At 33.3% G+C, this 57,671-nt stretch carries 48 protein-coding genes (2 of these 48 only partly in view); 6 read left to right on the forward strand and 42 right to left on the reverse strand.

Annotated features, from left to right (window positions below; genetic code table 11):
* From ROY99_02020 to ROY99_02160, 29 genes are all read right to left on the reverse strand, one after another.
* Nucleotides 1-735, reverse strand: partial view of a putative sugar nucleotidyl transferase gene (locus ROY99_02020; protein MDT3695137.1) — the 5' portion only. Its footprint begins 519 nt before the window's first position; only the first 735 of its 1,254 coding nucleotides appear in the window; it begins with the start codon at nt 733-735; its stop codon lies beyond the left edge, outside the window.
* A gap of 257 nt (nt 736-992) precedes the next feature.
* Nucleotides 993-4,055, reverse strand: coding sequence for an efflux RND transporter permease subunit (locus ROY99_02025; GenBank protein ID MDT3695138.1), 3,063 nt, complete (start codon nt 4,053-4,055; stop codon nt 993-995).
* A 10-nt stretch (nt 4,056-4,065) separates the two neighbouring features.
* Entirely contained in the window at nt 4,066-5,139 is a 1,074-nt protein-coding gene (locus ROY99_02030) for an efflux RND transporter periplasmic adaptor subunit (protein MDT3695139.1), read from the reverse strand.
* A gap of 92 nt (nt 5,140-5,231) precedes the next feature.
* On the reverse strand, nt 5,232-5,948 hold the full coding sequence (locus ROY99_02035; protein ID MDT3695140.1) for a T9SS type A sorting domain-containing protein: 717 nt from the start codon (nt 5,946-5,948) through the stop codon (nt 5,232-5,234).
* Nucleotides 5,949-5,955: 7 nt separating this feature from the next.
* Nucleotides 5,956-6,204: a type B 50S ribosomal protein L31 gene (locus ROY99_02040; protein ID MDT3695141.1), complete on the reverse strand. Its 249-nt coding sequence runs from the start codon at nt 6,202-6,204 to the stop codon at nt 5,956-5,958.
* A gap of 77 nt (nt 6,205-6,281) precedes the next feature.
* A complete protein-coding gene (locus ROY99_02045; GenBank protein MDT3695142.1) occupies nt 6,282-6,989 on the reverse strand; it encodes a hypothetical protein in 708 nt (235 codons plus the stop codon).
* Between the two features lie 5 nt (nt 6,990-6,994).
* Entirely contained in the window at nt 6,995-7,579 is a 585-nt protein-coding gene (locus tag ROY99_02050) for a sigma-70 family RNA polymerase sigma factor (GenBank protein MDT3695143.1), read from the reverse strand.
* 95 nt (nt 7,580-7,674) lie between these two features.
* On the reverse strand, nt 7,675-8,685 hold the full coding sequence (gene holA / locus ROY99_02055) for a DNA polymerase III subunit delta (GenBank protein MDT3695144.1): 1,011 nt from the start codon (nt 8,683-8,685) through the stop codon (nt 7,675-7,677).
* 51 nt (nt 8,686-8,736) lie between these two features.
* Nucleotides 8,737-9,306 carry a peptidylprolyl isomerase gene (locus ROY99_02060; GenBank protein MDT3695145.1) on the reverse strand — a complete coding sequence of 190 codons (570 nt, stop codon included), beginning with the start codon at nt 9,304-9,306 and terminating at the stop codon, nt 8,737-8,739.
* A 10-nt stretch (nt 9,307-9,316) separates the two neighbouring features.
* A complete protein-coding gene (gene uppP / locus ROY99_02065) occupies nt 9,317-10,165 on the reverse strand; it encodes an undecaprenyl-diphosphatase UppP (GenBank protein MDT3695146.1) in 849 nt (282 codons plus the stop codon).
* A 9-nt stretch (nt 10,166-10,174) separates the two neighbouring features.
* Nucleotides 10,175-10,807: a hypothetical protein gene (locus ROY99_02070; protein MDT3695147.1), complete on the reverse strand. Its 633-nt coding sequence runs from the start codon at nt 10,805-10,807 to the stop codon at nt 10,175-10,177.
* The gene (locus tag ROY99_02075; protein ID MDT3695148.1) at nt 10,804-11,859 is read right to left on the reverse strand and encodes a lysylphosphatidylglycerol synthase transmembrane domain-containing protein; all 1,056 of its coding nucleotides are present in this window, start codon (nt 11,857-11,859) and stop codon (nt 10,804-10,806) included. Before ROY99_02075 ends, ROY99_02070 begins: the two co-directional genes overlap by 4 nt.
* Nucleotides 11,846-12,442 carry an outer membrane lipoprotein carrier protein LolA gene (locus ROY99_02080; protein MDT3695149.1) on the reverse strand — a complete coding sequence of 199 codons (597 nt, stop codon included), beginning with the start codon at nt 12,440-12,442 and terminating at the stop codon, nt 11,846-11,848. Before ROY99_02080 ends, ROY99_02075 begins: the two co-directional genes overlap by 14 nt.
* Before the next feature lie 40 nt (nt 12,443-12,482).
* Nucleotides 12,483-14,948: a DNA translocase FtsK gene (locus tag ROY99_02085; protein ID MDT3695150.1), complete on the reverse strand. Its 2,466-nt coding sequence runs from the start codon at nt 14,946-14,948 to the stop codon at nt 12,483-12,485.
* A 14-nt stretch (nt 14,949-14,962) separates the two neighbouring features.
* Nucleotides 14,963-15,691: a 2-phosphosulfolactate phosphatase gene (locus ROY99_02090; protein MDT3695151.1), complete on the reverse strand. Its 729-nt coding sequence runs from the start codon at nt 15,689-15,691 to the stop codon at nt 14,963-14,965.
* Nucleotides 15,692-15,699: 8 nt separating this feature from the next.
* Nucleotides 15,700-16,782 (reverse strand): glycine cleavage system aminomethyltransferase GcvT, encoded by a 1,083-nt coding sequence (gene gcvT / locus ROY99_02095; protein ID MDT3695152.1) that lies wholly within the window; start codon nt 16,780-16,782, stop codon nt 15,700-15,702.
* A gap of 26 nt (nt 16,783-16,808) precedes the next feature.
* Nucleotides 16,809-17,456 (reverse strand): fructose-6-phosphate aldolase, encoded by a 648-nt coding sequence (fsa, locus tag ROY99_02100; protein MDT3695153.1) that lies wholly within the window; start codon nt 17,454-17,456, stop codon nt 16,809-16,811.
* An 18-nt stretch (nt 17,457-17,474) separates the two neighbouring features.
* On the reverse strand, nt 17,475-19,034 hold the full coding sequence (locus tag ROY99_02105) for an Rne/Rng family ribonuclease (GenBank protein MDT3695154.1): 1,560 nt from the start codon (nt 19,032-19,034) through the stop codon (nt 17,475-17,477).
* A gap of 269 nt (nt 19,035-19,303) precedes the next feature.
* Complete coding sequence (gene pnp / locus ROY99_02110) at nt 19,304-21,439, reverse strand: polyribonucleotide nucleotidyltransferase (GenBank protein ID MDT3695155.1); 2,136 nt, start codon at nt 21,437-21,439, stop codon at nt 19,304-19,306.
* 9 nt (nt 21,440-21,448) lie between these two features.
* Nucleotides 21,449-21,712, reverse strand: a complete 264-nt coding sequence (rpsO, locus tag ROY99_02115) for a 30S ribosomal protein S15 (protein MDT3695156.1) — start codon at nt 21,710-21,712, stop codon at nt 21,449-21,451.
* A 52-nt stretch (nt 21,713-21,764) separates the two neighbouring features.
* A complete protein-coding gene (locus tag ROY99_02120; GenBank protein ID MDT3695157.1) occupies nt 21,765-22,703 on the reverse strand; it encodes a bifunctional riboflavin kinase/FAD synthetase in 939 nt (312 codons plus the stop codon).
* A 124-nt stretch (nt 22,704-22,827) separates the two neighbouring features.
* The gene (truB, locus tag ROY99_02125; GenBank protein MDT3695158.1) at nt 22,828-23,529 is read right to left on the reverse strand and encodes a tRNA pseudouridine(55) synthase TruB; all 702 of its coding nucleotides are present in this window, start codon (nt 23,527-23,529) and stop codon (nt 22,828-22,830) included.
* Nucleotides 23,489-23,863 carry a 30S ribosome-binding factor RbfA gene (gene rbfA, locus ROY99_02130; protein MDT3695159.1) on the reverse strand — a complete coding sequence of 125 codons (375 nt, stop codon included), beginning with the start codon at nt 23,861-23,863 and terminating at the stop codon, nt 23,489-23,491. The genes truB and rbfA overlap by 41 nt, the downstream gene beginning before the upstream one ends.
* A gap of 26 nt (nt 23,864-23,889) precedes the next feature.
* On the reverse strand, nt 23,890-26,535 hold the full coding sequence (gene infB / locus ROY99_02135; protein ID MDT3695160.1) for a translation initiation factor IF-2: 2,646 nt from the start codon (nt 26,533-26,535) through the stop codon (nt 23,890-23,892).
* A gap of 22 nt (nt 26,536-26,557) precedes the next feature.
* Nucleotides 26,558-27,805, reverse strand: a complete 1,248-nt coding sequence (gene nusA, locus ROY99_02140; protein MDT3695161.1) for a transcription termination factor NusA — start codon at nt 27,803-27,805, stop codon at nt 26,558-26,560.
* A 16-nt stretch (nt 27,806-27,821) separates the two neighbouring features.
* Nucleotides 27,822-28,277 (reverse strand): hypothetical protein, encoded by a 456-nt coding sequence (locus tag ROY99_02145; protein MDT3695162.1) that lies wholly within the window; start codon nt 28,275-28,277, stop codon nt 27,822-27,824.
* 162 nt (nt 28,278-28,439) lie between these two features.
* Entirely contained in the window at nt 28,440-29,066 is a 627-nt protein-coding gene (locus tag ROY99_02150; GenBank protein ID MDT3695163.1) for a T9SS type A sorting domain-containing protein, read from the reverse strand.
* Between the two features lie 135 nt (nt 29,067-29,201).
* Nucleotides 29,202-31,181 (reverse strand): IPT/TIG domain-containing protein, encoded by a 1,980-nt coding sequence (locus ROY99_02155; protein ID MDT3695164.1) that lies wholly within the window; start codon nt 31,179-31,181, stop codon nt 29,202-29,204.
* Between the two features lie 38 nt (nt 31,182-31,219).
* Entirely contained in the window at nt 31,220-31,834 is a 615-nt protein-coding gene (locus ROY99_02160) for a hypothetical protein (GenBank protein MDT3695165.1), read from the reverse strand.
* A 310-nt stretch (nt 31,835-32,144) separates the two neighbouring features.
* Between ROY99_02160 and ROY99_02165 the strand changes: the two genes are divergently transcribed.
* Together ROY99_02165 and ROY99_02170 are read left to right on the forward strand one after the other, a co-directional pair.
* Nucleotides 32,145-32,471, forward strand: coding sequence for a transposase (locus tag ROY99_02165; GenBank protein ID MDT3695166.1), 327 nt, complete (start codon nt 32,145-32,147; stop codon nt 32,469-32,471).
* Nucleotides 32,468-33,427: an IS3 family transposase gene (locus tag ROY99_02170; GenBank protein ID MDT3695167.1), complete on the forward strand. Its 960-nt coding sequence runs from the start codon at nt 32,468-32,470 to the stop codon at nt 33,425-33,427. The genes ROY99_02165 and ROY99_02170 overlap by 4 nt, the downstream gene beginning before the upstream one ends.
* Before the next feature lie 10 nt (nt 33,428-33,437).
* Here ROY99_02170 and ROY99_02175 read toward each other — a convergent pair whose 3' ends face one another.
* The 13 genes from ROY99_02175 to ROY99_02235 form a co-directional block, all read right to left on the reverse strand.
* Entirely contained in the window at nt 33,438-33,719 is a 282-nt protein-coding gene (locus ROY99_02175; protein MDT3695168.1) for a hypothetical protein, read from the reverse strand.
* A gap of 256 nt (nt 33,720-33,975) precedes the next feature.
* Nucleotides 33,976-35,250, reverse strand: a complete 1,275-nt coding sequence (locus tag ROY99_02180) for a hypothetical protein (protein MDT3695169.1) — start codon at nt 35,248-35,250, stop codon at nt 33,976-33,978.
* 32 nt (nt 35,251-35,282) lie between these two features.
* Nucleotides 35,283-36,320: a hypothetical protein gene (locus ROY99_02185; GenBank protein ID MDT3695170.1), complete on the reverse strand. Its 1,038-nt coding sequence runs from the start codon at nt 36,318-36,320 to the stop codon at nt 35,283-35,285.
* A 255-nt stretch (nt 36,321-36,575) separates the two neighbouring features.
* Nucleotides 36,576-37,802 carry a hypothetical protein gene (locus tag ROY99_02190; GenBank protein MDT3695171.1) on the reverse strand — a complete coding sequence of 409 codons (1,227 nt, stop codon included), beginning with the start codon at nt 37,800-37,802 and terminating at the stop codon, nt 36,576-36,578.
* Nucleotides 37,803-37,816: 14 nt separating this feature from the next.
* The gene (locus ROY99_02195; GenBank protein ID MDT3695172.1) at nt 37,817-38,860 is read right to left on the reverse strand and encodes a hypothetical protein; all 1,044 of its coding nucleotides are present in this window, start codon (nt 38,858-38,860) and stop codon (nt 37,817-37,819) included.
* Nucleotides 38,861-39,101: 241 nt separating this feature from the next.
* Nucleotides 39,102-41,099, reverse strand: coding sequence for an IPT/TIG domain-containing protein (locus ROY99_02200; GenBank protein ID MDT3695173.1), 1,998 nt, complete (start codon nt 41,097-41,099; stop codon nt 39,102-39,104).
* Between the two features lie 10 nt (nt 41,100-41,109).
* Entirely contained in the window at nt 41,110-41,361 is a 252-nt protein-coding gene (locus ROY99_02205) for a hypothetical protein (protein ID MDT3695174.1), read from the reverse strand.
* A gap of 290 nt (nt 41,362-41,651) precedes the next feature.
* Nucleotides 41,652-42,854, reverse strand: coding sequence for a hypothetical protein (locus ROY99_02210; GenBank protein ID MDT3695175.1), 1,203 nt, complete (start codon nt 42,852-42,854; stop codon nt 41,652-41,654).
* 18 nt (nt 42,855-42,872) lie between these two features.
* Complete coding sequence (locus ROY99_02215; GenBank protein MDT3695176.1) at nt 42,873-43,925, reverse strand: hypothetical protein; 1,053 nt, start codon at nt 43,923-43,925, stop codon at nt 42,873-42,875.
* Between the two features lie 255 nt (nt 43,926-44,180).
* Nucleotides 44,181-45,479, reverse strand: coding sequence for a hypothetical protein (locus tag ROY99_02220; GenBank protein MDT3695177.1), 1,299 nt, complete (start codon nt 45,477-45,479; stop codon nt 44,181-44,183).
* 20 nt (nt 45,480-45,499) lie between these two features.
* Entirely contained in the window at nt 45,500-46,540 is a 1,041-nt protein-coding gene (locus ROY99_02225; protein ID MDT3695178.1) for a hypothetical protein, read from the reverse strand.
* Nucleotides 46,541-46,796: 256 nt separating this feature from the next.
* Nucleotides 46,797-47,078, reverse strand: a complete 282-nt coding sequence (locus ROY99_02230) for a hypothetical protein (protein ID MDT3695179.1) — start codon at nt 47,076-47,078, stop codon at nt 46,797-46,799.
* Nucleotides 47,079-48,455: 1,377 nt separating this feature from the next.
* Nucleotides 48,456-51,446 (reverse strand): TonB family protein, encoded by a 2,991-nt coding sequence (locus tag ROY99_02235; protein MDT3695180.1) that lies wholly within the window; start codon nt 51,444-51,446, stop codon nt 48,456-48,458.
* Nucleotides 51,447-51,596: 150 nt separating this feature from the next.
* Here ROY99_02235 and alaS point away from each other — a divergent pair, with 150 nt between their 5' ends.
* The 4 genes from alaS to ROY99_02255 form a co-directional block, all read left to right on the forward strand.
* Nucleotides 51,597-54,182: an alanine--tRNA ligase gene (gene alaS, locus ROY99_02240; GenBank protein MDT3695181.1), complete on the forward strand. Its 2,586-nt coding sequence runs from the start codon at nt 51,597-51,599 to the stop codon at nt 54,180-54,182.
* Nucleotides 54,183-54,678: 496 nt separating this feature from the next.
* A complete protein-coding gene (radA, locus tag ROY99_02245) occupies nt 54,679-56,025 on the forward strand; it encodes a DNA repair protein RadA (GenBank protein MDT3695182.1) in 1,347 nt (448 codons plus the stop codon).
* 207 nt (nt 56,026-56,232) lie between these two features.
* Complete coding sequence (locus ROY99_02250) at nt 56,233-56,484, forward strand: RNA-binding protein (protein ID MDT3695183.1); 252 nt, start codon at nt 56,233-56,235, stop codon at nt 56,482-56,484.
* Nucleotides 56,485-56,564: 80 nt separating this feature from the next.
* Nucleotides 56,565-57,671: the 5' portion of an alpha-amylase family glycosyl hydrolase gene (locus ROY99_02255; GenBank protein ID MDT3695184.1), read on the forward strand. 216 nt of this gene lie beyond the right edge of the window; only the first 1,107 of its 1,323 coding nucleotides appear in the window; it begins with the start codon at nt 56,565-56,567; its stop codon lies off the right edge, out of view.

Raw genomic sequence — 57,671 nt, forward strand, 5'->3', positions numbered from 1 at the left:
AATTGTTGCCCCGGCTTTTATTTTAGCTGAAGCACCGATAAAGCAAGGTCCTTCGATAAAAGAGTTGGGATAAATAAAAACATCATCATCAATTATCACTGGTCCGTTTGAAGCATCAATCACCACGCCCGGTTTAATAATAACATTTTTTCCAATAAAAATATCTTCTTTATTTATTAAGCGAATATGATGCTCAGCCTGATTTATAAAATTCTCCTTATTTTGCATCTTAAGGCGGTTAAAATCCAATTCTATTTGTGAACCATTGTAAAAAATCATATCCCACAAATAATTAACGCATTTAAGATCTAATATTTTTATCGGAAGACTATTAAAATCATTTATCGAAAAAAGATCTTTCAAATGTTTTAATTTATACTTTAGATTTGTTCCCGATAGATAAGCAGCAACAACTGTATCTTCATTTACAAAAACTTTATCTTCAGAACTTGAAAGTGGAAGCAGTTCTGAGATATTCGATGGAGCAATAACTCTTCCATTGATAAATAAGCATTCTGTTTCTTCAATTCTGTTAACCAAACATTCAGGGTTATTACGCTTTACAATTTCCTCCAGATAAGGTCGGCAGTGAAGGGTAACTTTAACATTTTCGTACCTGCTTATTATTCTCTGCTTTAGTGATTCTACTCCACATAAGAGATCATAAACCGGTCTTGAGTAAACAAGCGGTTCAAGATTTGAATAATTTTCGTCTTCAAATATACATATCTGCAAAGTTTTTAATCCTTAATAAATTAACAATGGAATTTAACATTTTTTGAATAAAGATTCTTTACTTAAATATAGTTAATAAGCTTATTGAACAAGGTTTTTTTTGATGTATGGGGAGTACCGCTTTTAATCAAATGATCTTTAAGCAGTAATATGGTTTTCAGTACCTGATGCTTTCTTTAAGAAAAATGTAAATATTTTAGAAATGATTTTGGATATACAAATAAATGCATCATTTAAATGACATTAAATTTTACAATCTATTGTTCTGTTACATTTGTTACAGAAGCAGTTTTCCTTGAGAAGAAAGAATAGATTGCCGGAATAATAAACAGCGTTAAAAATGTTGAAAGCATTAATCCGCCAATTACTGCAATACCCATAGAAACCCTGCTTTCAGAACCTGCACCAATCGCCAGTGCGATTGGCAAAATTCCTAAAACTGTTGAAAGACTGGTCATCAATATAGGCCTTAAACGGGCAGCAGCGGCATTAATAACTGCATCATTTTTAGCTAAGCCAGCTGCTTTCCTCTGATTTGCAAATTCAACAATTAAAATTCCATTTTTTGTTACAAGACCAATAAGCATAATAATACCGATCTCACTAAAGATATTAAGTGTTTGATTAAAATACCAAAGCGAGAACAGTGCCCCTAATAATGCAAGTGGAACAGTAAACAGTATTATAAATGGATCTCGGAAGCTCTCAAATTGTGCAGCAAGTATTAAATAAATCAATCCAAGCGCAAGTAAAAATGCAAAGGCAAGGCTTGATGAACTTTCCTTAAATTCTTTTGATACGCCATCTAACGCCGTCGAAAACTTTTCATCAAGTACATTATCAGCAACACTATACATTATATCAATTCCTTCTCCCAGAGATACACCCGGAGCTAAGCCAGCAGAAACAGTAGCAGAAACATACCGGTTAAATCTGAACAACTGAGGCGGCGCACTTTGCTCATCTACATAAACAACATTATCAAGCTGAATCAATTCGCCATTATTATTCTTAACATAAGTTGACTTTAAATCAATTGGTGCATCCCGGTTTTCTCTGGAAAATTGTCCAATCACCTGATATTGTTTCCCATCCTTAATAAAATATCCAAATCTTTGTCCGCTGAATGCAGATTGAATTGTTTGAGCAATATCAATTGTAGAAACACCGAGCGCTCTAGCTTTTTGTCTATCAATCGAAATTTTAAGTTCCGGTTTATTAAACTTAAGATTTGTCTCAACTACAGTGAAAGCATTAGTTTTTTTTGCTTCTTCAATAAACAGAGGTAAAAATTTTCTCAATGCTTCGAAGTTAGGTGCCTGTAATACAAATTGTATCGGTAACCCGGCTCTTCTGCCGCCGATTGTTTGCTGTTGAGTTATGAATGTTCTGGCTCCGCTTAAACTGCTTACAACAGGGGTTAAATCATCAGCAATTTGCTGCTGAGATCTTTCCCTATTTTCTGCATCTTTTAAAATCAAGTTTATAGAGCCGGAGTTAACTGAAGAAGCTCCCCAGCCCGGAGATGTTATCGAGATTATGCCTTCCTTCTCAGGTACTTTGTCCTTTAAGACTTGAACTGTCTCATCAATATACCGCTCCATATATTCAAATGTAGCACCCTCCTGAGCTGTTATACTTAAATTAAGTCTTCCTCTGTCTTCAAGCGGTGCAAGTTCTGTCGGCAATGCTGAGTAAATAACATAAATTAATGCCAGCGCGGCAAATGTAACAGGAAATGCAAGCCATCTGTGTTCTATAAAATATTTAAGCTGTCTTTGATAAGTATTATTGAAGGAAACAAAAAATGGTTCGGTTAAATTGTAAAACCAATTATGATGCTCTCTGCGTTTAAGAATTTTTGTACTTAACATTGGTGTTAAAGTAAGAGCAACAAATGCGGAGATAATAACCGAGCCGGCTACAACCATACCAAATTCGCGGAACAATCTTCCGGTTATGCCCTGTAAAAAAATAACCGGCATAAATACAGCAGAAAGAGCAATGGTGGTTGATATTACAGCAAAAAATATTTCTGCGGATCCTTTTCTTCCAGCTTCAACAGGGTCCATTTTGTTTTCAATTTTTGTATAAATATTTTCAAGAACAACAATTGCATCATCAACAACCATCCCGATTGCCAGAACAATGCCCAGCAATGTTAAAACATTTATTGAAAAGTCAGCAATATACATTATGAAAAATGTACCAATCAATGAGATCGGTATTACAAGTATCGGAATCAGAGTGGTTCTCCAATCGCGTAAAAACAAAAATATTATCAATACAACCAAACAGAATGCAAGAATTATTGTTTCTTCCACTTCTTTGATTGAATTGCGGATGAAAGTAGTAATATCAAAGCCAATACCTGTTTTAATATCCGGCGGCAGACTTTTTTTAATTACTTCAAGTCTCTTATAAAACTCGTCTGCAATTGCAATATTATTTGCACCCGCCTGTGAAATCAATACAACACCAACCATTGGAATTCCGTCACGCTTTAAAATAGTGCGCTCATTCTCGGCACCAAGTTGCGAATGCCCTACATCCTTAACTCTTACAATGTTTCCGCCAATCTCTTTAATGATTAGATTATCAAATTCAACTTCAGTCTGTAATCTTCCGATTGTTCTGATAGAAAGCTCTGTATTATCTCCCTCTATTCTACCTGAGGGTAGTTCAACGTTTTCTCTGTTCAGAGCATTTCTTACATCAACCGGAGAAAGACGGAAAGCTGCAAGTTTAGCTGGGTCCAGCCACAGCCTCATTGCGTATTTTCTTTCACCCCAGATTTGAACTGATCCAACTCCGCTTATAGTTTGCAGTCTTTCTTTAAAAATATTATTTGCAATTTCACTCAGCTCAAGCAAGCTTCTGGTATCGCTTTGGATATTAAGGAACACTATTGGAGTTGCATCTGCATCCGCCTTTGAGACAATCGGCATATCAATATCTGGTGGAAGATTAAAAAGAGCTCTTGATACTCTGTCACGAACATCATTAGCTGCTGCTTCCATATCAATATCAATATCAAATTCAACTGTAATTGTACTTCTTCCATCCCGGCTTGCTGATGTTAATGATTTTATGCCGGCAATACCATTAATTGATTCTTCCAACGGTTCTGTAATCTGGCTTTCGATTACATCAGCATTTGCTCCAACATAATTTGTTGAAACTGTTATTATTGGGGGATCAACTGAGGGAAATTCTCTAACACCGAGATATGTATAACCTAAAACTCCAAACACTATGATGATTATAGACATAACCATCGCAAGAACAGGGCGCTGAATACTTATTGAAGAAAGACTCATTTATAATTTCTTATTTAACAAACTCAGAAATAGTAACTTTTGACATTGGTTTAATTTGAAGTATCCCCGAAGTTATTACTGTATCACCAGCATTTAATCCTGAAACAACCTGAATGGAGGTTTCTTCTCTTATACCAATATCTACATTTTGTTGGGCTACTACACCATTTTTATAAAGATAAACTTTCTGACCTTTTAGCTCCGGAACAATTGCAACAGAGGGCACTAATATTGCATCATTGATTTTTTTAAGACTAAGTTCAACATTTGCAAACGCTCCCGGAATCAGCTCAGAATAATTTGAATTGCATATAGCTCTAATTTTCAATGTCCTTGTTCCGGGATCAATTTTAGGTTCTATCGCATAAATTTTTGCTTTAAAAACAGTTGCACTGCCGCTTATCTTAAAATCTAACTCATCTCCCTTTTTTACCGATGTTGAATACTTTTCAGGAATAGAAAAATCAATCTTAATAATATTCAAATTCTGAAAAGTAGCTATAATAGTGGATGTTGTAAGATAACTTCCTTCACTAACTGATCTTAATCCAATTGTACCGCTAAATGGTGCGCGAATTTCAGTTTTATCTATTTGCGCTTTAATTAAATCATAATCTGCTTTATTAACATTAAGTTCGCCAAGTGTGTTATCATACTCTTCCTGGCTGATTAAATTTCCATCACGCAATTGTCTTTGTCTGAATTCTTTTTCTTCGGCAAGTTTAACCTTTGACTCTGCTCTTCTTAATTGAGCCTGCAGATCTGCATCGTTTATTTTTACAAGAAGATCGCCTTTATCAACATAACTTCCTTCATTAAAGAGAATTTTCGTTATCTTACCCGCAACTTCACTCTTTAGCTCTACTTCTTCATTCGCTAATATTGTTCCCGTAGTTAACACATTATTATTCATTATCTGCGGTACTACAATGTAAGCTTTAACAGATACAGGATCTTCAGTTTTATTGCCGGCAAGATTGTTATTTTCTTTTGAAGATGAAGAAAGAAGTTTTGGCAACAGTATTATTAAAAGTAAAACCAGGATTACTGCCGTGATAATAATTTTTTTAATGTTGTTTTTCATAATTGAAGTTTAATATCAAAGTAACCAAATAAAATCTTAACTAAAATATAGAAATAAAAAAGGCTAATTTATAAAACTTGTGATGTAGAATATTATTTTGTCAATATCATTTTCTTTATTTGGGTAAAGCCAGCCGTTGATAATTGGTAGATATAAACTCCGCTTGGTAATTCTGCTGCATTAAAATCAACACTGTAATTACCTGCTTCTTTGTTTTCATTTACAAGAGTTGCTATTTCTTTGCCAAGAATATCATAAACTTTTAATGTTACAAATTGTTTGTTGGCTATTGCATACTGAATACTGGTTACAGAATTAAAGGGATTCGGGAAATTTTGATTTAAAGAAAATCTTGTTGGAATACTTACTTCAACTTCAATAGTATTTGAATATTCAAACGTTCCATCAAAATCGGTTTGCTTTAACCTGTATTGATATTTACCAGTAGAAAGATTTTCATCTACAAAAGAATATGATTGTGGTTCTGTTGTTGTACCATTACCGTTTACAAAATCGATGTTTTTCCATTCCTCATTTTTATTATCTCGTCTTTCGATGTGAAATCCCTGATTATTTATCTCTGAAGCAGTTATCCAGCTAAGTAACACATTATTACCGTTTACTTCAGCAGAGAATGATGCAAGCTCTACAGGGACAGTTCTTCCTGCTGTCCTATACTCTCCGTTCATATCTGCACCTACCCAGATATATCCGCTTGAGTCAATTGCCATAAAAAGAACAGAGTATCCTAAACCGGATAAACCATTAAAATAAAAAACCCCGAATGTTCGGGGTTTATCACACCTCAAAAAACTATTATTTCTTTTTGCTGTATTTTTTGTTGAACTTTTCAACTCTGCCGGCAGTATCAAGTAATTTTTGTTTTCCTGTAAAAAACGGATGTGAACCACTTGATATATCCAACTTTACTAAGGGATAGGTTTTGCCATCAGTCCATTCAATAGTATCATTTGTTTTAATCGTCGATCTGGTTAAAATTGCAAAATCACAAGATGCATCTTGAAATACAACTGGCTTATATTCCGGGTGAATTCCTGATTTCATATCATTCCTAATTATTTGGTTTTCAAAAATAGTGGGTGTAAATATATGATTTTAAGCTAAATTATCCAATAAATGTTTTAAGGCATTTTCTCTGATTTTTGTTCATTACCGGCTTCTTTTTGACCCTCAGCCTTCATTTTCAGCAGTTGAACTTCCTGCTTTTCTTTGGTGGATAAACTTCGCTGCATAAAATTTAAGTTTTTCTTACTTACTTCCTGTGAACTTACATTAACAGGCGTTTGGATTAGATTCTCTTCCAGCTTTTGAACTTTATTAGATTGAATACTGTCTGAAGTTGTTTTTTCATTATACGATACTTCAGGAATTATCCCGCGATTGGTACCAAGCACCTCTTCAGTATTTTTTTCTTCACCTTTAGCTGTCTTATCCTTAAAATTCTCTTTTACTGATTCCCGCCTGATTGTGTTCTGCTCTTTTTTAGGTTTCTTACTTATTTCTTCATCTTCATTCTGAAGAATTATATCATCCATCGTCTCAGTTATATAAATATCCTCTCTCAGGCGCGGTTCAATATTCAAGGGATCTTCCATAACTTCCGAATTACCATCAACAACAAAGAAAATAATTATTGTTGATGCAAGAACAACTGCAGCCGGAACAAGCTTTGGCGGAGTAAGAAGATTTTTCCAAAAGCTTTTTTTCTGTTTCTTTCCAGTTGAATTTATTTTTCTGAACAGCTCAGTTTCAAAGTTTTTCGGTGCATTAACTTCCGGCAAGTTTTTTAAATCTTCTAACAACTTTTTATTTATATTTTCATCATTCATCTATCTCAATCCTTATAAATATCCTTTAGATATTTTTGCAGCTCTGATCTGCCGCGGTTAATCCGAGATTTAACGGTTCCAATTTCTATTTGCATAATTTCCGCAATTTCCTCATAAGATAATTCTTGTATGTCTCTTAAAATCACTGCCTCACGATAAGTATCTCTTACTTTCAATAGTGCTTTCTGAATAATTTCACTTTTAATTTTCATATCAGTTTGAATATCCGGTCTATAGGCTTCGTCAGGAATATCAAATGTCTTCTGTTCGTCGCCATAACTGTTAATTGAAAAGAAATTTCTTCTGCGTTTTCGCTGATATTCAGTACGGGCAAGATTGCCTGCGATTGTATAAATCCAGGTTGAAAATTTTGCCAAAGAACTATAGTTATCTTTGTATCTGTAAACTTTTATAAAAGTATCCTGAACTACATCAACGCAACTATCATAATCACCAAGAAATCTATATACAAAATTTATTAACGGATTTTTAAATCTGCTTACCAAAATCTCAAATGCTTTTTCATTTCCACTGCTTTGAAATTCAAGTATAAGCTCTTCATCTGATAAATCGTTAAAATTTCTTTCCACCAGTCAACTTTTACTTGGTTAGTATAAATTTTGTTTCAATTTTTATTTGAAAATTACTAAAAAGACTTGAATTATTATATGTTCAACTGTTTTTCTTAGTCCTGAATTATTTCTGCAATCAAAACCGTCAACAATGTATAATCATCAATTGATGTAGTTTTCAAAGAAATATCTGCTTTAAGCAATGCAGAAAAAACATCGGCAAGCTGTTTGTTTGAGTATAATTTTCGAGCATTATGATATCCGGGTAAGTAGTATGGATGTGTTCCTAAAGCTCTGGCAATCTGATATTCATTCGTTTTCGATGCAGTAAGTTCTGTTAATCTTGCTAATCCTGTAAAATATTTATTAAGCATCCCAATTATCTGTATTGGATCAATGCCGTTTTTTAACAGATTGTGCGCAACTTTTAATGCACTACTTTTATTTCTTTTTGCCAAAGCGTTTTGTAAATCGAAAATAGTATATTGTTTCAATGATGTTGAAAGTCCTCTTATACTTTCGATTGTTATTTCTTTGTTTTCACCAATATATAGAATTATTTTTTCAAGCTGCGCTTCCAGTGAGCTTCTGTTTTCACCTGATATATCCATTAGCAGCTGTGCGTTTTCATAGGATATCTTTTTATTATTCTTTTCAGCAGTTAAGATTATCCACTCAATTAAAGAATTTCCTTTTAACTCTTTAGCTTCAAAAAGATAACCCAGACTTAAAAGCGTTTTGTATGGTTCTGATTCGATATTACTAATAGAGCCTTCATGCAAGAAAATAATTACAGAAAAGTCTGCGGGTTCTTTCAGATAATTTACCAGCTCTTTTTTTTCTTTCACTTTTTCTGTTTGTTTAAGAGTAATAAGTTTTTTTTCAGAACCGAAAGGAAATGTTGAAGCTAATCCAACTATATTGGCAAAGGTTTGTTTTTCTCCGAAATAAGTTTCTTTATCAAAGTCAGAAGTAATATAAGGACTTAAAATTTCTTCAATAGCTTTATGTGTAGTTTCAATGCTGTATGTATCTTCTCCAAATAAGTAGTAAACAGGTAAAATCTTTTTTTGTTTTAACTGTTTTTGTATTTCCTGAATTGTTGGAGCTTTAGTTTTTGCCATTGAATATAAAAAGATGACATCGGTTTAAGATGTCATCCAGTTTTTCTTTAATTATCTTTTTTCTATTGTCACGCTTTCCATTACTACATCTTTTAATGGTCTATCCTGCGGATTTTTTTCCACTTTACCAATTGCTTTAACCACATCCATTCCCTTAATAACCTTACCAAAAACAGTATGATGATTATTAAGCCAGGGAGTGGGAGCCAGTGTAATAAAAAACTGACTGCCATTAGTGTTAGATCCTGCATTGGCCATTGATAAAATACCTTCGCTGTCGTGTTTTAATGAATCAACAAATTCATCATTAAATTTTTTGCCCCAAATACTCTCGCCGCCTCTTCCGGTTCCAGTCGGATCACCGCCCTGAATCATAAAGCCATCAATAACCCTGTGAAAAATTACACCGTTGTAATAACCTTTATTTGCAAGTCCAACAAAATTTTCTACAGTTTTGGGAGTTGCCTTTTCAAATAATTCTAATTCAATAACGCCCATATTTGTTTTGATTACTGCTACTGTTAAGCTATCTGACATTTTTTTAGTATCCTTATTTTGTGATATTATATTTGAAGTAAAAACAAGCGAAAGTAAGATCAATGTTAAAAAAAGTTTTTTCATTTTGCCTCCTTTATGGGTTTATAACATTTGAATAAAGTAAAATTAAAATCAACACACCAAGGGCTATCCGGTAGAAAATAAAAATGAAGGTTGTGTTCTTTTTTAGATACTTTAGTAAAAAATCTATTGCAAGATAACCACTAATACCAGAAATCAAAGTGGCAATAATAAGATTAATTGCAATATCAAAATTAATAAATGCAAAAGATTCTTTTAGTTGAAGCAAGCCGCTCGCAAGCACAGCTGGTACACTTAAGAGAAATGAAAATCTTGCAGCAACATCCCGCTTTAAACCTAAAAACAAACCTCCTGTTATTGTTGTTCCTGATCGAGAGGAGCCGGGTATTAATGCAACCGCCTGGGCAATACCAATCATAATAGAATCAAATAGTGTAATATCCTTTAAGTCTTTTTTAAATCTTGCAGTTTTTTCTGCGGCTGCAAGGATAATTGCGAGGATAATCAAGCTGCCGCCAATCACATACAGATTTTTTGTTAACGCACCTTCAATTGCATCTTTAAATAATAATCCAATTATAACAATCGGTACCGTTCCAATAATTATCATCCAGCCAAGTTTTGAATTAAGAGTTTGTTCAGAATATTTAACTCTGCTTTGCAGATTGTTCCGGATGAATTCAATAAATATTGACCATAAATCTTTCCAGAAATAAACCAGAATTGAAACCATTGTTCCAAGTTGAATAACAGCAATAAAAGATGTCCACTGCTCAGGATGTTCTTCAGAAATCAGACCCATAAATTTTCCGGCAAGAGTTAAATGACCGGTACTGCTGATTGGAAGAAACTCCGTAATTCCCTGAATTAAACCAAGAATAATTGCATCAATAATACTCAAACTATCTCCTTAAAACTGATAAGAAATTCCAAGTCTAACTCCAAAAGACAATGAACTAAAATTTGTATTCTCAACTTTATTGTTTAATGAATTACTGTCTGGCTTACCAAGTGCATCATAGCGAATATCAGCAGCAATGTGTGCATAAACATCCTGTGCGATAGCAGTATTTCCTGCAGCTCTTAACAAAAATCCAAACCCTAAAGAAGAATAATCATAATTATTTGGATCGGCAGGAAGCTTTTCTGTAATAGACAGAAGCCTTACACCAGCACCACCTCCAAATTTTAGATTATATCCATTATCTGCTATTACAAAATTATACAGCAGCGATGGCATTATTAAAGAATAGCTCAAATCGTAATTACCGCTAAGTGAACTTCCATTGTACGAGTTTAATAAATATCCGATTTCTAATTCAAGCTGTGAATTATCAGAAATCATTCTGCCGTAAGAACCTGAAAAATTTACAGCGGAACTAAAATCACTAAGCTTGTCTGTATAATTTGCTTCAAGATAATTTTTTAATTCAGGAATACTGATAAAATCAATTCCCATTGACGCTCTTACTTCATTTCCTTTTTGTGCCATAGTTAAAAATGGAACTGTAATCAATGCTACAACAAAAATAATATTTTTCATACTTCCCTTATTTCAGTTTCAACTACTTTAAATAAATTATCACGATGTTTGTTAATTATAAAGAACATTATGAGAGCAGTGCAGATGAACAAAATGTATCCGATTATATGTGTTAAAAATGCATAAGCTGCACTTATAGTTTCATCAAATCCGAAAATTAAAACTAATGATGACTTTGCAAGAGTATGATATGAACCTGTATTTCCGGGTGTAGGAATTATAACACCTATCGCACTTACGCTCATAATAACCCATCCCATTCCAAAAGTAACAGGCTGTACATTTTGCATATCAAGCATCAGCATTCCGGCATAAGAACCAAAGGCATATAAAACAATAATTGCAATTGACCAGAAAATAGTCCAGAAATAATTTTTTGTTCCTTTTATACTAGCAAAACCTTCGGCAAGCGTTGTAAAAATATAAGCAGCTCTTTCAGCAAACTTGTTAGAGATTTTTCCGGCAAACTTTAAGATAAACACAGAAAATTTTTCTTTAATCCGTAAAACAAGATAAACTAAAACGATAGAAATAATAGTAACTCCGCCCATTATATAAAGAGAAGTAACCAGCCATGGAAATTTTATTGATAAACTTACTCCGGTTAAGAAAAGTGCAATTATTATTGATACGCTAATCATTATAATATCAATAACTCTTTCAAGTATAACTGTTCCAAACATGGAAGAGCGCGATAAACCCTCCCACTTACCTATCAATACAGCGCGAGTAACTTCTCCAAGTTTTGGCGTAACACAATTAACTCCGTATCCAACCATCAAAGAACCAAAAAGATTTTTCATTGATGTATTTGGTTTTACAGAGTTTAAAATATATTTCCATCTTAGTGCACGAAAATAATGCCCAAGCATGGTAACTAATATAAAAACTGATGTCCAGAAAATATTTGCACCGGATACAATTTCAAGCACTTCACTAAAATCAACATCATTAAATGCTATATATAAAAAAACAACGGCAAGAATTATAGAGATCCCATAATTTATCAGAGTGCTGATTCTGCCAAATTTATTCTTTTTATCTGAGGTCAACTACGGCTGTTCCTTCTGGAGCTGTAAAAGTAAATTTTGAGTTCTGCAAATTTTGATTGAGTTTGTAATTTGAAAAAATAACTTCCATTGTTCCGGTAGATTGATTTTCTATAACAGTTTTATCAATAAGATTTTCTTTATTGATAACTAATCTAACTTCGCCAAGATTATTTCTTTTTGATTTTGGCTTTAATATCAATACTGTTTTGTTTCCTTCTGAAGATAAAGACAAATTACATTCTTCAGGATAATCATAAATAAGATATTTAATCGATAAAAACCCTGCTCCGTTTTCATCATAATTGCTGATAATCACCTTTTTATTTTTATGGTCATAATTCCATGAGGTTTTTCCATCTGCAACAATTATTTGGTTACCAAGCTCTAATCTTAAACTATTTTCTTTTTTAAAAAACAATTTGCCAGATAAAGCTGATTCGCCATTAATTTTTTGTGCAACATCAGCACTTAAATCAGCAATAGTATTAAATTTTGTCTGTAATGATTTTAAAACAGATTCGGCACTCTGGCTGAAAGAAACTGTTGAACAAAAAAGTATAATCAAACTTAAAATCGTTTTCATTTTCAACTCAAATTTTTTACAAAATAGTTTAATGTTTTGACTACAAATTACGCAGAATTGTTTCAAGCTGCTCTTCATTTTCAACAAGAACAGTTCTTGCTTTGCTTCCGTCATTTGGGCCAACAATACCGGCTTCCTCAAGCTGATCAACAATTCTTGCAGCACGGGAATAACCTAACTTTAATCTTCTTTGCAACAAGGAAACCGAACCTTGCTGATGGCGGACTATTACTTTAGCCGCTTCTTCAAACATCGGATCTAAATCTGCAGATACACCTGACGAAGATCCTTTTTTCTTATCATACAAAGAGGGCAAAAAATATGGTTTAGAGTATGCCTGTTGTGAGTAAACAAAATTAGTAATTTTTTCAACTTCGTCTGTAGAGATAAAAGCATTCTGCACACGAATTGGTTTTGGTGAACCAGTTGGAAGAAACAACATATCGCCTCTGCCAAGTAGTTGTTCAGCCCCGTTCATATCAAGTATTGTTCTGGAATCAATTTTTGTTGCAACCTGATATGCAATTCGTGAGCTGAAATTTGCTTTGATAACACCGGTAATAACATTTACTGATGGACGCTGAGTTGCAAGTACAAGGTGAATTCCAACTGCGCGTGCAAGTTGTGCCAATCTTGTTATTGGTTCCTCGACTTCTTTTCCTGCTGTAATCATTAAATCAGCAAGCTCATCAACAACAACAATTATGTAAGGAATTGGATGATGTTTAATTGTATCCGTATCGTTTGGTTTTGTTTTAGGATCTTTTACTTTTTTATTATAATCAACAATATTTCGCACGCCGGCTTTTGCCAGTTTATCATATCGTCTTTCCATTTCATACTCAACACTCTTTAACATTAGAACAGCATTTTGAGGTTCGGTAATAATCTCTTCATCAAGATCAGGTGAAACTGCCAAATAATGTTTGCGTAATTTATTGTAGAAAGACAGTTCAATTTTTTTTGGATCAACCATTGTAAACTTAACTTCTGAAGGATGCTTTGTATAAAGCAAACTGCTGATTATCATATTAATGCCAACACTTTTTCCAGATCCGGTTGATCCGGCAATCAGTAAGTGCGGCATTTTAGCAAGGTCTGCAACATACACATCCCCGCTGATGGTTTTTCCTAATGCAAGAGGAAGTTCAACTTCAGACTCATTTATTCTGCCAATAACTGAGCGTGCATTTACCAATGATGCTTTTGCATTTGGTATCTCTACTCCGATTGCACTTTTACCGGGAATCGGAGCAATGATTCTTATTCCGCGTGCTGCAAGTGCAAGTGCAATATCATTTTCCAAACCAACTATTTTACTGATCTTAACTCCAGGCGCAGGAACGATTTCATAAAGTGTAACAACCGGACCAGGAGTAACAGAAATATCTTTTATTTCAATATCAAAAAGCTTCAGTTTGTCTTTAAGCAGTTCTGCATTGCGGGTAAGTTCTTCTTCAGCAACTTTATAATCTTCTTCCGGTGCCATATCCAGCAAATCCAGTCCGGGTAACTTATACTCAATTTCTTCTTCCCACTGATTTGGCAGTTTCATCTCGTTTTCAGTTTCCGACTTCTCTTTCTTCTCGGGAAGCTCTCCGGTCTTTACAATATCAACTTTTTTGTTTTCGTCATTAACTACTTCATTTTCAGGTTCAGGAACAGGTGCGTTATTTTTCCGTATTATTCTGATATTAGTTTGTTCCTCTGCTTCAGTTTCCACTAAATCAGCAGCTGATAATTCTTCTTTATTATATTTTTCTTTTTTCTTTCTTTTATCGTCACTTAATTTTTTGATCTTGTCAAGGTTTTCCTTTTCCTTTACTTCTATTTTCTCTTTCAGTTTTTGATCTTCTTCAACATTCTCATTAAATGAAAAAATATCTTTAAAGAATAAAAGAATATTTTTTATATCAATATCAACTGCAAAGATCAGTAAAGAAACAAAACCAAATCCCAATAAAAGAATACTTCCTATTCCGCCGATCAATCCGCTTAAAAATTTACCTATATAATCGCCAATAAATCCTGAAAGCTCGTAAGTTGATCCGAATAAATCGTAATTAGACCGCAGCACTCCAAAAAATGAGGCAATAATTAAAGTGCTTATTAATAAAAGATTTGAGAGATGTAATCTGAATTTAAAATCGATAGTCTTAAAAAATGATATTCCCCATAAAAAAAGAACTACCGGAATTGTGATTGAGAAATATCCAAATGTAGCTTTAACAAAGAACTTCGCAATGTGTGCACCTGTTACTCCAAGCCAATTTTGTATATCTATTCTTTCATCAAATGATTTTATAAAATCAGCAGGCAGATCAGTAAGATTAGCTTCATCAAAACGATCGAAAGTTATTATGCTGAAGAAGAGCACAATCGCAAAAACAACAAGAAACAATCCTAGTATCTGTCTCTTGTTTTTTGATGTAAAGGTAAAGTAGCTTTTATCTGAGCTGTCTTTAGTGCTTTTTCCTTTTACATTTTTTTTCTTCTTCAGTGCCATTAAATGCTATCTAACTAATCAACTTTAAGTTTTTTTAGAACACCATTTGAATAAGATGGAATAATATTTAATATACCAATCTGACCACAATATTCAAGGTCTGCTTCAAATCCATTTTCTAAAAGAATTTTACCATGATCAGATTCACGCATCATTTTAACAAGGTTGTTTTTATATTTATCATACAAAGCAAGAACAGCCGTACCTGAATCATTTAATGAGATATCTTTTTTCACTTCTTTAATCTTTGAAATTAACATCCCTGCACAAACAGAGTCTTCAATAGAAAGAAAATTGTTTCTACCGGCACAAATAATTTCTATATCAGTATCAAACGTTTTCAGATGTTCAGCAACAGCATCAATATTTATGAATGAACAAGTAAAAAGATTTTCAGAGTATCTTGTTTTAACAATAGCTTTGCTTCCGTTTGTTGTGAACAAAATAATCGACTTGCCTTCGACTACTTCTTTAGTATATTCAAATGGCGAGTTTCCAAGTGCAAAGCCTTCGATTTTTTTTGTATTTCTTTCACCGCCGAGCAAAGTCTGTCCGCCAAATATTCCGCCCGAAACTTTAACAGCAAATTCAACAGATGCAACAGGAATAATTTCTTTTGCACTATTATTAATCGCCGTTGCAATTGTTGATGTAGCCCGAAGTACATCTATTACAACGGTGGTTTTACCTGTAAAGTACAGTTCATCAACAATAACTGATGAAAGAAAAACATTTAACTTCATATCAATAATTATCTTTTTACAAACGGAAGTTTAACAACCTTAGCAGGAATTTCTTTTCCACGAATTAAGAAGTTAACATCAGTTTCAATTTCCGAAAATTCAGTTTCAACATAACCTAATGCAATTGGTTTATCAAGCATTGGACTTACAGTACCGCTTGTTACTGTTCCAATCTTTTTATTATTTACAGAGATATCATAGCCATGTCTTGGAAAAGTTTTTTCGTCAGAAGTTATGGCTACAAGTTTTCTTTTTAATCCATTTTCTTTAATCTTAACCAAAGCATCTTTTCCGATAAAATTCTGTTTTGAAAGTTTTGTTATCCATCCTAAACCAGCTTCCAGCGGATTTGTAGTTTGATCAATGTCATTACCATATAAACAGAAACCCATTTCTAACCTTAATGTATCTCTTGCAGCTAACCCAGCCGGCTGAATGTTAAATTCTTTCCCGGCTTCAAAAATTTTATTCCAAAGTTCCTCAGCAGTTTTTTCATCACCTTTAAAATAAAGCTCATATCCAACTTCGCCGGTATAGCCTGTTCTGGATAATATCATATCAACACCTGCGAGCTTTAAATTAGTAAAATGATAATACTCCATATTGATCTGTGTATCAGTTAATTTTTGTAATGTGTTCAATGAATTCGGGCCTTGTACCGCAAGCAGAGAATAATTATCGCTTTCATTTCTTAATTCAACTCCAAACTGATTATTTTCTTGCATCCATTTAAAATCCTTCTCAATGTTCGATGCGTTAATTACAAGCAAAAATTCATCGTCAGCAATTTTATAAATAAGCAGATCATCAACAATACCGCCGTCTTCATAGCACATTGCAGAATACTGCACCCTGCCAGTTTGCAGTTTTGAAGCATCGTTTATTGCAACATACTGAATGAAGTCCAGTGCCTTTTCTCCTTTTACAAAAACTTCGCCCATATGTGATACATCAAAAACACCGACAGAATTTCTTACTGATTTATGTTCAGAAATAATTGATGAATACTGTATGGGCATCTCGAATCCGGCAAACTCAACTAATTTAGCACCCAGTTTTTTATGAATATTATAAAAAGTTGTTCGTTTCATTTTATCATTCCAAAAAGTTAATAGAATTATTTGTTTTGAGATTTCTTCCAATCACTTAAAAACTTTTCCAGACCTAAATCTGTTAAAGGATGGTTGAATAATCTATCAATAACAGAAAAGGGCATGGTGCACACATCAGCGCCCATCATCGCTGCTTCAACCACGTGCAATGGATGTCTGATACTTGCAACAAGAATTTCGGTTTTATAATTATAATTTTTATAGATCTGAATAATCTGTGAAATCAGCTCCATTCCATCGTGGCTTATATCATCAAGTCTGCCGACAAAAGGACTTATATAAGCGGCTCCTGCTTTTGCAGCAAGTAAAGCCTGGGATGGCGAGAAACAAAGTGTAACATTGGTCTTAATATTTTCCGAGGATAATGTACGAACAGCTTTTAATCCTTCTTTTATCAGCGGCACTTTAATAACAATGTTATGATGAATCTTTGCAAGCTCGTGTGCTTCTTTTAATATACCATTATAATCTGTAGAAATAACTTCTGCGCTTACAGGACCATCAACTATTGCAAGAATTTCATCGAGTAACTTTCTAAAATCTTTTCCCTCTTTAGAAACAAGCGATGGATTTGTAGTAACACCATCAAGGATACCGAGCGCAGCAGCTTCTTTAATTTCATTTATATTAGCTGTATCGATAAAAAATTTCATATCAATTCTCCATATAATTTATTTAAACTTTTCTGTTAAATCTATTCCTGTTCTTTTAGAGAAGAATTTAAATCTGCCAATTTGAATACCTGAATCTTCTTCAATTGTAAATTTAACTAAAAACTTAAACTGAATTTTTGTAAATCTTCTATTCTGCAATCTCGAAGCATCTGTTGGATGACATTTAATTATCAGACTGAATCCGCCAAAATATTTTCTGTATTTCTTAAGCCAATCTTCAATATCATAGACAAGGTGTGATTCTTTAGTCATAAAGCCGGTACCGCCGCAAACAGGACAAACATCTTTCATTGCCTGCATAATATTTTGTCTGATTCTTTGTCTTGTAATCTGAACTAATCCAAAATCACTCATAGGCAGAACAGAAACTTTAGACCGGTCTTTTCTAAATTCTTTTTTTAACTCATCATAAATTTTTTTCCGGTTCTTTTCTTCTTCAAGATCAATAAAATCAATCACAATGATTCCGCCGATATCCCTTAATCTTAATTGCCTGGCAATTTCGCGTGATGCTTCCAAATCTGTTTTTAGGGAATTCAATTCCTGTTCTTTGCTTTTTGCATATCTGCCACTATTAACATCAATTACAACCATTGCTTCGGTATGTTCAATTATAAGATAGCCCCCGCTTGGTAGAGGAACTTTCCTGCCCATAAGAGTTGTAATCTGTTCTTCAATCTTAAACTCATCAAAAATTGATGAAGAAGATTTATACAGTTCAATTTTTTCCAATAAATCCGGTTGAATAAGCTGAACATAACTCTTTATCTGTTTAAAAAGTTTTTTTGAATCAACAAACACTTTGGAAACATCGGGAGTAAGCAGGTCTCTTATTACGCTGTCAGTTGTGCTTAAATCCTGATGAACAATTGTCGGAGGTTCTTCACTCTTTGCTGTTGATTCAATACTCTTCCACGTTTTAACAAGATTTGTCAAATCGTCTTTAACAGCATCTTCGGTTTGATCTTTTGCAACTGTTCTTATTATCAGTCCGCAATTAGGGGGAATAATCCCTCGTGCAATGTTTCTTAATCTTCTGCGTTCTTTGTAATCGAAGATTTTTTTTGAAATGCCTATCTTGTTATCAAAAGGAAGCAGAACACAGAATCTGCCGGCAATAGATACAGAAGAAGTAACGCGGACACCCTTATTATTGACAGGTTCTTTGGTTATCTGAACAAGGATCTCTTCCCCTTTACGAAGTTTCGGAACTTCAAGCACTGCAGCGTTTTTTGTCCCGCTGGTATCATTTGATTTTATTGATTCATCATCGTCTGCATCTTCAACATCCGAATCTTCATCACCAAGCATATCCTGAAATTGTTTTGTACGCTGTCCAATATCTGAAAAGTGAAGAAATGCATCCTGCTTCATTCCGATATCAATAAATGCGGCTCTTATCCCGGGAAGAACTCTTGCAACTCTTCCAAGATAAATATCCCCAACCATTCTCCTGTTTTCGGGATAATCAACAAAAAAGTCGACTAAATTTCCATCTTCCGTAATGGCAACGCGTGTCTGATTGGAAGATGAATTTATTATAATTTCTTTTACCATAATTGGAAAACTCTTTATATGAAATAAAATATTTCAGTATTAAAAACCTTTTAAACTCAATATTAAACAGAGAATTACTCTGATTGCTGTACAGTCCCAAACAACTTAACATTAAGATTGGCTGGGCTGTAATGATTTTAAAAATATTTATTAATGCAAGCAGCATTAAAAACCTGTATAAAAAACTTTTTAAAATAGCGTCATTCCCATAAAAGCAGAAATCCAAATCTGTATAGATGAATTCCTGTTATTATGAGAATGACCAATTGTTATTTTTCGGTAATCTGCTGATCAGCCTGCTTATTTTTCTTTGCTTCTTTTTCAGCGGCTTCCATCAACAATTTTTTTCTGCTTAAAGAGAACTTTCCGTTTTCAATCTTTAAGAGCTTTACCGGGACCTTATCCCCAACTTTTAAATAATCAGATACTTTATTAACCCGTTTAACATCTATTTCAGAGATATGAAGTAATCCTTCCTTGCCGGGAAGAATTTCAACAAATGCGCCAAAGTCAGCTATCTTGGTTACAACCCCATCATATACTTCTCCAACCTCTGGCGTTGCAGTAAGTTTCTTGATATAGTCTTTTGCTTGTTGTGCGCTGTCTTTATTTGGTGATGCAATATGAACTGTTCCGTCATCTTCAATATTAATATCAACACCAAATAATCTTTGCATACCCTGAATAGTTTTTCCGCCTGGACCAATCACCAGACCAATCTGATCTTGTGCAATATTCATAGTAATTAGTCTTGGAGCATAGGGTGAAAGTGTTTCTCTTGATTTATCAATGGCTTCATTCATCTTACCAAGTATATGCATTCTTCCTTCTTTAGCCTGATGGAGAGCATTTTCCATGATCTCAAAAGATATTCCCTGAATTTTAATATCCATCTGAAAACCGGTAATACCATCGCTTGTTCCGGCAACTTTAAAATCCATATCACCAAGATGATCTTCGTTACCAAGTATATCAGAAAGAATTGCATACTGTCCATCCTCTTTAACCAACCCCATAGCAATACCTGAAACAGCTTTGCTAATTGGAACACCGGCATCCATCATAGCAAGTGAGCCGGCACAAACAGTTGCCATTGATGATGAACCGTTTGATTCCAGAATATCTGATATAACTCTAACAGTATAAGGAAACGCATCATCTGCAGGAAATACCTGCTTCAAAGATCTTTCCGCAAGATTACCATGCCCGATTTCTCTTCTTCCAACTCCGCTTAATCTTCCGACCTCACCAACGCTAAACGGCGGAAAGTTGTAATGGAGCATAAATTTCTTGGTGTATTCCTGCATTAAACCATCAACTGTCTGTTCATCGTTTTTAGTTCCGAGTGTAACGGTTGTTAATGATTGTGTTTCACCGCGTGTAAATAATGCAGAACCATGTGTTCTTGGTAAATTACCAAGTTCAATTGTTATCGGTCTGATTTGTTTTGTATTTCTTCCATCAAGACGAATTCCTTCTTTAAGTATTCTTTCACGCATAAGGTCTTTCTCCATATCGTGAAGAACCTCTTTGATAACTTTTTCCTGCTCGGGATATTTTTCAGCTAATGATGATTTGACAAACTCAGCAAGTTCGCCGTTTTTATCTGCTCTTTCCTCTTTAGACAGAACAGAATAAACAATTTCCTTAAACTTTACTTCAGCAAGATCGTAAATATCTTTTTTAAGATTTTCATCAATTGTTTTTTCTTCAACAACCCACTTGGTTTTACCGGCTTCAGCCCTTAGTTGATTTTGAAGTTCAACGATTTTCTTAATTTCTATCTGTGCAAATTTTAAGGCATCCAATAATTCCTGTTCGCTTACTTCTTTAGATTCACCCTCAACCATCATAATTGAATCTGCAGTACCTGCAACAACAAGTTCTATATCGCTTAACTTGATCTGCTCCTGAGTCGGGTTGACAATAAACTCACCGCCAATTCTTCCAACTCTTACTTCTCCCATTGGTCCATCAAACGGAATATCCGAAACAACAAGCGCAGCCGAGGCTCCGCAAGCCGCTAATACATCAGGGTCATTTTCACCATCATAAGAAAAGACCATTGCAATAACTTGTGTTTCATTTAAGAATGCTTCGGGAAATAAAGGTCTTATTGGTCTGTCGCATAATCTTGCACTAAGAATTTCTTTTTCAGAGGGTCTTCCTTCACGCTTGATATAACCGCCGGGAAATTTTCCAGCGGCAGATGTTTTTTCGCGATATTCAACCTGCAATGGAAAGAAATCCTGATCAGGTTTTGATTCTGTTGAAGCAACAGCAGTAACAAGCACCATTGTATCACCGTATCCAACCATAACAGAGCCATTAGCCTGTTTTGCATATCTTCCGGTTTCTATTGAAAATAATCTTCCGCCTATTTCAACTTCTTTCTTAACGATCATTTTTTAACCTTACTTTCTAATATTCAATTCTTTAATTATTACTCTATAGCGTGATATATCTTTTTTCATCAAATAATCAAGCAGTCTTCTTCTTTTACCAACCATCATCATTAATCCTCTTCTTGAATGATGATCTTTTTTATGAGTATCAAAATGATCTGTTAAATCGTTAATTCTTTTTGTTAAAAGTGCAATCTGCACTTCGGGTTTCCCTGAGTCTTTTTCGTTGTTGCCAAATTTTTTAACGATCTCAAGTTTTTCTTCTTTTGTCATTGTATCTATCCTTTATTTTGATTGTACGATATAATTCCAGAATTAACCAGAATTAATTATTTAGTTTATTAAAAATCTTATTTCCGTTTTCTTTGTCTGTATTCATCTGGTTAATTAATTCTTCGGCGGAGTTAAATTTCACCTCGCCCCGTAATCTTTCAACCAATTCTGTTGTCACTTTAGCTCCATAAATTTCCCGGTTGAAATCATAAATATATACTTCACTTACAAGTTCACCCTGGTTATAAAAAGTCGGGCGATTACCAATGCTTAATAACCCAGTATGCCTTTCATTTTCAACCATCACCTTAACAGCATAAACTCCGCTAGCCGGTAAAAGTTTTTCCTGTGAAGATAATTTTATATTAGCAGTTGGAAAGCCAAGCTCTCTACCGCGCTTATCGCCGCCTACAACAATTCCGCTAAATTCATAATTTCTGCCAAGAAGTTTATTTGCTCTGATAATATCCCCTTCGGCTATTGCATTTCTAATTTTTGTGCTGCTGACTGCTTCGCCATCAATCATAAAAGCTTCTGCTTTAGTTACAATAAAACCTTCTTTGTCTGCAATCTTCTGTAATAATTCAGCGTTTCCTCTTCGTCCTTTCCCAAAATGATGATCATGTCCTAATACTATTTCTGTTAAACCAATACCGTTTATTAAATAATCATATATAAAATCTTCTGCACTCAACGATGCAAACTCTTTTGTAAAATTTATAATTAAAAGATTTTCAACCCTAAGTTTTTCAAGAAGTTCTATTTTTTCATCTTGTGTTGTCAGCATTTTTACAGAATTATCATTGCCTAAAATCGTTCTCGGATGCGGATAAAATGTAATCACAACATTTCTGCATCCCTTTTCTTTTGAACAACTCACTAATCTGTCGATAATTTTTAAATGACCCGGATGAATTCCATCAAAAGTGCCAAGTGTAAGAACAGTATTTTTATTTTTTTTTAAATCTTTAATACTATAAAAAATCTGCATCTAAAATTTCATCACAAAAACTTGTTATTAAAATTCTGTCATCCTGCGTTTGCCGAAGTATGACTTTCTAATTTTTCCATCACACTTCGATAAGCTAAGCGTGACAAACATAAAAACAATTACTTTACAAAGTTCTGAACATAGAAGAAAACTCATTCATTTCATAAGCATCATCAACTTTATATTCACCTATTTCAGTTCTTCTCAGTAAACTTAAAATGCCGCCGCAGTTAAGTTCATTCCCAAAATCGTTTGCTATTGTTCTTATATAAGTTCCTTTTGAGCAGACAATTTCAAAATGGATATCAGGCAAATCAATCTTTAGTATTTCAAAAGAAAAAACTTCAACCTGTTTTGGTTCCCGTTCAACTTCTTTTCCAGCTCTGGCAAATTTATATAGTGCTTTGCCTTTATGTTTTACTGCTGAATACATCGGCGGAACCTGCAAAATTTTTCCTAAGAACTTATTTCGAACTCCAATAATTTTATCCTGAGTCAGATTATCAGGCAATATCTTTTCGGTTACATCAGTTGCCAAATCCATCGACGGCGAACTTTTACCAAGGGTTATAATTCCGGTATATTTTTTTCTTTTTTCCTGGTAATCAGAAATCTCTTTAGTTTTTTTACCCGTGCATACAATCAGCAATCCCGTTGCAAGCGGATCAAGTGTGCCTGCATGTCCAACTTTTTTAACCTTTATCAGTTTCCTGATTTTTGAAACAACATCAAACGAAGTCCAGTTTACAGGCTTATCAATCAGTATTACCTGACCGGATAAATAATCAAGATTCTGCGGATCCTTCGTTTGTCTTGTTATTATCATTTTCGTGAATTTTCTTAATCAGCCCTTCAATCTTTTCAACATAGTCAAGCGTATCATCAATGAAAAATTTTAGTTCGGGAATAAATTTCATCCTTATTCTGTGTGCAAGTTCAGATCTTATAAATCCTTTTTTAAGATCAATCTTATCCAGAACAAGTTCACGTTTTTCCTTTTCCAGAACAGATAGATAAATTTTTGCAATTTTCAGATCCGGACTAACTCTAACATTTGTAATTGTAACAAAGCCCAGATCTGTTTCTGAAAGTTTATGCAGAAAGATTAAACTAATTTCTTCTTTTATAAGCTGTTCAACTTTATCAACTCTATACGACATAAATCATCCAGAATAACTAATAACAATTAAGCAAGGGTTTTCTTTGTTTCTACAAGTTTAAATGCTTCTATTATATCACCAACCTTTACATCGTTATAATTGTCAATATTCAATCCGCATTCGTATCCTGCATCAACTTCTCTTACATCATCTTTAAATCTTCTTAAATTTCCTATTGATCCTTCGTGAATTACAATTCCATCTCGAATCAATCTTATTTTGTTGCTTCTTGCAATTTTACCATCCAAAACATAGCATCCGGCAACTGTTCCTGATTTCGGAACTTTAAAGGTATCTCTTACTTCAACTGTTGCAGTAACTTCTTCAGAGATTACCGGTGACAACAATCCTTCAAGTGCAGACTTAACTTCGTTTATAGCATTATAAATAATGCTGTAAAGTCTAATATCTACTTTTTGATTCTCAGCAAGTTTACGTGCATTAATATTTGGTCTTACGTGGAAACCAATAATAATTGCATTTGATGCTGCAGCAAGAAGAACATCGCTTTCTGAAATTCCGCCTACTCCTTTATGAATCACCCGAACCACTACTTCCTGATTGCTTAGCTTCATTAATGAATCAGATAAGGCTTCGATAGAACCATCCACATCGCCTTTCACAATAAGTGCAAGCTCTTTAACTCCGCCGATACTGATTTGTTTAGCAATTTCATCAAGTGTAATATGATGTACCTGTTTCTGGTCTTGTTCTCTTTTTAACTGTTGTCTTTTCAAACTTATTTCACGTGCTTCGCGCTCTGAATCGAGAACAATAAATGTATCACCTGCCTGGGGTGCGCCTTCAAAACCTAATACCAGTACAGAAACAGATGGTGTAGCTTCACTGACTTTATTGCCTCTTTCATCAAACATAGCCCTAACTTTGCCATAATAAATGCCTGCTACAAACGGATCACCAATTCTTAAAGTACCTTTTTGAACGAGAATGGTTGCTGTAATTCCGCGCCCTTTATCAAGTTCTGCTTCTACAACAGCACCGCGGGCAAGTCTATCAGGGTTAGCTTTAAGATCAAGCAGTTCGGCTTCAAGAAGGATTTTTTCGAACAACACATCAACATTCAATCCTGTTTTTGCTGAAAGCTGTACGCATTGATACTTACCTCCCCAGTCTTCAACAAGTACATTTCTATCAGCTAGCTGCTGTTTAATTCTATCTGGATTAGAGCTCGGTTTATCAATTTTATTAATTGCTATAATAATCGGTACACCAGCAGCCTGTGCGTGATTTAATGCTTCAACTGTTTGGGGCATCACCGCATCATCTGCAGCAATTACAAGCACAACAATATCGGTCAACTGAGCTCCGCGAGCACGCATTGCAGTAAATGCTTCGTGTCCTGGAGTATCAAGAAATGTTATTTGTTTTCCATCTCCTCTGTCAACCCTATATGCTCCGATGTGCTGAGTTATTCCTCCTGATTCACCTGCTACAACATTTGTTCTTCTGATATAATCAAGCAATGAAGTTTTACCATGATCAACATGACCCATAATTGTTACAACCGGAGGACGGGGCTGAAGGTCTTCCTCATCGTCTTCAACATCTTTTAAAATCTCAGCAGTATATTCTTTCTGAAATTCAACATCAAATCCAAATTCATCAGCAACAAGTGTAATTGTTTCAACATCAAGCCTTTGATTAATTGAAACCATTAATCCAAGACTTATACACTTAGAAATAACTTCGCCAACCGGTACTTCCATCAGGTTTGCGAGTTCACTAACGGCAATAAACTCGTTAACCCTAAGAACTTTTGAATCGAGATATTTTTGTTCCTGTAATCTTTCTTCTTCAGCTTCTCTTTCTTTTCTTTTTTTCTTTCTTACAGCAGCTCTGTTAGTAAGAACAGTATCATCCATACTAAGCATTGTTTGTTTAATTGCTGCTTTTACATCTTTCTCGTCTATTTCAAATTTTTTAACCCGCTTTTTCCTTTTTGTAACGCTAAAATCTTCAACCGGAGTTTCTGCGCCAGTTTTCTTTTTCGTTTTAGGTCGTTTCTTTTTCTTAACTGTTTCAGATGCTGTATCCTGAGGCTGTTGTTTCTTCTCTTCAGAAACCTGTGGCGGTTGCTTGCCTTGTTTAACGATTGTTTTTTTATCTTCACCCAGATCAATTTTTCCTACTACCTTTAAACCGCGTTTTTTACCTGCCTCAATATTAGCAGGAGATTTAAAACGCTCTGTTGTAGCATTAACCGGTTCAACCGGGCTGAATTCTGCTTCTTCAATTACCGGTTCAGGTTTAATCACTTCTTTCGGTTCTTCTTCAATTATTTCCGGGGTTTCAACAACTTCAACTGCTGGTTCAACAGTTACTTCAACAGGAACATCGGTTATTACAATGTCTTTCTCTTCAGCTATGGGTTCTGCTTCTTCTTCAACCTTTACGATTTTTTCTTCTTTTTCTACCTTATCAGCACGTTTTTTATGAAACTCTGCTATTTTTTTATAATGCTGCTCAGCCTTTTCAATATCCTTTTTAAAATGGGCATTTATCTCATTTATCATATCTTCTGTTAAGGTTGATTGATGAGATTTAATTTCATATCCCTTATTCCTCAGAAATTCAATGAGGTTTTCTGAAGAGAGATTTATCTCCGCAGCATATTTATATAATCTTATTTTAGGAGCTTTAGTTTCAGACATTTAACAGTTACCTTATTTTGGGCTATTCTTCTTCTTCGAACTGAGATTTAATTAATTCGAGTATCTCTTCTATCTTTTCGTCATCAAACTCTTCGATTTCTTTTAATTTTTCGGGACCGGCGGTTAATACTTCAATAGCAGTATCATATCTATGATTAATCAGAATCTCATAAACATCGGCGCCAAGTTCTTCTTTAAGATCAATAAGTTCGATATCCTCTTCATATTCTTCAAATGGTTTTTCTTCGCGCAATATTTCAATATCATATCCTGTCAGCTTCATTGCAAGTCGGATGTTAACTCCATTTCTTCCTACAATTAAAGAAACCTGGTCACTATCAGCAGTAACAATTGCTTTTCTTTCATCTTCATATAGTTCTATTTTTTTAAGCTTTGCAGGAGCCAAAGCTTTTTGAATAAAAACAATCGGATCATCAGAATAGCTGACAACATCAATATTTTCATTATTTAACTCACGAACTATCGCATGAATTCTTACACCTTTCATTCCAACACATGCACCAACTGCATCAATTCTCTGATCCTGAGATTCAACAGCAATCTTAGCTCTTTCTCCGGGTTCACGGGCAATTGATTTTATTTCTATTATTCCATCATAAATTTCCGGAATTTCAATTTCAAACAATCTTCTTAAGAACATATTATCAGCTCTTGAGATTACAATAACAGGTCCGCTGTTGCCTTTTTTAACTTCCTTAACTATTGCTCTTATCGTTTCTCCTTTTTTATATTTTTCAAAAGGAATCTGTTCATTCCGAGGAAGCATCAATTCATTTTTATTATGATTAACCAGGATGTCATTTTTCCTTATCTGATAAATATCTCCGACAACAATTTCACCGAGTAATTCATTGTATTCATTATAAATAATTTCTTTTTCCAATTCACGGATTTTCTGATTTAAGCTTTGTTTAGCAAGAACAACCAATCTTCTTCCAAGCGAAGCAAGTTCAATCTTCTCAACATATTCTTCGCCAACTTCCAGCTCATCTTCATTGCCTCTTTTATTTACTTCATCAATTCCTATCTGTGTATTAGGGTCTTCCACAACTTCAACTATTTCACGTTCGAGAAAAATTTCTATATCGCCACGGTCCATATTTACAACAACATCAAATTTTGCTTCATCTCCGAATTTTTTTCTTACAAGCAAACCAAAAATTTCCTCGAGAATACCACCGAGTACATCTCTATCAATGCCTTTTTCTTTTACCATTTGGGCAAAAGATTCGACAATCTCACTATTCATTTATTATCTCCTCTTACTAAGAAAAACTAATTAATACTTTAGCTTCAATAATCTGATTAAACTTAATTAAAATATTTTTTTCTTTTGTCTGAAAAGTTAATTCATCTTTTTCAGCTGAGATTAACTTTCCGGCAAACTTTGCTTCTGAATCCGCTGTTTTATAAACTATCTCAAAATTTCTGTTAATGTGTTTAGGGTATTGTTGTAAGAATTTTAGTGGTCTATCAACCCCAGGAGATGAGACTTCCAGTCTGTAAGATTCCTTGATTAAATTTTCTGACTCTATAATTTCATTCAATTCGCGGCTCATCCCTGCAAGATCATCGGCGCTCACATTTTTTCCGGCATCAACAAAAACTTCCAAAATTCTCTTTCTGCTATCACCCCTTATTATAACATCGATAACAAAATAGCCAAGCTTTTCAGCGATTTTGTTTGAAATTTCAACAATATTTTCTTTTAATTTATCCATATTAACAAAAAACGCCCTCAATGGGGCGAATCAGCAGGTCAAAAATATGATTAATTATTATGATAACCAAAAAAAAGTTTGGATTGAAAAAGCTAAAATTTGCGGCTTTTAGCTGAAACTGTACCTAAACTATCTACAAATTTATTTCTTCTAAAGTTAGGGTTACTTTAAAACTATCATCTTTTTTGTTGATATAAATGAACCAGCCTGTAAACGATAGATATAAACTCCGCTTGCAAGGTTTGATGCATCCCAGCTTACTTCATAATATCCCGGCTCTTGTTTTTCGTTTACAAGTGTTGCTGCTTCACTGCCGAGTATGCCATAAACTTTTAAGCTAACTTCTGAGAGGCTGGATACCTGATACCGGATTCTGGTTGTTGGATTAAATGGATTTGGATAGTTCTGCTCAAGCTTAAATTCTTTTGGACCAGTATAACTGAAGATAAAACTTTTCATCATCATCAGTCCGTTTGAATCTGATATCATAAAATCAATTGTATCTTTTTTATTGATTGGTGCGTTTCTGTTTACATCAAATGTAAAGATTGCATTTGCCTCCGCCTTAGCTTCAATCAAATCTATAGTCTGTGCTTCAGTACTGAAATTTAGATACGAAGATTTTCTAGTCAGGATTATTTCAACATCGTTCACAGGAGTTTCTTCCGAAACATTCGCAACCGTCAAATTTATTTTATTACCTTTCGTTCCCGGTTGAACTTCGTAAATAGTTTGTGCGAATGAATAATATGTTATTGCCGATGCGATAATTAAAATTTTTATTAGCATTTTTTACCTCTGCATCTATATCGTCCCTGACGGGACTTTTATTCTTTTATTCTTTTCTGTTTCTATAAATATTTTACTCCTAACGGAGTTTATTATTTCTTTTTGCTTATTGCCTACTGATTACTGCCTGCTGTTCTACGGAACATTTAACTGAATCTCAACCAAATTATTTACAGAAATGTCCTGCTGTTTATCCTGACTTACACTTCCGGATGTTGCTCTGAAGTTCAGGCTTTTTGGCAGAAGTTCTTTTGTTGTTTCTCCATTTGTATTCGTTAGACCAATATCTCTCCACGCACCTGAATAATATTTTGTGCCTGCACCTGACAACGCCTGTCCATTAGTCTTCGTTACTTTGACTGTGCATAGAACTGTTGAAAATGTTACTGTACTGTTTGTGCTTATGTCCTGCTGTTTGTCAAGCGGTGCATACTCGTAAGTCATTCTAAAGCTGTAATTGATTGGTAGAAGTTCTTTGTTTGCAACTCCGTTTTGTGTTGTTCCGAATGTTCTCCACGCACCTGCATAATATTGAACTGTTCCTTGATCTATTAAATTACCTGAACTGTTACGCAGCTCTACCGAAGCATTAACTGTATGAAAAGTGTATGTGTTGTTATGTGCAGTAATGTTATGCACAGTCTGGTTTGCATACTCGTAGAACATTCTGATGCTTACTGTTGGTTTTGTTGTTATTACTGTAAATGTTCCGTCTCCATTGTTTACTGCATCTTTCCATCCGCTTGTGGCGGATTCATAATACATTACATTGCTTGCTGGTATTTGGTTACCCAAACTGTTTTTTAGGTTTACAAGTAAGTTGGGATTATTAGCTTGGGTTACACTAAACTGCAAAGTGTCTGAAATTGAGTATCTATCTTTTACCCAAACAGGGAAAGTGCCAAGTGAAGAAACATCTGAGGATAAAATTTCAGCAACTATTACGCTATCCGAAATAAATGTTGTTGTCTTTGGTTGTCCGTTAAAATAAACTGTTGAAACCGTATCAAATCCTTTTCCATTAACGGTTAAAGTAAACGAGTTTGAATTTATATTAACTGAATTTGGATTTAAAATTGTTAAATCTAAAACATTAAAAATGGAATCCATATCTAAATTCCATACTTGCCGAGTGGGAAGTTCTATATCTTTAACATAATAAACGTTGTTTGGGTAGTTCTCAAAACACATAACCTGACCATCTGGTGGCAGTTGAATTGTTTTTTTCAATTCACCGTTTGTCATATTATATATTTCAATTTTACCTGTATAAGTATGACCTAAACTATCAGGATTGACTTGACTGTTAAATAAAAGTAAATAATTACCTTCATTTGCCACGTATCCATAAGCCCAACTTTCGCTGTTACTACGTATGATAGGAATAGAAAGTGAATCTTTATCAAGAAAATAGATTTGATAGTAGCTAAGAGAAGTTGGTAATGAAAAAAGAGACTCAATAATAGATAAACCATTTCTTACAAAACTAAAATAGAAATCATCAGCTCCTGGATATGAAATTTCATCAATATATTTTGTTGAAATAATTTGTTTAGTTAAAAAAGAATAGGAGGCGATTTTTGGCTTAAGTAGAATACTATCACCCTTTATTAAATACATCATGTTACCTGTTCCTGAAAAATTAATGTCCTTATCTACAGCACAGTCCCAATGAATATCATAAGGGATAGTATCTGTGATTAACAAGGAAGCAGGATCAATCAAAACCATTTTAAAACTCAAGCTATCAGAATACTTAGCAACCAGTTTGTTAATGGCGCTGGTAAAAGAAAATTTCCGCAAGTCTTCACAGTATTTAGTGATCATATTTTTATGATTTAAGTTATTTGAGTTCACAATGAATAACTCAAAATTTTCCTCATAAGCCAACCAATTGCCACTTTCATCAGATGATACCCATTCCATATCGTAAACATTTGTCATTAAGGTTTCTACTTCAGCCGAATTGTTCATATTTATACGATAAATATCACCCGTACCATGATGTCCAAACGGAAATGGTTTATAAACTGAGACATAGTAATAAGGTTGAGCATTAAGAATTGAAATTGTTGAAATAAAAAATAGAATTATAAAATATTTTATCTTAAACATTGTTTTTTCCTTTTGTAAAACTCTTTAATTTTTTAAACTTATTCACATTTTGAAAAACCAAAGCGAACACAAAAATCATCTCCATACGTGCGGTGCTTAGGATTTATAACCCAATTACCTTTTTCACCCTTCTTTCCAGGTGTGTAGTCCATATAGTATTGTCCACCTTTGTATCTTTGTGCAAGCCATATTAGAAACTCTTTTCTATTTAAGTTTGGGATTTCAATTCCCTTATTATGAAATCTTTCTTTTATTTCATAAAAGCCACCTCCCAAACCATCTCTTTTTAGTTGGCTAAACTTTTCACTCCATAAATGATGTATTCCTGCATTAATATTAGTTTTCCAATTCCAAATAACACTGAGTGAAGGCTCAGATACGCTTAGTTGACAAAGCCCCCAATCATGAGGATTTGGATTCATATTTGGATAATAATAATCATCTGAATTGTAAGGGTACGGTAAATATCTTTCTTCAAGGAATTGGAAATAAAAACTTTCCTTATCAATAATTACTTGCATTTGTTTTCTTTGGTCTTGAAGTGTAACCGGTTCACTTAATGGTAAATCAATTGGCTGTGGGAATTCGTGAGCATTGATATAATCCTTAACCATTTGTTCATTGTTGTCTCCATTGCTTCCAAGTATTTTCATCCCAGTTATTTTTTTCGTAATTGGTTTTACTAATTGATTGAGGTTGTCATAATAAAAGAATTCATTTATTGTCAGTGTTATCTCATCACCGCCAATAATTGTATTATCATTATCTGGTATCGGTAAATCTGTTCCATCCGGTTCAGAACTAATCTTTCTGTTATGAAATTTATGACTAAATGTTTTATCAGGTGATTGCTCTTTGCTTACCCACTTTACTTCTAAATCCCAATCAATTGTGTATGTAACGCTTCAGAAGGAAATGGAATTTTATAATTTTGTGTAATGTAAAAATAGAAAGGAAATTCTAATGTCCGAAACAAAAAGAGAAAGAAAACATTACTCCCCGGATCAGAAAGTTCTTATCCTTAGAGAACTTCTTGAAAACAATCTTCCCATCAGCCAGCTTGCTGAAAAGTACCAGGTTCACCCTAACGACATCTATAACTGGAAGAAAAAACTCTTTGAATATGCTAAAGATATTTTTCAGAGTAAATCAGTTAATCAGAAACAAACCTCCCTGGAACAGAAAAAGATTGAAAAGCTTCAGTCTAAATTAAGAGATCGTGAGGAGGCGATAGCCTTTCTGCTTAAAGAAAACATCGAAATAAAAAAAAGTATAGATGGGGAGATATGAACAGAAAGTGGGTTGAACCTGACGTAAGAGATAATGTTGTGGAGTTTGTAAACTTCATAAGACTCAAGACTGATATTCCGCTTAAAGGCATCACTCCTCTTTTAGGCATTAGTTCCAGTAAATATTATTCCTGGATTGAGAGGAAAGGAGTAAAAAATAACCATAACGGAAAGACTTCCAAGGAACATTGGTGCCTGGACTGGGAGAAGAAAGCCATTATTGTCTATGCTAAAGTTCATCCCGTAGAAGGTTACAGACGCCTTACTTACAAGATGATTGATGATAATGTTGTTGCTGTTTCGCCTGCTACTACTTACAGAATACTTAAAGCTGCCGGCTTACTTAACAGGTGGAATAAAGTTAAAAGATCTTCTAAAGGAGGTGGCTTTGATCAGCCAACAGCTCCTCACCAGCACTGGCATACCGATATTAAGTATGTTAACTATCACGGAACTTTTCTGTTTCTTATTTCTGTTATTGATGGTTACTCACGATATATAGTTCATCACGAACTAAGACGAAGTATGCAACAGTTTGATGTTCAGTTAACCTTGCAGAGAGCTTTAGAGAAGTACCCCGGCACAAAGCCAAGAATCATTTCAGATAATGGTCCTCAGTTTATTTCCAAAGACTTTGCTGAATATCTGAAGCTTCTAGGACTTCAGCATATAAGAACCTCTGTTGCTTATCCTCAGAGTAATGGCAAGATCGAACGATACCATAGAACTATTCATCAGGACTGCTTAATGAAAACCTCTTTAATCAATCTTGATGATGCACGCAAACAGATTTCATCTTATATTGATTACTACAATACTAAAAGACTTCACAGTTCGTTGTTTTATTTAACACCTGAAGATTTTCTTATTGACAGAGTTGAAGAAAAGCTGAAAGTAAGAGAACGAAAACTTAAAGAAGCTAAACTGAAAAGAATTGAGGTTAGATATGCAAGCTAATCTACCTTATTTAGTTAACACCAAATTCCATTTTCCGCTGAACCAATACAGTGTAGACCCCTGCGTAATTTTTTGGTGTTAACCAGATTGTTAAGAGTTTAGGCATTTCAGGCACTGTATTTATATGATTTGTAATCTGATCCCAAGCTATTGTAAATGGTTCACCCACCACCACATTACCATCGCCCATATAATCTCTTTCAATCTCTCCGATAAAACAATAAGCTGATGTGTTTTCAACAACAGGTTTTTGCTGGTTAGTTGGATAATCTATTTTCGTTTCTATTATCATATTCCATATTGCTCAACTTTTGTGCAAAACAAAAACACTGAATCCTGAGTATTTAAAACTGAGATTTTTCTTGTTTGAAAATATTTACGGATAATTATACTCTTATTTACCGATATCTTGTTCTTGTTGTTATTTGAGAAAACTAAATTATTTTTTAGTTCTTAGAAAAATGGCACACGGATCGAACAGATTAAACTGATGTAAACAGATCAATCAATAATATGATAAGAAGTAGTCGCTACTTAACTAAATAAGATTAAGGCTTTGGCAATCTGTCTAAAATGTACTGAGCATTCCAGTAGAGAAACTTCCAGCCTTCTATTGTTACAAAACGAGGGTCTGTGTTTAGTGAGTCCTTATAAACATTATCCACTAAATCCTGAAATGCTTTTACCTGAACTCTGCAAGCAAGTGAATCTCCGTTTTGTAAGTTGGTTTTAGCTATGGTTAAAATGTTTTTTAGTTCGTTGGAGAAAGTTAAATCGCCGAGCCAAGTGTAGTTAAAAACGCTATCAACATAATTATATAAATTGTTTAATAAATCATTTGTTGGAGTTGTGGGATCTGGTATTTCTGGTGTAAACTCGTGAAGATATCTGCTAACTAAAACGTAAGTTTCAGAATTATGATCTAAAGTATTAGCTTGTTCTAAAAGTAAATTAATAAATTCTGGCTTCAAATATTCACTAAAATAATAAGAGTGGATACGATTAGGATCCGGTAAATATTCTTTTCTTATACTGTCTATTGGCTCATTTAGTATTCCATACATACTTCTCTCTAAAGTACTTTCTCTATCAACAGATTTCAAATCTCTAAAATATTCTAATCTTAAATTACCAGTTGTTGAGTAAAATCGATTTTTTAGAATTTCAATTCCACTAGGTTTATCAATAGTCATTACAATATTGACTTTTGAAAGTACTTTCAAGACTTCTTCTGAAGAAATCGATTCTGATTCTTGTATTAAACGTTCTAATACTTCGTTTCGATATCGTGGATCTTGACTATAAAAATAATAGGTATTCCACATTCCGTAGTTATGTTTATTTATATACTGATCTTTGACATAGTCCCAATAATCAAATCTACCTGCTTGGGCTAAAAGAAAAATTGCCTCATCCTTTTGATGATATTCTTCTGAGTTAATTCTTGCTAATGAGTCCAGACCAATTAATGCTAATGGATCACTAAATAAACCCTTTATATAATTATCAATTAAAATTTTTGAATATTGATAATCTGCATGTAAATCTGTGGGTTCAACGAATTCAGAATTTAGGTTGGATATTAAGAATTCTCTATGCGTGTCTAAATGATAATAAAAGAGATTCAATACTGCAAATTTATAGTAACTTGGAGGGGTGTCAAGTTGATCTTCCAAAATTATTTTCTCGAGTGAATCAGTAGTAATACCGGCAAAGTAATCAGCCCATGCTTTATCGATATCATTTTCTGGCCAAAATGAATTTTGAGCATAAATTGAGACAACCGAGATTATTAACAAAATTATTAAATAAGTTTTTTTCATTTATTAATTCCTTTTATCTTTCAAAAATATTATTATTGGATAATGCCATTATCTTTTGCCCAAACATTAATCCGTTTTTTGATATCATCGTAGGTCTTACGAGCAGCTACATCACAATCAAATTCAGTATTGTCTTTTTTCGTAATTGGATCTATTGTTCTCCCTCTTTTCACACCATCATCAATAAGTTGCCAAATTTTAGAATTAATTACTGAAATATAAAATGGATCTTTCTTAACGTCTTCTGGGCATTTAAATTGAGTAAAAGTTCTTTGAAATTCTAAATTAGTTTTAAGACTCACAAGTCCATTTGAGCCATTCATATAAGAAATTGTGCTATCCCTATCGTATAAAAAGTGTTGATATTCATGAGTAATTATACCTTCTGAAAAACGTATTTTGTCATTTAAATAGACTTTATTTTTAGCATTCCTATACGGACCTTCCCACCACCAATCCAAGACATCCATTACATCGTCATAATCATTTTTATTTTTAATAAAATTCGCAAGAATATTAGTATTAGTAGCATCAAAAAAATCCTTGTATATACCACATCTATCCGCTTGTTCTGGACAGAATGCAGAGAACATAGGAATTCTTATATTTTCAATAGAAGGGATCCACTTCTTATTATTTGGGTCTCTAGTATCTAAACACACATTAATTTTAGTATCATCTAATATTCTATAAATGGTTTGGGGTGTAATGCTATAATTACCTATTTTACTCATTAAATAGGTAACACCATTTCTAGTTGAATCACAATTAAACCATTCTTGTAGTTTACATGCACTACCGGAATTAGTTGTTTGGGGAATTCCTTGCTTATCTACCCATTGCCAAGGTACATTTTCTCTTAACAATTCAAAATTAGTTGTATTTATCGTTTGTGGTTCAAAACTATCACAGACAACTATCTCCTCATCACACTCATCTTGTTTTACGATCGAAACCCCATCTCCCATATAATCTCTTTCAATCTCTCCAATAAAACAATAAGCTGTTGTGTTTTCAAAAAGTGGTTTTTGATGGTTAGTTGGATAATCTATTTTCGTTTCTATTATCATATTCCATATTGCTCAACTTTTGTGCAAAACAAAAACACTGAATCCTGAGTATTTAAAACTGAGATTTTTCTTGTTTGAAAATATTTACGGATAATTATACTCTTATTTACCGATATCTTGTTCTTGTTGTTATTTAAAAAACTAAATACTTTTTTAGTTCTTAGAAAAATGGCACACGGATCGAACAGATTAAACTGATGTAAACAGATCAATCAATAATATGATAAGAAGTAGTCGCTACTTAACTAAATAAGATTAAGGCTTTGGCAATCTGTCTAAAATGTACTGTGCATTCCAATAGAGAAACTTCCAGCCTTCTATTGTTACAAAACGCGGGTCTGTGTTTAGTGAGTCTTTATAAACATTATCCACCAAATCTTGAAATGCTTTTACCTGAACTCTGCAAGCAAGTGAGTCGCCGTTTTGTATATTTGTTTTGGCTGTGGTTAAAATGTTTTTTAGTTCGTTGGAGAAAGTTAAATCGCCGAGCCAATTAATAATATGAACTTGGTTTGTAACCGAAATCAGACTATCGAGAATCACTACAAGTGTACTATCTTCATAAAATAAGCGCGGTAAATTTTCTTCAACTTCGAATGTAATCGCATCCTTAATCATTTCATCTGATTCATCATTTATATAATTCTTAACAAAATTATAGTTTGAAATTCCACCTGGACCATATAAAAGAATTTTTGCAATTCTCAATCGGAGTGACCCTGCTGGTTCTATGTATATCCTTTCTCTAAGTATGCCAGATAAGTCAATATTTTCACTGTACTTACTTAGGAATTCATTCAAAATGTAATATCTATTTACATCACTACTATCACTTTGAAATGATTGAAGAATTATCGGGAGCGATTCAATTCCAATTGATTTTTCTAAAGCAATTAAAGCATTTGATCTAGTAAATAAATCATTTGAAGAGTAAACTAAATCTATAAGTTTACTTTTTGCTTGTTCAGAATAAGAAGGGACATTTTGCATTATTTTAATTAGTGGATCAATAACAATATCACTAACTTCTTGAATGCTATCACGGTTAACTAATTCAAATACATAATCAAGTTTAGAGAAATCATTTAATTCAAACATAATTTCACATATCTTTACTTTTTCAAAAATTACATCAGGACCGGATTCTGAATTCAATGCATAATCTATAGGATTTATATCTAAAGAATCCATCAGACGCTGAGCATATTCGAGTGTTAGATTTGATTTGAATTTTAGTAATGCTTCGAGAGCAAGAGATTGTTGTGACCTTGCAAATTGCCAAAATTTTTGTTCAATAATATCTTTCGCTTCGATTATATTACTATCTATAACAGCAATTAAAGCATAGTACTGATCATAAGATGCTGAATCACTTAATATTTCAAGATAAGCTTGTTTTAATATTGGGTTAATTTCTTGCCCTCTTATGCTTATGAATGACACATTGAAGAGAAGAATCAGTATTATTAATCTATTTTTCATTTCACGTCCCTTTTTCAAAATTTATTTTTGTATTGTTCGTATGCTGACCAATCCATCTCATAATCACAATTATTTATTGGTCTGCCTTTGTTTTTCCATATTTCTTTAAGAGTATTTTGATAATAATTAATTGTATTCTGAACATCATCATTCCATTGAGTCATATTTTCGTTTTTTCTCCTATCTTTTGTCCTCATTCTATAAATCGAATGCAATTGGACACAAAAATCTTTTAATAATCCATTATAATACTTCTTGCCTTGATAAATTGTTGTGTTTTTATCCTTGAATTTTTCTGTACATTCTGGTGTTAACTTTAAATGGTCACTAAATGATTTCATAACACCATAATAATTATGTTTAATTTGCAGGGTCTTGGTGATGTCTAATTGAAAAAACTTTACATGTACTTTCTCATGATTAACATAAGCATCTTTTATGTAATATTTTTCTGGAGTAGGTATATCTTCTCCTATGAATTGGTAAGGTCTGTTTTTTTCAAAATCTTTTAATGCTAAACAAACTTCATTTTCAGGAATATTATTCAATTCCAGTACATCAACTATATCTGTTGGATCACTCCAATGACACATCGCAACCAATACTCTCAACTTAATCTCATTGTTTGAATTATTAGTCTTTATTAGGTATTGCCATTTATTTTTTTCTATATTAAAACAGGCATCAATTGTGAATTGTGAAATAAATTCATCTTTAATAAGTTTGCCACTATTAAATGGTACATCAAAAGCGTTATCAAATATTGGGATTGTCTCGCCTCCCTTTAAATGAGTATCAGGACAAAAATCTCTTGTTCCACTTTCATTCGTAAAAGTAGTTAACCAGAGAATATCTTCTATATTTGATAGAATTTTGGGAGGCGAGTATACAAATCCCTGGCTACAAGGATAATCATCACACTCATCTTGTTTTACCACCAAAACCCCATCTCCCATATAATCTCTTTCAATCTCTCCAATAAAACAATAAGCTGATGTGTTTTCAACAAGTGGTTTTTGATGGTTAGTTGGATAATCTATTTTCGTTTCTATTATCATATTCCATATTGCTCAACTTTTGTGCAAAACAAAAACAATGATTCCTGAGAATTTGAATAAAGGATAATTTTTATTTGAAAATATCTACCTGATAATTATACTCTTATTTACCGATATCCTGTAATGCTGTAACCCCCTGCAGCTTTCGCTGATTGGAACACGGATTGAACAGATTAAACTGATCTTTTCTATCTGTGCAGTTAAGTGTAATCAATGTGTTCCAATTCTTAATTATTAATTATTACGGTAATTGAATCTCAACCAAACTATTTACAGAAATGTCCTGCTGTTTATCCTGACTTACACTTCCGGATGTTGCTCTGAAGTTCAGGCTTTTTGGCAGAAGTTCTTTTGTTGTTTCTCCATTTGTATTCGTTAGACCAATATCTCTCCACGCACCTGAATAATATTTTGTGCCCGCACCTGACAACGTCTGTCCATTAGCTTTAGTTACTTTTAGTGTGCATAGAACTGTTGAGAATGTAACTGTACTGTTTGTGCTTATGTCCTGCTGTTTGTCAAGCGGAACATACTCGTAAGTCATTCTGAAGTTGTAATTGATTGGAAGAAGCTCCTTGTTTGCTACTCCGTTTTGTGTTGTTCCGAATGTTCTCCACGCACCTGCATAGTATTGAACTGCGCCTTGATCTATTAAATTACCTGAACTGTTACGCAGTTCTACCGAAGCATTAACTGTATGAAAAGTGTATGTGTTGTTATGTGCAGTAATGTTATGCACAGTCTGGTTTGCATACTCGTAGAACATTCTGATGCTTACTGTTGGTTTTGTTGTTATTACTGTAAATGTTCCGTCTCCATTGTTTACTGCATCTTTCCATCCGCTTGTGGCGGATTCATAATACATTACATTGCTTGCTGGTATTTGGTTACCCAAACTGTTTTTTAGGTTTACAAGTAAGTTGGGATTATTAGCTTGGGTTACACTAAACTGCAAAGTGTCTGAAATTGAGTATCTATCTTTTACCCAAACAGGGAAAGTGCCAAGTGAAGAAACATCTGAGGATAAAATTTCAGCAACTATTACGCTATCCGAAATAAATGTTGTTGTCTTTGGTTGTCCGTTAAAATAAACTGTTGAAACCGTATCAAATCCTTTTCCATTAACGGTTAATATAAACCCAGATGAATTAACTATTGCTGAAGATGGGTTAAGAGAAGTTAAATCTAATACATTAAAAATTGAGTCCAGTTTAAGAATGTAGATTTGTCTTTCAAGTAACTCAATATCCTTTACATAGTAGATATTGTTTGGAAAGTTTTCAAAAGTATAGAGATTACCCCAAGGTGGAAGATTAATGGTTTTAACTAGATTAGTAGTATTAATATCATAAATAAAAATATTTCCCTTATTGTATTCCACCCCAGCACTATATGCAGTTTCTGATAAAATCAGATATTTGTTGTCAATAGTATTAGTCGGCTCAGCATTCCCCATGTGATATATAAAATTTGAGGCACTTCCATTATTGAAATTATAAATTCTGAAATAACTCTCCATGCTGTTAGAATTGTAATAAGATAAAATAATTCCCACCCCTTTTTTACCTTTGTATAAAATATATCCATTCGCTCCCGTACGACCTAGTTCTGAAAGATTCATTTGATTGACAATCTGATTATTCAAAGTTGAAAATGAAACTAGAATTGTCAAATCATCTCGAAGTGGAACATAGTTAGTATCTTCAATTTGAAAATGTATATCTCCATTTGTTGAACAATTAATTCCTAAATCAAATCCATAAAATGGGATTTTACAAAGAGCTATTGGACCATTACTTTGTAAATCCAACAAAAAAATTTTGGTTTTAAAATCACCGTACTCAGTATCATCACATGAGAAACCATATATTGAATTATTTATTAAAACTGCATCAATCATGCAATCATACGGTGCTGAAAAAGTTTTAACGATAATATTATTATAAATATCGTAAATGGACCAGGTTGTTGCTTGAGCAATTAATGCAAGTGAATCCTTAATAAGGTAAAATACATTATAAATCATTTCATCATCTTTGAAAACATCAATTGTTTCATTTGTAGTCAGGTCTATCCTTTGTAAATATTCAGCCGTAATATTATATACTCTTACAGATTCGGAAATCTGATGATAATCTAAAGTATCCCTATCTGGGCGAATATTTAAAATAAATGGTTGGGAAAAAATTGTTGTTGCGATAAATATTGCGATTGTAAAAGCAAAAATAATTGTTTTCATTTTTCTAACCTTAAGGATTAATTATTTCTTGATATCTACGCCAAGTATAAATACCATATTGATAATAAGTTTTTACCTCTTTACCAGTTGAATAATCAACTTCTTCTCTATCCTTTGGAATTTTAGTATTTATTTTCCACTCTTTATGATATAAATCATAATCACTATATAAGTAGCCACCGTTATACATCTGAAAGGAAGATTGAATTCTAATAGAATCAGGAATAGTTGAAGTCAAAGTATTCAGATAATCTACAGCCAATTCTTTTTTATCTGTATAAATAATTTTACCTTTATCTATATTAGCTTTCCAATTCCATATTGCTCAACTTTTGTGCAAAACAAAAACAATGATTCCTGAGAATTTGAATAAAGGATAATTTTTATTTGAAAATATCTACCTGATAATTATACTCTTATTTACCGATATCCTGTAATGCTGTAACCCCCTGCAGCTTTCGCTGATTGGAACACGGATTGAACAGATTAAACTGATGTAAACAGATCAATCAACAATATGATAAGAAGTAGTCGCTACTTAACTAAATAGGATTAAGGCTCCGGCAATCTGTCTAAAATGTACTGTGCATTCCAGTAGAGAAACTTCCAGCCTTCTATTGTTACAAAACGAGGGTCTGTGTTTAGTGAGTCTTTATAAACATTATCTACTAAATCCTGGAATTCTTTTACCTGAACTCTGCAAGCAAGTGAGTCGCCATTTTGTAAGTTGGTTTTAGCTATTGTTAAAATGTTTTTTAGTTCGTTGGAGAAAGTTAAATCGCCGAGCCAAGTGTAGTTAAATAAGGAGTCACAAAGGTTTATAAAATAATCGAACTGCTCAAATAGGTTATTAAAGCTTGGTGGATAAAGCGGATTACTAAGTTTAGTTTGCTGAAAATATTCTCGATATGCAGGTAACCACTCTGGCACAATGATATTTTGATAATTATCTTGTATAAATTTATAATTTGAAGGTGTAGCATATTTTGTTATCAAATTATTTATCCATTTAAGTTTATAATCTTTTTCATTGAGAAAAAGATATTTTGTAATGGTTTCCATATCTGAATAATTTTGTTTTTCCAACTCATCATAAGCTATGGATTTCATTTGACTCAATTGGCTATTATAAATTATATATACCAAATCAGGGATTAATTCTTCTCCATAATAATCAACCAAAAACAACAAAGACATTGGGGCGTAATAATCGTCATTTGAATTCAAAGCAATTCTTCTGAATTCTGCTTTTGCTTGTTCTGAATATTCAGGAACATTTTCAACGATTAAATTAAGAACATTGAATGGAGTGCTTGCAACTGCTGGTTTTAGCATATCAATATATTCAAATAGAAATCCAACTCTTGAATAATCTCCTTTTTTTATTAACATAGCTATTGCATCAGCTTTTTGCTCATTAATGTTTTCTGGTTCGAAGACATAATTTAGATTAGCAATCGTATCGATATATCTATGAGCGATATTGTTAAAATTTGGTGAATTATATTTATCTAAACAGATCAAATACCAGTGAGCAATATCTTGCTGTTGTTTAAATATATCTGTTTCTATTTTAGGAATGGCTTCTGGAACGTACATATCATATACGTCTAAAATTGCATTCAACTTTTTATACCGTGTTGTGCTATCTAAGTTGTTGATTATAGTGCTTTTTTGATATGCAGAAGGTTCGTTAATCTGTGCGCTAATTAAGTAATTTAATGACAATACTATAATTAAAATTAATTTTTCCATTTTATCCTCTTATTTTCTTTATTGTGGACAGTTCATACACATAGTGTATGGATAAGAAGTACCTCTTGAATTGTGCAGTGCTAATTGATATTTATGAACTAAATCATAAATTGCTTGCACATAATGAATTTTACGCTCCTGAGCCTTCTCTATAGTTTTATCTATTTGTGGATTCCTTTGTGCATCTTTAGTATGTCCATAATCAACCCAATATTTCCGTATTGCCTTACTAAAATAGGATCTTAACTCAGAGTCGAATGAACCATCTAGGTTATTTAATCTCTTATTCTCGCCATAGTTATAACAAGTATAAGTTACCAATCTTTTTAACTCATTAACTAGACTATCTTTTTTTGTGTCAGATAAGATGCGTTTGAAATGTTCTATATGTAACAATTCGTGTTTTTCAACGATTTCTTTAATTATAAAACCATTCTGACCAACTAATTGAGGATAGCAATTATGACCGCATATATCCTTCGCTATTATTGCCGTATCTGGTACTAAAGTTATATCACTAAGTTGAGTGGTATCAGAAATTAATTTCAATCCATCATTCGTAATACTGGTATAACAAACATCAGCCATAAAATCTATATATATTGGTGTTGGAGTTATTGAATCAGCTAATACCGGTCTTAATTCAATTTTTCCAGAAGCATTTTTGCATGGTTTTAAATGCCAGGCATTTTCATAAACACCATTCTGATTTTTTCTTTCTCTATGATAATCAAGTGGTCGCGACTGCCCTGTTGCAGAATCTGGAATAACATTGTTTAAAGAATCCTTCATAAAACAAACTGTATCAATTTTAGTTTTTATTGTTATGTTTCCTAAAGAGTCAACTACAAAATATCCACTTTCATAAAAATTATATTGCCTTTCAACCACTATTTGTATATTGTCATAACTATCAACACAACTATCAAAATCACAATCATTTCCCACCACCAAAACACCATCGCCCATATAATCTCTTTCAATCTCTCCGATAAAACAATAAGCTGCTGTGTTTTCAACAACAGGGTTTTGCTGGTTAGTTGGATAATCTATTTTCGTTTCTATTATCATATTCCATATTGCTCAACTTTTGTGCAAAACAAAAACACTGAATTCTGAGTATTTGAAACTGAGATTTTTCTTGTTTGAAAATATTTACAGATAATTATACTCTTATTTACCGATATCTTGTTCTTGTTGTTATTTAAAAAACTAAATACTTTTTTAGTTCTTAGAAAAATGGCACACGGATCGAACAGATTAAACTGATGTAAACAGATCAATCAATAATATGATAAGAAGTAGTCGCTATTTAACTAAATAAGATTAAGGCTTTGGCAATCTGTCTAAAATGTACTGTGCATTCCAGTAGAGAAATTTCCAGCCTTCTATTGTTACAAAACGTGGGTCTGTGTTTAGTGAGTCCTTATAAACATTATCCACTAAATCCTGAAATGCTTTTACCTGAACTCTGCAAGCAAGTGAATCTCCGTTTTGTAAGTTGGTTTTAGCTATGGTTAAAATGTTTTTTAGTTCGTTGGAGAAAGTTAAATCGCCGAGCCAGGTGTAGTTTGATACTGTGTCAATGAGATTATAAACATACCCGATTTGTTGTGAGGAATCAAAAAGGGAAATTTCGTTTATAGGTATAAAATTGGTTCTGAAATAACTTATTCTTTTTTTCAATAGATCATGATGCATTGAATTACTCAATTCATTCAAAAAATAAACCCAATTCGGGGAGCTATATTTTGAGGAAACATTCTTAGATGTAATGTCGTGAACGGCAGGAAGATAGTAAGATAATAATTCCACATTAGTTTCACTCAACAATGCCATTCTGCTTAGTCTGGGTTGATCCTCCTTATTAAGTTTCCCCACTTGATCAAAGAACCACAGTCTTACCTTACCCTCATTATTATTGAATCCCCACTCTAAGGCTTCATTCAATGCTACGCTATCAATCTGTGAAAGAACTTCAAGACAACAAGAAACTAGAAAATCGTATTCGGTTTTCGAATTATATTTTACAATTGGTATTAAAATATTTTTAATATCATCAACCACATCGGGATTTTCAATGAAGTATCTTAAATAACAAGGTGAATATCCGTTATCTGAGTTTGAGGTATTGACTAAATCTAAAATGGTTTGGAAATCTTCATAGATACCTACTCTAGTTAAATAGTAAATTGCTGTAAGATTCACTTGTTCCATATCTCTAGGATGATTCCTCAAATACTTCATTCCATCCACAGCTTGTAAATCACCTAAATATCCTCTTGCAATCATATCGTTTTCAAAAGCCAAATACCATAATTCGTATATAAGCGAATCGGAAGTTATTATTTTTGTTGTATCTAGAACTGTAAGTAAATTTTGCAATAGGAATTCTCTTTTTTCAGTTTCATACTTATCAACTAGTTCTCTAACTGCATATAAATATTTTAGATTAATAATATTTTCTTCTTTGTTGTAAACAATTGTCTCCAGATCAAGAAGTGTTGTATCATTACCCATGATTTGATTATACTCCAAAGGTACGCTAAGTTTGTCCCATAGTGATTGAGATAGCAAATTATATTGGATCAGTATAAATAATATTATTAATAATTTATTTTTCATTTTTAGTTCCTTCTTCATCTTTATTTTCCTTCCCACCAATCAATAATTCTTTGTTTAATCTCTTTATAAAATCCACTTGCATATTTATCAGCTGCAAGTTCATGATTATCAACTTTAACCTCAACATAAGTACCATCTTTTTTCATCTTTACCATGGTAAATCCTGTTAAATCAATATTATAATCTTTAGCAAATGATAAATCGGCACCCCACTTTATACCTGTATTTAGATGTCGTATTATATGATTTTTTATCTCATCTGTTATTGTTGGACAGGTGTAATCTGAATATTTTAAATTAAATCTTCGTATAACTTTAAAACTAAATTCATTTAATCGCTTAATAATAAATTTCTTCTTCATTAAATAATGATGTTCTTCATGCTTTAACATGGCGGGGAAATACTCAAAATCTACTGATTCAAATTGATGACTATATACACCCCCACTCTGTATATCTAAGTCATTTAATGTTTTCGTATAAATTGATTCATTGGTTATATAAGTGGACAATAGCGTATGATCTGTCGCATCCCCTAAATTAATTGTTGTGTCTAGATTCCATAAACTTATATCAGAAAGAATTGGAACCCTTAGATTAAAAACATTATAAATCCATCTATAGTCTTCTGGTGTTAAATTTATTCGGTCTAATATTATTTCAAAAATTAGATCATCCCCAAAATGCCATTTATTATTCGAATTAGCTGGGATAGAATCTAATATTATTGTTGCTCCGGCAAAATCAACTCGCTTTTCCCTAGTATCATAAAATGCAGGATCACCTACTTGTTCAAAATGTGGGATCTTCAGACTGTCCGTCCAGTTCCAATAACTATCAGCTCGTAATAGTTTTATTTCGCTAGAATCAGCACTAGTCCTTTGTTGGTCATTTGTAATGGCGAAAACTATCTCCTCATCACACTCATCTTGTTTTACGACCAAAACACCATCGCCCATATAATCTCTTTCAATATCCCCAATAAAACAATAAGCTGATGTGTTTTCAACAAGTGGTTTTTGATGGTTAGTTGGATAATCTATTTTCGTTTCTATTATCATATTCCATATTGCTCAACTTTTGTGCAAAACAAAAACACTGAATCCTGAATATTTAAAACTGAGATTTGTCTTATTTGAAAATATTTACAGATAATAATACTCTTATTTACCGATATCCTGTTCTTGTTGTTATTTGAGAAAACTAAATTATTTTTTAGCTTTTAGAAAAATGGCACACGGATCGAACAGATTAAACTGATGTAAACAGATCAATCAATAATATGATAAGAAGTAGTCGCTATTTAACTAAATAAGATTAAGGCTTTGGCAATCTGTCTAAAATGTATTGTGCATTCCAGTAAAGAAATTTCCAGCCTTCTATTGTTACAAAGCGAGGGTCTGTGTTTAGTGAGTCCTTATAAACATTATCCACTAAATCCTGGAATGCTTTTACCTGAACTCTGCAAGCAAGTGAGTCGCCGTTTTGTAAATTTGTTTTGGCTGTGGTTAAAATTTTTTTTAGTTCGTTCGAGAAACTGAGATCGCCAAGCCAAGAATAAATTATTATCTCATTTACGACATTGAGTAAATTATCCATAATTCTATTTATTGAATCGGTATTGCCAGGGGGTTTAAAAAATCAATATAATCAATTATGGATTCTCTGGCTGACTCAACTGGTTCGATTAATCTATATTCAATAATTATAAGATAGTCGCTTGGCGTTCCCCAGTATGTCATTAACAGCCTTGCAATTTTTCTACGAATTGTTTTACTGCTATCTAACGAAAGTCTGTTAGTTAAAAACTCCTTATCAAGGAATAGTTATTTTCTAAGAGACAATCAATCACAACGGATCTTATTGATTGACCCTGATTAGTTAAAATTAGTTCTTTAAAGAAATCTGTTTTTTCACTCCCGAAGTTTCTTGAAAGGATTTTCAATGCAATTATTTTATTTGTTAAACCAATATTTTTCTCTATCGCTTCCTCGATTTTCTGTTTTGTAACTTGATTTAATACCGAATCTTTTTGAATTATTTTTCTATTAAAACAAAAATAATAGGATCATATCTATCTGGATACTTATTTAAAAAATACAGGACTACATGACTTTTACTGAAGTTATCATTATTAAATAGTATCTGCACAATAATTATTTTATTAATTAGATTATTGCCAAGGTCAGAAAATTTGCCGTTTTCAAAGTGCGATAAAAGTTCGAGAGAAATCGATTCTATATTTTCTGATCCGAGACTATCCAATGCAAATAGTAATCTAAATGCAATAGAATGATCATCTTCAATTTATATTTGATTTTCTAAGTAGGGGACGGCTTCTGGAAGATTGCATAGAATTATACTATCTATGGCTTTAATCTGTTCAAATCGAATATATGAATTTATCCTCGCTGTAAGAGAAACTAAATCATATTGATTATATATTAATTGTGAAATCCACAATACTAGTAACAAAATTTTATAGAAGTACACTTTATACATCCTAAAATTTACTTGCGGTTTCTTTTTCTCATTTCTTCGTAAGTGTAATGCTTAAGGGAAAAGGAATTTCTTAAATTTATTTAATGTAAAAAAATAAACGAAATAATTATGATTGGATACAATCTTCTTTAGTAAATGAGCAGGACGACCGTAAAGATTTGGAAAATTAAAAAAGAAGCCTTAGCATCTTATACAGTAGCAAACAAAAAGAAACATCACTCAATAAAAAAATGTAAATTCAACAGGTGGTCAAGCAGATCAGTTGGATAATAGATGTTTTCTTGCTCTAGCTTAAAGATCTGCTGAGCAACAAAAAAATCCTGATTATACAGCAGAATTTAATCTACGAAACATTTTTATCAGCGTAGAGATGAATATCGGTAAATTTACTTAAGGAGAGTTTTTATTTTAAAACATAAAAGGCACCGCTACCCGTGCCTTATTAAATTATTTTACTGACTTTTTTAACCTAAACTATTTCTTAAAAACAATTGGAATAGTAACCTGAACCTTAACATTTTTACCCCTTTGTTTTCCGGGAACAAATTTACTTTTCTTTACAGCATCCATTGCTTCTTCATCACAACCGGCACCTATACCTTTTAAAGTTTTAACCGAAACCACATCTCCATTTTCATCAACAAGTGCTTGAACAAGAACTTTACCTTCGATACCAACCCGTTTAGCAATATCAGGATATTTAATCTTACTCTGCAACTGTTTCATACCTCCAATTAACTGAGGCATTTCCTCAACAGCAACAAAAAATGCAGGTTCCTCTTCTTCAGGGGCTTTCTTTGTAGGAGGAATTATGGTTTCTGTTTTAGCTGCGGCAATTTGTTTGGTCTCTTTATTTTCTTCCATCAAAGGATTATTGTTTTCATTCAGAGCGAAGTATGTGCTTTCTTTCTTATCAATACTTTCAGGCAAAGGCGGTAAGTTTACTTTTGGTTCGTTTTTAACAATTTTTTCAGATTCTTCAACCTTCACCGGAACGATTTCCTCCTGGGTTACAGATTGTAAATTGTCATCAGGAACTACATCACTGATAAGTTCACCTACTTGTTTCTGTTCTATTGGTTTTTGTAATTCTGTTGTTTTATTCTCATTATTCGACTGCATCTGAACAAATAAAAACGCTCCTGATGCTATTAAGATAATAAACAATGCTGCTGAAAGAATAATATTTCTTTTTAATTTTTTCTTAAGGCGTAAAACTTCATTATCACTGGTATCAGGTTTTAATTCCGGTTCAAGGTCTCTGTCGCTAACCCGAATTCTTGCTTTTTCTACTGGAGTTGATGTTTTTATAACATCTTCTTTGCTTTCTTTTTGAACTAATGGCTTATCTGATTCGTTAATATTGGTTTTTACTGTCGCATTTTGCTGGTTCTCATTATCTTCAAATTTTGTTTCTCTGATCTTTAATGAAGTTTTTTCAATCTGAGGTTTAATTTTAACAGGTTCCTGAAATGGTTTTGTATCAGATGTTTTAACTTCTGCTGGTTGTTCTGCCTTTTTTACCTGAATGCTTTGCTTTGATTGGGCAGGTGTAGGTGCAGCATTTTTATTTTCAACTACCTGATTGACCGATTCAGTTTTTATTTGTTCTTTAGCAGTGGGTTTTACTTCCTGTATTACAGAAGGAGTTATCGGTCTTTCATTTACTGTTGGTTTTGTATTCTTAGTTGTTTCAGACTTATAATTAGTACTATTAAATGTTCTGACAGTTCTATCAACAGCGTGTGATCTTATTTTAATATCACCTTGTATTTCTATAGAACCATCGGTTTGATTTAATTTTTCGTTAACTGGCAGGTTGACTTTTGTTTCTTTTATATCATTTTTTTCCTTGCTGCTTTGGTCTTCTGTCTTTTCAGATTTACTCACCTGCATTTCATTAGGATTTTTTGTTTCTACTGCCTTCAGCTCTTTAGTCGGGATGTTGGTCTTTAGCTTGATATCAGAGTTGTTATCAATGGTTTTATTTTCAAGAGTCTCTCTGACAGTTTTTTCTGCTGCAGCTACATTGCCCTGTTTAGAAACAACTTTATCAGATTCATCGTTTTTTTTCTGTTCAACTGTTTCTTGTTTTATTGGCGGTTTAATTTGCTCTTCTAAATCCTTAAGAGTAACCGGCTCAGGTTTATTCGGGAGCGGTTTATCATTCTTAAATAACTCTTTAAGATTTATACTGCTTGTTGGAGTAAGTCTGTTTCTGACAACAACTTCGTCTTTAGCAGGAAACGATTGAGTTTTGTTCTGTTTAAAAACCGTTGTAGTGCCTGATGGTACTGTCTGTACTTTATTCTCAACAGCAGCAGGTGCTGGTTCCTGTCTAAACTTTAGAGGCTCAGTTGGTTTGGTAATTTCTTCAATACTTTTATTGTTAATTTCGTTAAGCCGCTGTATTGGCTCACCATGATGCTGATTAGCAGACACTTCTACTGTTTTTTCCTTTATCGGCTCAGTTGATTGTTTGCTTAAAGAATCTGTCTTAGCAGCATAAGGCTCGCTAAATTGTATCTGAGAATCTTTCTCTCTCTTTTCAATTATTTCATTTATGTTAATCACATCTGGCAAGGGGGTGCTTTGCTGGTTTATTACAGGCGGCTCCGGAGTAATTATAGGATATTCAACTTCTGCACCTTGAAGTATTTCTATGAAAGCCTTACTTAAATGATCACTTAAATCATTTGGCGGATAAACAATCGGAATAGTTGCAGAAAGTAACGCAATTAAATTTTGAACTTCTCCTAATTCTTTCCACAAAAATTCCGGATCGTTTTCTCTGAGGTTATTCAATTTTATTTTTTCTTCGGAAGTAATACAGCCAAGCGGTTCAAGTTTAATTAAATCAAAAACTTCAATATTCTTAACTGAAGATGCTTGCTTGCCAGTAAACTGCTGATAAAGCACATCCATTATTACAATAAGCTTGTTTCTAACCTGCGATACGGGAACTGTTAAGCGTTTGGCAATCTCTTCATCATTTAATCCCTCAAAATATACCAGAGAAAAAATCAGGTTTTGAATTTCACTCAAGTGCGATTTCCATAACTTCACTTTTTCAGCAAGGATTTTTCTCTCATCAAGATTCAACAGATCAATTTCATTAGAAAGATTTGGCAGAATAAACTCAATTTCATATTCATCAGAATAAATTGGAATATCTTCCATATACTTCATTCTTTTTACAACATCGAGCGAGATATTTCTTGCAAGCAATGTTAACCAGGTAAAAACATTGTTACTAGTTGTGCTGTAATATTCTATTCGCTTAAGAAATACTGAAAAAACATTTATTAAAATCTTTTCAGAAAGTTTTGGATTTGATACTATCTCTTTAATTAAAGAATAGATGGTTGCTGAATAGCGGTTATAAAGGTGTAAATATGCTTCCTGATTATAACCTACAATCTGAAGCAATAATTCACTATCGGTAGTTTGTTTATTAACTGACATCGCTTTATTTAATAATTATTAACAGGGAAGTTAATTCATCAATTTCATTGCCAAAATCAATCATTTAGAATCGTTGATAATCCGCATTTCCTGTTTAAGCTTAAGTGTCATTTTGTTATTTTTACCTACAAAAATTTTACAAAGGTAAATATGACCTCACAACAGATCCGTCAGCAGTTTTTTGACTTTTTTAAAAATAAGGGGCACAGGGTTGTTCAGTCTTCTCCGGTTGTTCCTTATGATGACCCTACTTTGCTCTTTACAAATGCGGGGATGAATCAATTTAAGGATGTATTCCTTGGATTTGGAACACGGGATTATAAACGTGCTGTTGATACACAAAAATGCATTCGTGTCTCAGGCAAGCATAATGATCTCGAAGAAGTAGGACACGATACTTATCATCATACTTTTTTTGAAATGCTTGGCAACTGGTCTTTTGGAGATTACTACAAAAAAGAAGCTATAAAATGGGCATGGGAATTATTAACCGAAGTCTGGAAACTTCCTAAAGAAAGATTGTGGGCAACCGTTTATAAGAATGATGATGAAGCTTTCGAATTCTGGAAATCTGAAACAGATATAAATCCAAAAAACATTTTAAGGTTTGGAGAAAAAGATAATTTTTGGGAAATGGGAGAAACTGGTCCTTGTGGTCCTTGTTCAGAAATACATATTAATGTTGGTGATGATTTTGAAAATCCGGAATTAGTAAATGCAGGCTCACCTGAGTGTATTGAAATATGGAACCTGGTTTTTATTCAATATAACAGGGATGAAAACGGAAAACTAAACGAACTTCCTGCAAAACATGTTGATACCGGAATGGGATTCGAACGGGTATGTGCTGTTCTTCAAAATAAAAAATCAAATTATGATACTGATGTTTTTACTTCAATAATTGAAAAGGTCTCCAAACTTTCTAAAGTTAAATACGAAAAAGAAGAAGATAGAATTCCGATGAGAGTAATTGCAGATCATATCCGTGCTTTAACTTTTGCAATTGCCGATGGTGCTGTCCCGGGTAATGATGGAAGAGGTTATGTGTTAAGAAGAATTTTAAGACGTGCCGCACGTTACGGAAGAAAAATAAATCTCAACGAACCTTTCCTTTATAAACTTGTAGATATTATTACTGATACGATGGGTGATGTTTTTCCTGAGGTTGTTGAGAAAAAAGATTATGTTAAAAAAGTTATTAAAGCAGAAGAAGAGAGTTTTAACTCAACTCTTGATCGTGGAATAGAGTTGTTTGATGAAATGGTTAAAAGATTGATTAAGCAAAACCTAAAGGTAATACCTGGCGAAGATGTATTTAAACTTTATGACACCTTTGGCTTCCCGGTTGATCTTACAAATGTTATGGCCCGCGAAATAAATTTTGCAATTGATGAAGATGGCTTTAACAAATTAATGGATGAACAGAAAGAGCGCGGAAGAGAAGCATCAAAGGACAAGTTTGCTGCTGTAAACGTTACACTAAATGATTTATCAGGATTTGATCTCGTTAACTCCGACCCGACAATTTTTACCGGTTATGATGAATTACAATCAAAAGCAGTTGTTGTTGGATTAAAAAATAACGGTGAAAATACCTTGGTAATCCTTGATAGATCGCCTTTCTATGTTGAGTCAGGAGGTCAGGTTGATGATATTGGCAAAATTAAAATTGATTCACAATCTTACGATGTAATTGATTTAATAAAAATCGATAATCACATTATTCATGTAGTGAACTGTGCTAATATTCCTTTACTTAAGCCCGGAGCTGAAGTAATCGCTGAGGTTGATCAAAACAGACGCTGGGATATTATGCGTAATCACTCCGTTACACACTTTTTGCATAAGGCATTAAGAACTGTTCTGGGAACTCATGTTCAGCAAGCAGGTTCTTATGTAGGACCGGATAGATTGAGATTTGACTTTACACATTTCACGAGATTAACCAATGAAGAAATCCAGAAAATTGAAACAATAGTTAATGAACAAACAAGAAAAAATTATCCGTTAAAACATCATCGTAACACTCCGTTTGATGAAGCAAAAAAAATGGGTGCTTTGATGTTCTTTGGCGATAAATATGGAGATAAAGTAAATGTTGTTCAGTTTGGCGATTTTACTTTGGAATTTTGCGGAGGAACTCATGTTCATAATTCTTCAGAGATAGGTTTGTTTAAAATTCTAAGTGAATCCTCAATTGCAAGCGGAGTCCGCAGAATAGAAGCTGTTACAGGGGCGGGTGTCGAAAAATTCATTCAATCTCAGCAGGAACAGTTAAAATTATCAGAACAAAAAATTGAAGAGCTGATTGATTCAAAGAAAAAACTTGAAAAGGAAATTGCTGAACTAAAGATGAAAGATAAACTTGAACAGCTTGATCATATTCTTTCACTTTCATCTGAAGAAAAAAGTATAAAAATATTTAAAGGCAAAGTTCAGGCTGATTCAATGGATGAACTGAAATCATTCGGTGACGAAATGAGAAATAAAATCAAATCTGGTATTGGAGTTTTAATTGCACAGATTGAAGATAAGGTTGGGATCGTTTGTGTTGTTAGCGATGATCTTATAAAAGATAAAAACATCAGTGCGGGAAAAATAGTCGGCGAACTTGCTAAACTAGTAGGCGGTGGCGGAGGCGGTCGCCCGCATCTTGCAACTGCCGGCGGTAAAGATGTTAACCAAATTGTTACAGCATTATCTAAAGTAAGTAAGATAGTTGCTGACTTTTTATAGAAATAACTTAACCACTAAGACACCAAGCACGCTAAGAAACACTTTGGAAATGTAAGTAACAATAGAACATCTCAATAATTTATTTTATAAAATTGTTTGCTGTGCAATAGAAATACCTTAACAATTTGATCCGGGTTTATTGGAATCTGTTTAGGATATCTGTTTTGTTGATGAATTGATTTCACGGAGATTAAGGGTTAATAGACAAACTCCCTTTCCAATTTAATATTAAAGCCATAATCCTGAAACAAATTTAATATTGGATTTATTGATTAATGATTAGTAGTTGAATTAACGCTGTTGTAATAATAATTCCAGTGTTTAAAGCTCAGTTGCTTCCTTATTTAAAATAACTGGAAAGCCAAAGGGTTTATTGATAAATTTTCCCTGTAAAAAAATAAAAGATAATTTAGTTCCTTTAGTTACGAGGAGCTTTCTAAATTTCCTGAATCTTAGTAAGTCTAATTGATCTTAATGTCTTAGTGGTAAAATTAAAATGGCTAAAACAAAAGTAAAATACATCTGCTCCAATTGCGGATACGAAACATTAAAATGGATCGGAAAATGTCCGGAATGTGAAAGCTGGAATTCTTTTACTGAGGAAATTGTAGAAACATCTCCGCACAAAACAAATATTGCAAAATCCAGGTTTAGTTACAGTAAGATAACCGATGTTATTGCCAGTGATGAAGAGAGGATAATAACAGGAATTACCGAATTTGATCGTGTACTGGGCGGTGGAATTATGCCCGGTTCTGTTGTTCTGCTTGGCGGAGATCCGGGAATAGGAAAATCCACAATAGCAATGCAAGCAGCAGCAAGTATTAGTGAAAAAGTTTTATATGTAACCGGCGAAGAATCTGAAAAACAAATCAAGCTGCGCTCAACAAGATTAAAGGTTAAATCCGAAACTTTCTTTATTCAAGCTGAAACTGAGCTATCAAATATTCTTGGTGCAATAAAGGAAATTAAACCATCAGTGGTTGTTATTGATTCAATCCAAACTACCTACCGAGGCGAATTGGAAAATTCTCCCGGAACAATAACACAAATTCGTGAGTGTGCTGCCTTGATGATGGAGGAAGCGAAAAAAAATCATTACTCGGTAATTATAATCGGGCATGTTACAAAAGATGGAATGATAGCCGGACCAAAAATTCTTGAACATATGGTTGATACGGTTCTGCAGTTTGAAGGTGAAGCAAATCATTCTTTTAGAATTTTAAGAGCGCAAAAAAACAGATTTGGCAGTACAAATGAAATTGGCGTGTTTGAAATGTTTGAAGATGGTCTGAAAGAAGTTGCTAATCCAAGCGAATTGTTTTTAAGTGAGCGGGAAAAACAAACACCTGGTTCGGTTGTTACTTCAAGTATCGAAGGAAGCAGACCTATTCTGCTTGAAGTGCAGGCATTAGTAACCCCTTCAAGTTTTGGTTATCCGCAAAGAGTTTCAAACGGATTTGATCAGAAAAGATTATCTATACTTTTGGCTGTACTTGAGAAAAGAGCAAATGTAAGAGTATCCGCACATAATGTATTTGTTAATATTGCCGGTGGAATAAGAGTAATCGAACCGGCTGCAGATCTTGCTGTTTGTGCCAGCATTGCATCAAGTTTAACAGATAGTGTTATTGATAATCAAACAATACTCATCGGAGAAGTTGGATTAGGCGGTGAGATCAGAAGCGTTGGACATATAGACAAAAGAATTACTGAAGCAAAAAAACTTGGTTTTAAAACAGTAATTATCCCTGCTGGAAACTTGAAGAGTGTAAAGGAAGATAATACAATAAAAATCATCCCTGTTGATAATGTAAAAGCCGCAATTGAAAAATTATTATGAAAATAAAACTGATATACTTATTGCAGTAACCAAGAATTAAATCTGCATTTTAACTGCTGTTAGAGAATCAACTTGAGACATAAGCCCGTTTTATGGGCTTAAAACTTATAAATAATTGTATTTTTTCTTTGTTTCTTTAATTAATAGTATTATTTTATTCCTGCGTCAAATGACGCTTTTTTGTTCAATTAATAAAAGGTTCGTTTTGTGAGTATCAAATTGTTTGTAGGGAGTCTCCCCTGGTCAGCCAACGATGAAGATTTGCAGAAAGCTTTTGCCGCACACGGTAAAGTTCTCTCAGCAAAAGTTGTAACTGATAAAGAGACACGCAGATCAAGAGGTTTTGGTTTTGTTGAATATGAGAACGAAACTGAGGCAACTGCTGCAATTCAGGCACTAAATGGTTCTGAACTCAAGGGTCGTAATATCATTGTAAGCGAAGCAAAACCCAAGAAATAGGTCCTGTTTATTCCTTTTTAGGCGCTCTTTTTTTGAGCGCTTTTTTGTTTTAAAAATTATTTGATGAAAAGGATTTCATAATGAAAAGAATTCTGATTCACTTCCCGTTATTTATTCTTTTACTCCAACAGATTTTTCCGCAACCTTTAGCACCTGATTGGGCAAAAAATTCAACAATCTACGAAGTTAATCTAAGACAATTTACTAAAGAGGGGACATTTAACTCTTTTCTACAACATTTACCCAGACTTAAAGAGCTCGGTATTGATATACTATGGCTAATGCCAATAAACCCAATTGGTAAACTAAACAGAAAAGGTACACTTGGAAGTTATTATTCGGTTAAAGATTATGTTGATGTTAATCCTGAATTTGGCACTAAAGAGGATTTTAAAATTCTTGTTAATGAAATACATAATCAAAACATGCACGTTATAATTGATTGGGTAGCTAATCATACCGCTTGGGATAACGAATGGGTTAAAACAAATCCGGAGTTTTATTCTAAAGACTCATCTGGAAAATTCGTTCCGCCTGTGCCTGACTGGTCAGATGTTATTGATCTGAATTACGACAATCAAGAATTATGGAAAGAAATGATATCTGCACTGAAGTATTGGGTGAAAGAGTTTGATATTGATGGTTACAGATGTGATGTTGCAGGTATGGTTCCAGTTGAATTCTGGAACGAAGTACGTGTTGAACTTGATAAGATTAAACCGGTTTTTATGCTTGCTGAGTGGGATACACCCGAAATGCATAAACTTGCTTTTGACATGACTTACGATTGGGAACTTCATAAAATATTTAATGGAATTTACGCTGAAGAAAAAAAATCGACTGATATTATTAAACATATTTTTAATGACCAGAAAAAATATCCTGATTATGCTTACAGGATGCAGTTTACATCAAATCACGATGAAAATTCATGGAATGGAACTGAGTTTGAAAGATTGGGAGAGGCTGCTGAAGTCTTTGCAGTCCTAACTTATATAATTCCAGGAATGCCGCTAATTTATAACGGACAGGAAAGTGGTTTTAATAAACGCTTAGAGTTCTTTGAAAAAGATTCAATTATCTGGAAAATAAATAAGTTTGAAAAGCTTTATAAAAATCTGAATGAACTCAAAGAAAAAAACAAAGCTTTGTGGGCAGGTAATGAAGGTGGAGCAATTGATTTTATA

The organism is Ignavibacterium sp., from assembly GCA_032027145.1.
GTDB lineage: Bacteria > Bacteroidota > Ignavibacteria > Ignavibacteriales > Ignavibacteriaceae > IGN3.

Bases quoted from the DNA above. Each gene is read 5' to 3' on its own strand.
- ROY99_02025 (MDT3695138.1), bottom strand. From the start codon at position 4,055: ATGAGTCTTTCTTCAATAAGTATTCAGCGCCCTGTTCTTGCGATGGTT.
- ROY99_02030 (MDT3695139.1), bottom strand. From the start codon at position 5,139: ATGAAAAACAACATTAAAAAAATTATTATCACGGCAGTAATCCTGGTT.
- ROY99_02040 (MDT3695141.1), bottom strand. From the start codon at position 6,204: ATGAAATCAGGAATTCACCCGGAATATAAGCCAGTTGTATTTCAAGAT.
- ROY99_02045 (MDT3695142.1), bottom strand. From the start codon at position 6,989: ATGAATGATGAAAATATAAATAAAAAGTTGTTAGAAGATTTAAAAAAC.
- holA (MDT3695144.1), bottom strand. From the start codon at position 8,685: ATGGCAAAAACTAAAGCTCCAACAATTCAGGAAATACAAAAACAGTTA.
- ROY99_02060 (MDT3695145.1), bottom strand. From the start codon at position 9,306: ATGAAAAAACTTTTTTTAACATTGATCTTACTTTCGCTTGTTTTTACT.
- ROY99_02070 (MDT3695147.1), bottom strand. From the start codon at position 10,807: ATGAAAAATATTATTTTTGTTGTAGCATTGATTACAGTTCCATTTTTA.
- ROY99_02080 (MDT3695149.1), bottom strand. From the start codon at position 12,442: ATGAAAACGATTTTAAGTTTGATTATACTTTTTTGTTCAACAGTTTCT.
- ROY99_02085 (MDT3695150.1), bottom strand. From the start codon at position 14,948: ATGGCACTGAAGAAGAAAAAAAATGTAAAAGGAAAAAGCACTAAAGAC.
- ROY99_02090 (MDT3695151.1), bottom strand. From the start codon at position 15,691: ATGAAGTTAAATGTTTTTCTTTCATCAGTTATTGTTGATGAACTGTAC.
- gcvT (MDT3695152.1), bottom strand. From the start codon at position 16,782: ATGAAACGAACAACTTTTTATAATATTCATAAAAAACTGGGTGCTAAA.
- fsa (MDT3695153.1), bottom strand. From the start codon at position 17,456: ATGAAATTTTTTATCGATACAGCTAATATAAATGAAATTAAAGAAGCT.
- ROY99_02105 (MDT3695154.1), bottom strand. From the start codon at position 19,034: ATGGTAAAAGAAATTATAATAAATTCATCTTCCAATCAGACACGCGTT.
- pnp (MDT3695155.1), bottom strand. From the start codon at position 21,439: ATGATCGTTAAGAAAGAAGTTGAAATAGGCGGAAGATTATTTTCAATA.
- rpsO (MDT3695156.1), bottom strand. From the start codon at position 21,712: ATGACAAAAGAAGAAAAACTTGAGATCGTTAAAAAATTTGGCAACAAC.
- ROY99_02120 (MDT3695157.1), bottom strand. From the start codon at position 22,703: ATGCAGATTTTTTATAGTATTAAAGATTTAAAAAAAAATAAAAATACT.
- truB (MDT3695158.1), bottom strand. From the start codon at position 23,529: ATGATAATAACAAGACAAACGAAGGATCCGCAGAATCTTGATTATTTA.
- rbfA (MDT3695159.1), bottom strand. From the start codon at position 23,863: ATGTCGTATAGAGTTGATAAAGTTGAACAGCTTATAAAAGAAGAAATT.
- infB (MDT3695160.1), bottom strand. From the start codon at position 26,535: ATGTCTGAAACTAAAGCTCCTAAAATAAGATTATATAAATATGCTGCG.
- nusA (MDT3695161.1), bottom strand. From the start codon at position 27,805: ATGAATAGTGAGATTGTCGAATCTTTTGCCCAAATGGTAAAAGAAAAA.
- ROY99_02145 (MDT3695162.1), bottom strand. From the start codon at position 28,277: ATGGATAAATTAAAAGAAAATATTGTTGAAATTTCAAACAAAATCGCT.
- ROY99_02150 (MDT3695163.1), bottom strand. From the start codon at position 29,066: ATGCTAATAAAAATTTTAATTATCGCATCGGCAATAACATATTATTCA.
- ROY99_02155 (MDT3695164.1), bottom strand. From the start codon at position 31,181: ATGTTTAAGATAAAATATTTTATAATTCTATTTTTTATTTCAACAATT.
- ROY99_02160 (MDT3695165.1), bottom strand. From the start codon at position 31,834: ATGAAAATACTTGGAAGCAATGGAGACAACAATGAACAAATGGTTAAG.
- ROY99_02165 (MDT3695166.1), top strand. From the start codon at position 32,145: ATGTCCGAAACAAAAAGAGAAAGAAAACATTACTCCCCGGATCAGAAA.
- ROY99_02170 (MDT3695167.1), top strand. From the start codon at position 32,468: ATGAACAGAAAGTGGGTTGAACCTGACGTAAGAGATAATGTTGTGGAG.
- ROY99_02175 (MDT3695168.1), bottom strand. From the start codon at position 33,719: ATGATAATAGAAACGAAAATAGATTATCCAACTAACCAGCAAAAACCT.
- ROY99_02180 (MDT3695169.1), bottom strand. From the start codon at position 35,250: ATGAAAAAAACTTATTTAATAATTTTGTTAATAATCTCGGTTGTCTCA.
- ROY99_02185 (MDT3695170.1), bottom strand. From the start codon at position 36,320: ATGATAATAGAAACGAAAATAGATTATCCAACTAACCATCAAAAACCA.
- ROY99_02190 (MDT3695171.1), bottom strand. From the start codon at position 37,802: ATGAAAAATAGATTAATAATACTGATTCTTCTCTTCAATGTGTCATTC.
- ROY99_02195 (MDT3695172.1), bottom strand. From the start codon at position 38,860: ATGATAATAGAAACGAAAATAGATTATCCAACTAACCATCAAAAACCA.
- ROY99_02200 (MDT3695173.1), bottom strand. From the start codon at position 41,099: ATGAAAACAATTATTTTTGCTTTTACAATCGCAATATTTATCGCAACA.
- ROY99_02210 (MDT3695175.1), bottom strand. From the start codon at position 42,854: ATGGAAAAATTAATTTTAATTATAGTATTGTCATTAAATTACTTAATT.
- ROY99_02215 (MDT3695176.1), bottom strand. From the start codon at position 43,925: ATGATAATAGAAACGAAAATAGATTATCCAACTAACCAGCAAAACCCT.
- ROY99_02220 (MDT3695177.1), bottom strand. From the start codon at position 45,479: ATGAAAAATAAATTATTAATAATATTATTTATACTGATCCAATATAAT.
- ROY99_02225 (MDT3695178.1), bottom strand. From the start codon at position 46,540: ATGATAATAGAAACGAAAATAGATTATCCAACTAACCATCAAAAACCA.
- ROY99_02230 (MDT3695179.1), bottom strand. From the start codon at position 47,078: ATGGATAATTTACTCAATGTCGTAAATGAGATAATAATTTATTCTTGG.
- ROY99_02235 (MDT3695180.1), bottom strand. From the start codon at position 51,446: ATGTCAGTTAATAAACAAACTACCGATAGTGAATTATTGCTTCAGATT.
- alaS (MDT3695181.1), top strand. From the start codon at position 51,597: ATGACCTCACAACAGATCCGTCAGCAGTTTTTTGACTTTTTTAAAAAT.
- radA (MDT3695182.1), top strand. From the start codon at position 54,679: ATGGCTAAAACAAAAGTAAAATACATCTGCTCCAATTGCGGATACGAA.